Origin of the sequence: Actinomyces sp. oral taxon 448 str. F0400 (assembly GCF_000220835.1) — a bacterium.
Lineage (GTDB): Bacteria > Actinomycetota > Actinomycetes > Actinomycetales > Actinomycetaceae > Actinomyces.
Genome location: NZ_GL985606.1, coordinates 830,047 through 886,882, shown reverse-complemented (window position 1 = coordinate 886,882; position 56,836 = coordinate 830,047). Strand labels below are relative to the sequence as shown.

The 56,836-nt window shown below is 70.6% G+C and carries 50 protein-coding genes and 4 tRNA genes (2 of these 54 running past the window's edge); 22 read left to right on the top strand and 32 right to left on the bottom strand.

Translation table 11 applies throughout. The features are described from left to right. From HMPREF9062_RS03840 to HMPREF9062_RS03760, 17 genes are all read right to left on the bottom strand, one after another. Positions 1 to 39, bottom strand: partial view of a universal stress protein gene (locus tag HMPREF9062_RS03840; RefSeq protein WP_009748718.1) — the 5' portion only. Its footprint begins 408 nt before the window's first position; only the first 39 of its 447 coding nucleotides appear in the window; the start codon lies at positions 37 to 39; the stop codon falls past the left edge of the window. A 40-nt stretch (positions 40 to 79) separates the two neighbouring features. Next, entirely contained in the window at positions 80 to 1,489 is a 1,410-nt protein-coding gene (locus HMPREF9062_RS03835) for an MFS transporter (protein WP_009748717.1), read from the bottom strand. Positions 1,490 to 1,691: 202 nt separating this feature from the next. Next, entirely contained in the window at positions 1,692 to 2,900 is a 1,209-nt protein-coding gene (locus tag HMPREF9062_RS03830) for a putative glycoside hydrolase (RefSeq protein ID WP_009748716.1), read from the bottom strand. Then, complete coding sequence (gene pelF / locus HMPREF9062_RS03825; protein ID WP_009748715.1) at positions 2,897 to 4,678, bottom strand: GT4 family glycosyltransferase PelF; 1,782 nt, start codon at positions 4,676 to 4,678, stop codon at positions 2,897 to 2,899. Before pelF ends, HMPREF9062_RS03830 begins: the two co-directional genes overlap by 4 nt. Continuing rightward, entirely contained in the window at positions 4,672 to 6,246 is a 1,575-nt protein-coding gene (locus HMPREF9062_RS03820; protein WP_009748714.1) for a hypothetical protein, read from the bottom strand. The genes pelF and HMPREF9062_RS03820 overlap by 7 nt, the downstream gene beginning before the upstream one ends. 309 nt (positions 6,247 to 6,555) lie before the next feature. After that, positions 6,556 to 9,117, bottom strand: coding sequence for an ATP-dependent Clp protease ATP-binding subunit (locus HMPREF9062_RS03815; protein ID WP_009748713.1), 2,562 nt, complete (start codon positions 9,115 to 9,117; stop codon positions 6,556 to 6,558). Between the two features lie 155 nt (positions 9,118 to 9,272). Next, a complete protein-coding gene (locus HMPREF9062_RS03810) occupies positions 9,273 to 9,905 on the bottom strand; it encodes a hypothetical protein (protein WP_009748712.1) in 633 nt (210 codons plus the stop codon). Positions 9,906 to 10,004: 99 nt separating this feature from the next. Continuing rightward, positions 10,005 to 10,733, bottom strand: coding sequence for a response regulator (locus HMPREF9062_RS03805; RefSeq protein WP_009748711.1), 729 nt, complete (start codon positions 10,731 to 10,733; stop codon positions 10,005 to 10,007). Then, positions 10,730 to 11,911 (bottom strand): sensor histidine kinase, encoded by a 1,182-nt coding sequence (locus HMPREF9062_RS03800; protein WP_009748710.1) that lies wholly within the window; start codon positions 11,909 to 11,911, stop codon positions 10,730 to 10,732. The genes HMPREF9062_RS03805 and HMPREF9062_RS03800 overlap by 4 nt, the downstream gene beginning before the upstream one ends. 11 nt (positions 11,912 to 11,922) lie before the next feature. Further along, positions 11,923 to 12,795, bottom strand: coding sequence for an ABC transporter permease (locus HMPREF9062_RS03795; protein ID WP_034253704.1), 873 nt, complete (start codon positions 12,793 to 12,795; stop codon positions 11,923 to 11,925). Between the two features lie 43 nt (positions 12,796 to 12,838). Then, entirely contained in the window at positions 12,839 to 13,759 is a 921-nt protein-coding gene (locus HMPREF9062_RS03790; RefSeq protein WP_009748709.1) for an ABC transporter ATP-binding protein, read from the bottom strand. Between the two features lie 150 nt (positions 13,760 to 13,909). After that, positions 13,910 to 14,437, bottom strand: a complete 528-nt coding sequence (locus tag HMPREF9062_RS03785; protein ID WP_253270652.1) for a YbhB/YbcL family Raf kinase inhibitor-like protein — start codon at positions 14,435 to 14,437, stop codon at positions 13,910 to 13,912. A 292-nt stretch (positions 14,438 to 14,729) separates the two neighbouring features. Further along, a complete protein-coding gene (gene dtd, locus HMPREF9062_RS03780; RefSeq protein WP_009748707.1) occupies positions 14,730 to 15,197 on the bottom strand; it encodes a D-aminoacyl-tRNA deacylase in 468 nt (155 codons plus the stop codon). After that, positions 15,197 to 15,556, bottom strand: a complete 360-nt coding sequence (locus tag HMPREF9062_RS03775; RefSeq protein ID WP_009748706.1) for a DUF2516 family protein — start codon at positions 15,554 to 15,556, stop codon at positions 15,197 to 15,199. The genes dtd and HMPREF9062_RS03775 overlap by 1 nt, the downstream gene beginning before the upstream one ends. Before the next feature lie 71 nt (positions 15,557 to 15,627). Beyond that, on the bottom strand, positions 15,628 to 16,902 hold the full coding sequence (gene ygfZ / locus HMPREF9062_RS03770) for a CAF17-like 4Fe-4S cluster assembly/insertion protein YgfZ (RefSeq protein ID WP_009748705.1): 1,275 nt from the start codon (positions 16,900 to 16,902) through the stop codon (positions 15,628 to 15,630). Continuing rightward, on the bottom strand, positions 16,902 to 17,645 hold the full coding sequence (locus HMPREF9062_RS03765; RefSeq protein ID WP_009748704.1) for an FABP family protein: 744 nt from the start codon (positions 17,643 to 17,645) through the stop codon (positions 16,902 to 16,904). The genes ygfZ and HMPREF9062_RS03765 overlap by 1 nt, the downstream gene beginning before the upstream one ends. Positions 17,646 to 17,908: 263 nt before the next feature. After that, positions 17,909 to 18,580 (bottom strand): winged helix family transcriptional regulator, encoded by a 672-nt coding sequence (locus HMPREF9062_RS03760; RefSeq protein WP_009748703.1) that lies wholly within the window; start codon positions 18,578 to 18,580, stop codon positions 17,909 to 17,911. A 56-nt stretch (positions 18,581 to 18,636) separates the two neighbouring features. On the opposite strand from HMPREF9062_RS03760, the gene HMPREF9062_RS03755 reads away from it, so the two are divergent. Further along, positions 18,637 to 19,572: a tellurium resistance protein TerC gene (locus HMPREF9062_RS03755; RefSeq protein WP_441293813.1), complete on the top strand. Its 936-nt coding sequence runs from the start codon at positions 18,637 to 18,639 to the stop codon at positions 19,570 to 19,572. Positions 19,573 to 19,610: 38 nt separating this feature from the next. Here the strand turns inward: HMPREF9062_RS03755 and HMPREF9062_RS03750 are convergent, their stop codons facing one another. The 4 genes from HMPREF9062_RS03750 to HMPREF9062_RS03735 form a co-directional block, all read right to left on the bottom strand. Continuing rightward, positions 19,611 to 20,657, bottom strand: a complete 1,047-nt coding sequence (locus HMPREF9062_RS03750; protein WP_009748701.1) for an NUDIX hydrolase — start codon at positions 20,655 to 20,657, stop codon at positions 19,611 to 19,613. Positions 20,658 to 20,678: 21 nt separating this feature from the next. Beyond that, on the bottom strand, positions 20,679 to 23,279 hold the full coding sequence (locus HMPREF9062_RS03745) for an RNA degradosome polyphosphate kinase (protein WP_009748700.1): 2,601 nt from the start codon (positions 23,277 to 23,279) through the stop codon (positions 20,679 to 20,681). Positions 23,280 to 23,392: 113 nt separating this feature from the next. Continuing rightward, positions 23,393 to 24,124 (bottom strand): hypothetical protein, encoded by a 732-nt coding sequence (locus HMPREF9062_RS03740; protein WP_009748699.1) that lies wholly within the window; start codon positions 24,122 to 24,124, stop codon positions 23,393 to 23,395. A 222-nt stretch (positions 24,125 to 24,346) separates the two neighbouring features. Then, a complete protein-coding gene (locus HMPREF9062_RS03735) occupies positions 24,347 to 25,558 on the bottom strand; it encodes an MFS transporter (protein WP_253270649.1) in 1,212 nt (403 codons plus the stop codon). A gap of 396 nt (positions 25,559 to 25,954) precedes the next feature. Between HMPREF9062_RS03735 and HMPREF9062_RS03730 the strand changes: the two genes are divergently transcribed. Next, positions 25,955 to 26,028, top strand: a tRNA-Lys gene (locus HMPREF9062_RS03730). 136 nt (positions 26,029 to 26,164) lie between these two features. On the opposite strand, the gene HMPREF9062_RS03725 is transcribed toward HMPREF9062_RS03730, so the two are convergent. Next, positions 26,165 to 27,556: a GntT/GntP/DsdX family permease gene (locus HMPREF9062_RS03725; RefSeq protein WP_009748697.1), complete on the bottom strand. Its 1,392-nt coding sequence runs from the start codon at positions 27,554 to 27,556 to the stop codon at positions 26,165 to 26,167. A gap of 65 nt (positions 27,557 to 27,621) precedes the next feature. Continuing rightward, the gene (locus tag HMPREF9062_RS03720; RefSeq protein ID WP_009748696.1) at positions 27,622 to 28,134 is read right to left on the bottom strand and encodes a gluconokinase; all 513 of its coding nucleotides are present in this window, start codon (positions 28,132 to 28,134) and stop codon (positions 27,622 to 27,624) included. A gap of 229 nt (positions 28,135 to 28,363) precedes the next feature. Between HMPREF9062_RS03720 and HMPREF9062_RS03715 the strand changes: the two genes are divergently transcribed. Both HMPREF9062_RS03715 and HMPREF9062_RS03710 read left to right on the top strand, forming a co-directional pair. Continuing rightward, on the top strand, positions 28,364 to 29,077 hold the full coding sequence (locus tag HMPREF9062_RS03715) for a FadR/GntR family transcriptional regulator (protein WP_009748695.1): 714 nt from the start codon (positions 28,364 to 28,366) through the stop codon (positions 29,075 to 29,077). 117 nt (positions 29,078 to 29,194) lie between these two features. Continuing rightward, complete coding sequence (locus HMPREF9062_RS03710) at positions 29,195 to 29,563, top strand: hypothetical protein (protein ID WP_009748694.1); 369 nt, start codon at positions 29,195 to 29,197, stop codon at positions 29,561 to 29,563. 33 nt (positions 29,564 to 29,596) lie between these two features. On the opposite strand, the gene HMPREF9062_RS03705 is transcribed toward HMPREF9062_RS03710, so the two are convergent. The 3 genes from HMPREF9062_RS03705 to HMPREF9062_RS03695 form a co-directional block, all read right to left on the bottom strand. Continuing rightward, positions 29,597 to 30,574 carry an AEC family transporter gene (locus tag HMPREF9062_RS03705; protein WP_009748693.1) on the bottom strand — a complete coding sequence of 326 codons (978 nt, stop codon included), beginning with the start codon at positions 30,572 to 30,574 and terminating at the stop codon, positions 29,597 to 29,599. A 9-nt stretch (positions 30,575 to 30,583) separates the two neighbouring features. Beyond that, positions 30,584 to 31,054, bottom strand: a complete 471-nt coding sequence (gene msrB, locus HMPREF9062_RS03700) for a peptide-methionine (R)-S-oxide reductase MsrB (protein ID WP_009748692.1) — start codon at positions 31,052 to 31,054, stop codon at positions 30,584 to 30,586. 121 nt (positions 31,055 to 31,175) lie between these two features. Next, positions 31,176 to 32,690: a mechanosensitive ion channel family protein gene (locus HMPREF9062_RS03695; protein ID WP_009748691.1), complete on the bottom strand. Its 1,515-nt coding sequence runs from the start codon at positions 32,688 to 32,690 to the stop codon at positions 31,176 to 31,178. Between the two features lie 217 nt (positions 32,691 to 32,907). Here HMPREF9062_RS03695 and HMPREF9062_RS03690 point away from each other — a divergent pair, with 217 nt between their 5' ends. Then, on the top strand, positions 32,908 to 33,240 hold the full coding sequence (locus HMPREF9062_RS03690; protein ID WP_034253700.1) for a PadR family transcriptional regulator: 333 nt from the start codon (positions 32,908 to 32,910) through the stop codon (positions 33,238 to 33,240). Next, entirely contained in the window at positions 33,240 to 34,358 is a 1,119-nt protein-coding gene (locus tag HMPREF9062_RS03685) for a permease prefix domain 1-containing protein (RefSeq protein ID WP_009748688.1), read from the top strand. Before HMPREF9062_RS03690 ends, HMPREF9062_RS03685 begins: the two co-directional genes overlap by 1 nt. A gap of 139 nt (positions 34,359 to 34,497) precedes the next feature. Here HMPREF9062_RS03685 and HMPREF9062_RS03680 read toward each other — a convergent pair. From HMPREF9062_RS03680 to HMPREF9062_RS03670, 3 genes are all read right to left on the bottom strand, one after another. Then, positions 34,498 to 34,570, bottom strand: a tRNA-Phe gene (locus HMPREF9062_RS03680). A gap of 46 nt (positions 34,571 to 34,616) precedes the next feature. Continuing rightward, positions 34,617 to 34,690: transfer RNA gene (locus HMPREF9062_RS03675), tRNA-Asp, on the bottom strand. A 58-nt stretch (positions 34,691 to 34,748) separates the two neighbouring features. Next, positions 34,749 to 34,821, bottom strand: a tRNA-Glu gene (locus tag HMPREF9062_RS03670). 125 nt (positions 34,822 to 34,946) lie between these two features. Here HMPREF9062_RS03670 and HMPREF9062_RS03665 point away from each other — a divergent pair. The 16 genes from HMPREF9062_RS03665 (at position 34,947) to HMPREF9062_RS03590 (ending at position 53,006) form a co-directional block, all read left to right on the top strand. Continuing rightward, positions 34,947 to 35,336 carry a metallopeptidase family protein gene (locus HMPREF9062_RS03665; protein ID WP_050795312.1) on the top strand — a complete coding sequence of 130 codons (390 nt, stop codon included), beginning with the start codon at positions 34,947 to 34,949 and terminating at the stop codon, positions 35,334 to 35,336. 74 nt (positions 35,337 to 35,410) lie between these two features. Continuing rightward, positions 35,411 to 36,661, top strand: coding sequence for a glycoside hydrolase family 3 N-terminal domain-containing protein (locus HMPREF9062_RS03660; protein WP_009748686.1), 1,251 nt, complete (start codon positions 35,411 to 35,413; stop codon positions 36,659 to 36,661). 92 nt (positions 36,662 to 36,753) lie between these two features. Continuing rightward, on the top strand, positions 36,754 to 37,803 hold the full coding sequence (locus HMPREF9062_RS03655; protein ID WP_009748685.1) for an ABC transporter ATP-binding protein: 1,050 nt from the start codon (positions 36,754 to 36,756) through the stop codon (positions 37,801 to 37,803). After that, complete coding sequence (locus HMPREF9062_RS03650) at positions 37,800 to 40,382, top strand: ABC transporter permease (RefSeq protein WP_009748684.1); 2,583 nt, start codon at positions 37,800 to 37,802, stop codon at positions 40,380 to 40,382. Before HMPREF9062_RS03655 ends, HMPREF9062_RS03650 begins: the two co-directional genes overlap by 4 nt. Positions 40,383 to 40,502: 120 nt before the next feature. Continuing rightward, a complete protein-coding gene (locus HMPREF9062_RS03645; protein WP_009748683.1) occupies positions 40,503 to 41,114 on the top strand; it encodes an NAD(P)H-dependent oxidoreductase in 612 nt (203 codons plus the stop codon). Positions 41,115 to 41,538: 424 nt separating this feature from the next. Beyond that, positions 41,539 to 43,506, top strand: a complete 1,968-nt coding sequence (locus HMPREF9062_RS03640) for an ABC transporter transmembrane domain-containing protein (RefSeq protein ID WP_009748681.1) — start codon at positions 41,539 to 41,541, stop codon at positions 43,504 to 43,506. Further along, complete coding sequence (locus HMPREF9062_RS03635) at positions 43,506 to 45,242, top strand: ABC transporter ATP-binding protein (RefSeq protein ID WP_009748680.1); 1,737 nt, start codon at positions 43,506 to 43,508, stop codon at positions 45,240 to 45,242. The genes HMPREF9062_RS03640 and HMPREF9062_RS03635 overlap by 1 nt, the downstream gene beginning before the upstream one ends. A gap of 49 nt (positions 45,243 to 45,291) precedes the next feature. Beyond that, complete coding sequence (locus tag HMPREF9062_RS03630; RefSeq protein WP_009748679.1) at positions 45,292 to 45,873, top strand: class I SAM-dependent methyltransferase; 582 nt, start codon at positions 45,292 to 45,294, stop codon at positions 45,871 to 45,873. Positions 45,874 to 46,039: 166 nt separating this feature from the next. Further along, positions 46,040 to 46,501 (top strand): phage holin family protein, encoded by a 462-nt coding sequence (locus tag HMPREF9062_RS03625; protein ID WP_034253696.1) that lies wholly within the window; start codon positions 46,040 to 46,042, stop codon positions 46,499 to 46,501. After that, entirely contained in the window at positions 46,498 to 46,956 is a 459-nt protein-coding gene (locus tag HMPREF9062_RS12850) for a hypothetical protein (protein WP_009748677.1), read from the top strand. Before HMPREF9062_RS03625 ends, HMPREF9062_RS12850 begins: the two co-directional genes overlap by 4 nt. After that, positions 46,953 to 47,294: a DUF3618 domain-containing protein gene (locus HMPREF9062_RS12845; RefSeq protein ID WP_009748676.1), complete on the top strand. Its 342-nt coding sequence runs from the start codon at positions 46,953 to 46,955 to the stop codon at positions 47,292 to 47,294. The genes HMPREF9062_RS12850 and HMPREF9062_RS12845 overlap by 4 nt, the downstream gene beginning before the upstream one ends. 182 nt (positions 47,295 to 47,476) lie before the next feature. Beyond that, on the top strand, positions 47,477 to 47,707 hold the full coding sequence (locus HMPREF9062_RS03610) for a DUF3073 domain-containing protein (protein WP_034253693.1): 231 nt from the start codon (positions 47,477 to 47,479) through the stop codon (positions 47,705 to 47,707). A gap of 217 nt (positions 47,708 to 47,924) precedes the next feature. Beyond that, positions 47,925 to 48,521, top strand: a complete 597-nt coding sequence (locus tag HMPREF9062_RS03605) for a TetR/AcrR family transcriptional regulator (protein WP_009748674.1) — start codon at positions 47,925 to 47,927, stop codon at positions 48,519 to 48,521. 22 nt (positions 48,522 to 48,543) lie between these two features. After that, the gene (locus tag HMPREF9062_RS03600; protein ID WP_009748673.1) at positions 48,544 to 49,884 is read left to right on the top strand and encodes an MFS transporter; all 1,341 of its coding nucleotides are present in this window, start codon (positions 48,544 to 48,546) and stop codon (positions 49,882 to 49,884) included. Continuing rightward, a complete protein-coding gene (locus HMPREF9062_RS03595; RefSeq protein WP_009748672.1) occupies positions 49,850 to 52,249 on the top strand; it encodes an FtsX-like permease family protein in 2,400 nt (799 codons plus the stop codon). Before HMPREF9062_RS03600 ends, HMPREF9062_RS03595 begins: the two co-directional genes overlap by 35 nt. 4 nt (positions 52,250 to 52,253) lie before the next feature. Then, positions 52,254 to 53,006, top strand: a complete 753-nt coding sequence (locus HMPREF9062_RS03590; RefSeq protein ID WP_009748671.1) for an ABC transporter ATP-binding protein — start codon at positions 52,254 to 52,256, stop codon at positions 53,004 to 53,006. Positions 53,007 to 53,055: 49 nt separating this feature from the next. On the opposite strand, the gene purM is transcribed toward HMPREF9062_RS03590, so the two are convergent. The 3 genes from purM to HMPREF9062_RS03575 form a co-directional block, all read right to left on the bottom strand. After that, the gene (gene purM / locus HMPREF9062_RS03585; RefSeq protein ID WP_009748670.1) at positions 53,056 to 54,225 is read right to left on the bottom strand and encodes a phosphoribosylformylglycinamidine cyclo-ligase; all 1,170 of its coding nucleotides are present in this window, start codon (positions 54,223 to 54,225) and stop codon (positions 53,056 to 53,058) included. Continuing rightward, a complete protein-coding gene (gene purF / locus HMPREF9062_RS03580) occupies positions 54,222 to 55,970 on the bottom strand; it encodes an amidophosphoribosyltransferase (protein ID WP_009748669.1) in 1,749 nt (582 codons plus the stop codon). The genes purM and purF overlap by 4 nt, the downstream gene beginning before the upstream one ends. 203 nt (positions 55,971 to 56,173) lie before the next feature. Beyond that, on the bottom strand, positions 56,174 to 56,836 hold the end of the coding sequence (locus tag HMPREF9062_RS03575) for a PTS fructose transporter subunit IIABC (RefSeq protein WP_009748668.1). Its footprint extends 1,452 nt past the window's final position; only the last 663 of its 2,115 coding nucleotides appear in the window; its start codon lies beyond the right edge, outside the window — the gene reads right to left on this strand; its stop codon occupies positions 56,174 to 56,176.

The window sequence follows — 56,836 nt, the reverse complement described above, 5'->3', positions numbered from 1 at the left end:
CACGAGGTCGCCGACTCCAGCGACAATGGTTGTATACACGAGTATCGGTCCTTTCGCGTGTGTCGCGGGTGCTGGTCGGTCAGGCGACGGCGGTCTCGGTCGTGGTGACGGCGGCGCGCACCCGCGGGTCCGCGTCCTTGACGGTGTCGATCCACTCGATGAGCAGACCGGCGATGATGAGGAAGACTGCGACGAAGAGCAGGGCGTTGACCGGGTGATCGCCGAGCAGGTGCTTGTAAATGGGACCGAAGGTGAGGGTCTGGATGAACTGGGGGATGACGATCATCATATTGATAACGCCCATGTAGACGCCTCGGCGCTCCTTGCGGATCATCTCAATGGCCATGATGTAGGGTACGCCCGTAATAGAAGCCCAGGCCACACCAATGCCGATCATGGGCAGGTAGAGGACCGCGGTGTGGCCGGGGCTGCCGATGCGGGTGAGCAGGACCAGGCAGACGGCGGCGAGGCACAGCGCCGCGGTGTGGACGTGCTTGGGGCCGATGCGGTTGGCCAGTCGCGCCAGGAAGAGGGCGACGACCGTGCAGGAGACGTAGTAGACGACCATGAGCCCGGTGGCGAAACCGGAAGCGTCGTTGAAGGCGGCCGTCTCGGCGTACCCCTCCTGATGGACGTCGACTCCGAAGTAGGCGGCCGCGCACATGAGGCCCAGGTACTGCCAGAAGACGTTCATGGCGTACCACTGGAAGAGGTAGACCAGGGCCATCTTCTTCAGGCCGCGGGGCATCTCGACGATGGCGACGCCGATGTCCTTGACGAAGCCGAAGGGGCCCTCCTCCCGCTTCTTGCGCTCGAGCTCGACCAAGCCCTCCGGCGTGGGCGGCAGCTCCTTGGTGGAGAGCACCGAGATGAGCACCGAGCCGATGGAGCACACCGAGCCCACCATGAAGGCGCCGAAGACCCAGTAGGGGATGCCGGCGGCGGTGGCGCCCGCCAGGGTCTTCTCCAGAACGACGAGGGTCCCGGCGGCCAGGGCCGAGCCGGCGCCGATGAACAGGGACTGGGCGAGGAAGCCCTTGGCGAGCTGCTTGGAGGGCAGGCGGTCGCCGATGAAGGCCCGGTAGGGCTCCATGGCCGTGTTGTTCGAGACGTCCAGCAGCCACAGGCACAGCACCGCCATCCACACGGCGGTGACGAAGGGCATGAGGAACAGGAACACGGAGCAGCCGACGGCCCCGATGAGGAAGAAGGGCTTACGGCGTCCCCACTTCTCGCTCCAGGTCCGGTCCGAGAGCGCCCCGATGAGCGGTTGGATGAGCAGGCCGGTGACGGGTCCGGCCAGATTGAGGATGGGGATCTCGTCAGCGGAAGCCCCGAGGAACTGGTAGATGGGCGACATGGCGTTCTGCTGCATGCCGAAGGAGTACTGGATGCCGAAGAATCCGACGTTCATCAGCAGGATCTGAGCAGTGCTCATCATGGGCTTGTGCGCGATGTCCGCCGCGCTATTCTGGGAAGTCTGTGCCATAGGTCATCCTTGTCCTGGGCCCTGTGGAACTCTGTCGACGCCGCCCGAGACGGACGCCGCGCTTCCTGCCCGAGAGAACGCTGTACGGGACGGCGGGGATCTCAGGAAGTCAAGCAGGTCAATGATCCACCCAACATGACTAACGTTTGACAGGTCTTTAGTCCCATTATCGGATCTCGCACGAGCCGGACCGGGTCATGACTCAGGCACGCAGGGCAATCATCCCACGATGCGCGCTGAGGGGCACCTCCAGAGCCAGCGCCTCACCGTCCGGGTCCCCGGTGGGCCCCGGTGACCTGAGGCCCGCCGGGAGACGCACGGTGCCGCCTCCCTCCTCGCCGAGCGCGACGGCGGCCACTCCGCCCTCGAAATCGCGGCGCCACACGCCGTCGTCCCTCGTGGCCTCGCCGAGGGGCGCCCCGAGGTCCGCATCCAGCGCCGGGAACCAGGGAGTCCGCGAGTAGTCGTCGGCCCCCGTGGCCGCGTAGGCGCGCAGCGCGGCACCGCGCGGGAGCGACGGGGATGCCGTCCCCGACCAACTCGACCGCCCCGGCCGCGGATCCGCCGAAGTCCGCACGTAGTCGGGCCCCCCTCCGAACACCCAGAACGCCGCCAGCCCGTACAGGGCGGAGGGGGATCCATCGAAACGCGGCCCCGACCCGCCCGAGGGGGTGCGCACGATGCTCAGCCCCGGACCATTGAGCTGCGACACCTGCGCGAGCGCCGTGTTCTCGCTGAAGAAGGAGTCATCCCCCCACCCGAGCCAACACTCGTCGAAACCACCGCCCCAAGAGGCGTGGTGACGCCAGCGCCCGGGCTCCCGGCGCGCCTCGGCGATGTTGGGCACGAGCAGCAGTCCCTCACCGTTCAGCGCGCGCCCGGCGTCGTCGACGAGCTCGCTCAAAGCGGCGCGCAGCCCGGCGGCACTGCGGGGCGCCGAAGCGTCGGCGGGATCCAAGTCGGGCAGATCAATGCCGTAATAATCCTCGAAGACGTCGTTGTCGGCCATGACCCCGTCGAAGGCGGTGCCGACCATGGCCTCCAGAACCCGTTCGGTCCAGCGCCGCCGGTAGGCCTCATCCCACACCCGCATCTGATAATGGCCCGAGTAGGTGCTCCACTCGATCGTATTCCCCGAGGCTCGGCGCGCCAGCCAGCCTCCCCGGCGGGCCTCGCCGGCGCTCAGGCCCGAGGCGCGTCGCTCGGCCGGCTCGAAATCCCGCACCGACGACAGGCACTTGTAGGCGAGGACCACCATGTCCTCGCGCATGTCCTTCAGGCGGGCCGCCGCCCCGGTCTCCCACGGCTGGAGGATCGCCGCCCGGTAGTGGTCCGCAGCGAAGGCCAACTCGTCCTCGCTCAGAGCGCCCCCGTAACGGATCCAGGCCCCCGACCCCCGTCTCGATGTCATGAATGTCCTCCTTCCCACGCCTCGGACGGCGCGATGACTCCTCCGGCTGCCGGGGCGGTTCTGCGCCCGGCTCTGATCCGTCCGACCCGGGCGGCCCGGCCCGCGCCCCGGCGACCCGCCCCCCGTCTGCTCCTGCGCCTGACCTCCCGACGGCCGGCCCCGCCGCGCCGGTAGATCTCGTTGTAGGAGGCGTTGACGCGCCGCAGGTCGTAGGCGGCCTCCACTCTGCCCCTGGCCGCCAGGCTCAGACGCTCGTAGAAGTCCATGTCGCCGATGATCCGCTGGACGCAGTCGGCCATGACCGTCGGGTCGCCCGGCGGGATGACCAGACCGCACGGCCCCCAGGATCTCCCGTCCGGGCCGACGACCTCGGTCTCGACGACGGTGCGCACCGCCCCGACGTCGGTGCTCACCGTGGGGATGCCCGCCCCCATGGTCTCCAGGGAGACCACCGGCAGGCCCTCGTTGTAGGAGGGCAGAAGGAACAGATCGAACTCGGTGAGACACTCGCGGACCTTGACTGTGCCGCGGATGGTGATGAGCTCGGCCAGGTCGAGCTCGACGATGCGCGCCCGGCACCGCTCGTAGTACTCCGGCACGTGCTCGGTGGGGCCGCACACGTCCAGATGAATCCGACAGCCCCGGTCGCGCAGGATCCGTATGGACTCGATGAGGTCCATGAGCCCCTTGATGGGCACGACGCGCGCGATGTAGACGAGCCGCCACAGGTGCTCGTCCGCTCCCTCGGCCCGGATCCGACCGGTCACGGCACGACGCGCCGCGTAAGCCGCGTCGAACTCCTCGACGACGACCCCGTTGGGGATGACGACGGCCTTGGACGGGTCACCGCCCAGGGCCCGGGCCTCCTCGACGGCCGCCGGGTAGAGGTAGGTGGTCGTGTAAGCGGTCGGATAGCACATACGCCCCATCTCCAGCCACCAGGCCATCCACATGCGCTCACGGGGCGTGACGTCGAAGAACCGGTAGTCCGCCAGCGTGACGATCTGATCCATGCGGCGGCCCAGGAGCGTGTTGACGGTGTCGCGCACGTAGAGGTTGTGCTCGGTCAGCAGGTAGGAGGTGCCGTGCTCGCGGGCCGCATTGGCGGCCAGAAGCGCGGCGTAGCCGGTGGTATGGGCGTGGTAGACGGCGGCCCGCGGCATGGTCTCGGAGAGCACCGCGTAGGCCAGGGAGAAGAAGTCGCGCAGCAGCCAGAACAGGTCGGCCATGCTCATGCCCAGGCACGGCATGGACTCGCGGTAGACCTCCATGAACTCCTGCGTGCCGAGCAGGGCCCACAGCGGGTAGCGACGGGTCGAGGCAGCCATGCCGTCGGTGATCAGGTCCCACAACGGCCCGGGGTCGGCATCCTCGGCCAGTGAACGCAGGGCGGACACCAGCCGCCGGGCCAGCGTCCGGCGGTCCCGGCGTCCCATGTGCAGGTCCTGCGGCCTGGTGCGCAGGAAGTCCTCATGCTCCTCCATCGACAGGTAGACCACCCGCACCCACGCCACATTGGAGGGCATGGTGTACAGGTCCTTCAGCGGCGAGGTGGAGCACCAGGCGATGTGAATGATGCCGAAGCGCAGGTCAGGATTACCGGTGATGATGTCATGGACGACGGCGCTCACGCCGCCCTTGAGGTACGGATAGGTGGACTCCATGACAATGGCCACATCGACATCCTCGTAGCGTCCGTCCAGAGGGACGCCGTCGGGGCGGGGGCGTTCGCCGTCCTGCGGCACGACGTCCTGGTTGCTCTTCACCACGTCTACCACGACAGTGCCTTTCCCCAGAAGAACGCGTACTCCGGTGACCTCCACCGCGACCGGTACACGGTCAACGCCACCACCACCAGAACGAGATCGACGAGACCGACCGCTGCGTAGGCCCGGACGGCATGGGAGCCGAGCCCGATGAACAGGCCCAGCGCGGCGGCCAAATGGATGCTCGACAGTACGAGCCCGCCGGTGCGGTCCCCCACGTGCTCGATCTCGTAGGCCAGGAGTGTGAGCACGGTCAGCAGAAGGCTGGCGGCGGCGATGACGGCCACCTTAAGGACGCCGATGGCACCGAGCCCTCCGATGGCCGTCCCGCTCCCGCTGAGGAGGGCCGCGGTGAGGACCGCGACCCCCACACTCACGACGCCCACGACGACGGCGCGCCGCAGGGAGGCGGTGACGGTGCGCCGCAAAAACCTGCCCTGATCATGCAGCCTGTCCATGCTCGCATCAGTGAGCTCGGTCTGGAAGTGGGCGACAGCGCGATTGATCCTCGGCGAGGTGACCGCGAAATAATAGGAATAGGCGACGACCGCGGGCTGGAGGCAGAGATAGACGACGACGATCTCGAAATCGGTTCCATTGACCAGGAACATGAAGAGCTTGTCGGACCACAGGACGCCGCCCATGATCAGGCCCCGGGCCGTGTCGGCAAGGAAGGGGCGCAGGGGCACCGACATCGGGTGAGCGAGCCCGCCCAGGGCCCGGCCCATGAGGACCACCTGGCTGATCAGGCCCGCCAGCGGCGGGAGGATCCAGACGGTGGGCGCGATGAGCAGGACGATCGCGTAGGCGACCCAGCCGATCGTCCAGCGTCCGCGGCTGCCCGCGATATCGGCGACGACGAGCGACTGGACGAAGAGCATGTTCATCAGCGCCAGTACGAGGTAGGCGGCCATCGCCGTCGTCGACCAGCCGGTGGTCAGAACGACCAGGGCGGCCACGAGCAGGACGGGGGGGACGACCAGCACCACGAGCGCGGGCCACATGCGCGCGAAACGGTAGGCGGCGCTGGTGCCGCTCGCGTACGAGATCTCGCCGACGAGCCGGTAGACGGGCGTGCCCGCGACCTGGCTGAGCCACGGCACGGCGACGGAGACGGACAGGACCAGGGAGGACAGGTGCACTCCCCCGACATCGTGACTGGCGAGTTGGGAGCTGACCATCGGGTAACCCAGACCCAGGAGGATGGCGGGGGACATCGCCTGCAGCATCGTCCACAGCGCCCGGGCGCGTGCTCGACCCGAGCGGTCCTGGGCCTCGAAGGCGGCCAGGGCACGCGCCCGGGCCCGGGCCTCGACGACGGACTCCTCCGTGCTCGCACTGGCCGAGTCGGCGGGCGGCGCCGTGAGCAGCACCAGTGATATCAGGATGAGGACGACCAGGGCGAGGACCATGGCTGCCGTCGAAGCGCCCAGCGCCGTCAGGACGAGGACCCCCTCCGTCGCGACGACCGCCAGGAAGACGGGCACCCACCGCGCACGCGCGCTGGCGTGCCGGGAGTTGACCGTGGTGCCCGTCGGGGCGATCGTATAAAGCTTGTTCAGGGGTTCTCGTCGCATCATTCGATCCATCGTCAACGAACCGGGAAGCCGATCAGCACCAGGGAAGTGCGCCGCTGACCCGCTCCGCCCGGCGTTGGAGTCACATTAGCGTAACAATTGTTCGCTCAGCCGTCTCAAAGATCTATTCGGGCGTTTCTCACCGGGGCGGGGGATCGGACGCCGAGCAGGACCCGGTCCGATGAAGGGACCGACGGGGAACGCGCGGCAGAACGCCGGAGGCGATGCGCCCCGTCAAGAGCGCATCGCCTCCGGCGTTCTCAGACCGGCACGAGTCGTCGCCGATCCGGGGTAACAGGAGTCACATGGGAGTCAGGGCTCCCCCGGTCCACTTTGGGTCGCGCCCACGGTGTCGACGACTGCCTCCGCATCCTCCTCGGCGGCGACCTCCGCGCTCAACGGGTCGGAGCCGACCCGAGGGTCCCATGGTTCGCCGTGGAAGGTGAACTCACCCAGAATGCCCTCGCCCTCGGCGTCGACGACGACCTTCTGGCCGCGCTCGATCTCACCGAAGAGGATCTTCTCGCTCAGGGCGTCCTCGATGTCGCGCTGGATGGCACGGCGCAGCGGACGGGCCCCGAGCACCGGATCGAAGCCGCGCTCGGCCAGAAGCTCCTTGGCGGCGTCGGTCAGGACGATCGTCATCTCCTGATCGACCAGACGCCTGTCGAGCTGAGTGATCATGAGGTCGACGATCTGGCGGACCTCGTCCTTGGTCAGCTGGGGGAAGACGATGAGATCGTCCACGCGGTTGAGGAACTCGGGCCGGAACTGCTGCTTGAGTTCGCGGTTGACGTGAGCCTTCATCTCCTCGTAGTCCATAGTGCCGCCCTCAGTGGACTGGAAGCCCGTGGCCACGGACTTACCGATGTCCTTGCTGCCGAGGTTGGTCGTCATAATGATGACGGTGTTCTTGAAGTCGACCTCGCGCCCCTGGGCATCGGACAGGTGGCCGTCCTCCAGGATCTGAAGCAGGGAGTTGAAGATGTCCGGATGGGCCTTCTCGACCTCGTCGAACAGGACGACGGAGAAGGGCTTGCGGCGCACCTTCTCGGTGAGCTGACCGCCCTCGTCGTAGCCGACGTAGCCGGGGGGCGCGCCGAACAGCCGCGAAACCGTGTGCTTCTCGGCGAACTCGGACATGTCGAGCTGAACGAGGGAGTCCTCGTCGTCGAAGAGGAACTCGGCCAGCGCCTTGGCCAACTCGGTCTTGCCGACACCGGTGGGGCCGGCGAAGATGAAGGAGCCGCCGGGACGCTTGGGGTCCTTCAGGCCGGCACGGGTACGGCGGATCGACTTGGACAGGGCCTGAATGGCCTTGTCCTGACCGATGATGCGCTTGTGGAGCTCAGCCTCCATGTTGAGCAGCTTGGCCGACTCGGCCTCCGTGATCTTGACGACCGGGATGCCGGTGGACATGGCCAGAACCTCGGCGACGAGGCTCTCGTCGACCTCGGCGACCTGGTCGAGATCGCCGGTCTTCCAGGCCTCCTCCTTGTTCTCGCGCTCCTCGGCCAGGCGGCGCTCATCGTCGCGCAGAGCGGCAGCGCGCTCGAAGTCCTGATCATCGATCGCGGACTCCTTCTCGCGCTTGACCTCGGCGATGCGATCATCGATCTCACGGAGCTCGGGCGGCGCCGTCATGCGGCGGATGCGCAGACGCGCCCCCGCCTCGTCGATGAGGTCGATGGCCTTGTCGGGCAGGAAGCGGTCATTGATGTAGCGATCGGCGAGCTTGGCGGCGGCCTCGATGGCCTCGTCGGTGATGACGACGCGATGAAAAGCCTCGTAACGGTCGCGCAGGCCGTTGAGGATGCCGATGGTTTCCTCAATGGAGGGCTGGTCCACCGTGACCGGCTGGAAGCGGCGCTCCAGGGCGGCGTCCTTCTCGATCTTGCGGTACTCCTCCAGGGTGGTGGCGCCGATGGTCTGAAGCTCGCCGCGGGCCAGCATGGGCTTGAGGATGGACGCGGCATCGACGGCGCCCTCGGCGGCCCCGGCCCCGACGAGGGTGTGGATCTCATCGATGAACAGGACGATGTCGCCGCGGGTGCGCACCTCCTTGAGGACCTTCTTGAGCCGCTCCTCGAAGTCGCCCCGGTAGCGCGAACCGGCCACCAGCGAGCCCATGTCCAGGGAGTAGAGCTGCTTGTCCCGCAGCGTCTCGGGGACGTCGCCGTGGACGACGGCCTGGCTCAGGCCCTCGACGACGGCGGTCTTGCCCACGCCCGGCTCGCCGATGAGGACGGGATTGTTCTTGGTGCGCCGGGAGAGGATCTGCATGACGCGCTCCATCTCCTTGTGACGCCCGATGACCGGATCGAGCTTGCCCTCGCGCGCGGCAGCGGTGAGGTTGCGCCCGAACTGATCGAGGATCGCGGAGCCGGAGGGCACGCCCTCCTTGCCGGATCCGCCCGCCGTGACGGTCTCCTTGCCCTCGTAGCCGGAAAGCATCTGCATGACGGTCTGACGGACGGTGGACAGGTCAGCGCCGAGCTTGGTCAGAACCTGAGCGGCCACGCCCTCGCCCTCGCGCAGCAGACCGAGCAGGATGTGCTCTGTGCCGATGTAGTTGTGGCCCAACTGGAGGGCCTCGCGCAGCGAAAGCTCGAGGACCTTCTTGGCGCGCGGGGTGAAGGGGATATGACCGCTGGGCGCGGACTGACCCTCGCCAATGATCTCGACGACCTGGCCGCGCACGGCGTCCAGGGAGATGTCCATCGACTCCAGAGCCTTGGCGGCGACCCCCTCGCCCTCATGGATGAGGCCGAGGAGGAGGTGCTCGGTGCCAATGTAGTTGTGGTTGAGCGCCCGAGCCTCGTCCTGAGCCAGGACGACGACGCGGCGGGCGCGGTCGGTAAAGCGTTCGAACATCGCTGGTTTCTCCTCGGCACATGCGGTCGATCGGTGCGCCCGCCTGGGGATGGCATAACGGGGCTCTGGGCACGTGCTGACAAGGCTAACTGTGCCGACGGGGTCGTCATGCCCCTGTTCGCAGTGGGCGTGAGCCGGGGTTGAGCGTGAACGACTCAAGCTCGGCAGCGTCTGCGCAGGCCCCACATCATCCCGTAGGTCATGAGCCTGGCGACAGGGCGCATCGCCCGCACCACCGCCGTCGTCGCACCCCGGCGGGGCCGGTAGCGCTCCCGGATCCGCAGGCGGCAACCGCCCGAGCCGAGCCCGCCGGGCTCATCGAGCACGAAGGCCCAGGAGAAGTCGAAGTCCATGCCCGCCCCGGGCGGCGCGGCACCGCCATCGGAGGACAGGACGAGGCAGCGTTCGGGCTCCAGGCGCGCGACGACCAGGGCGGCGTCGGCGGCCAGGCGCACCTGATCGCCGACGGCAAGGTCCTGCCACTGCGGCTCGATGCGTCGAGCATTGGTCATCCCCACGCCCGCCAGACGCTCGAGCAGGTCGAAGCTGTAGAAGCCGCCGCGCCCGTAGCCCAGCTGCACCAACCAGGGCCAGATCGTCGCTGCCGGGGCGTCAATGTCGATCTGGTGGGTCTCGACGATGGTCGCCCCGGGCACCAGGTCGTCGCCGGGCAGCGGAGACGAGTCGTCCCCTCGCGGGCGGAGGGCGCGAGCGGCCAGCGCCACGGCCCCGAGGAAGCCGACGCCGGTGGTCGTGACGAAGGCGATGCGGCGCTGCGAACGATCCATAGGAGCCATGGTATTCCGCCCGCTTCGCGGGTTCGCCCTCTCCTGCATAGCCGCAAGCGAAGCGGAGGGCCGCCCTGCGAAAAAGACGTCAGAAGATGCTCACCCCAGATCCAGCAGCCCCCGCCTGAGCGCCTCGGTGACGGCGGCCGTGCGGGAGTCGACGCCGAGCTTGTTGTTGATGCGCAGCAGGTGAGTCTTCACCGTGGCCTCGGTGATGTACAGCTCACGGCCGATCCGGCTGTTGGACAGGCCTCGGGAGACGGCGATCAGGACCTCGCGCTCACGCGGGGACAGGGTCACCGGCGCGCCCGCGCTCGCGCCGCGACCGGACCCGGCGGAGCCACCGGTCCCGCGGGCGGCTCCCACCAGACGCGTGGTCACCGACGGGCTCAGCGCGCTGCGGCCCGCGGCGGCCGCGCGCACCGCTTCGAGGATGTCCTCGCGCGGGGAGTCCTTGAGAAGGTAGCCGATGGCGCCGGCCTCGACGGCCCGCAGGATGTCGCCGTCGGTGTCGTAGGTGGTCAGGACGACGACGCGGGGCGCGTGAGGCAGGGCGAGGATGCGCCGGGCGGCCTCGACGCCGTCGAGAACGGGCATGCGCAGATCCATGAGGACGACGTCGGGGACGAGGCCGGCGGCGAGCTCGACCGCCTCGGCGCCGTCGGCGGCCTCGCCGACGACCTCGAGGCCCTCCTCGGAGGAGAGCATGCCGACGATCCCGGAGCGTACGACGGGATGGTCATCAGCGACGAGGAGCCTGACGGGGAAGGACTCCCGGTGCTGGCTCGGGCCGGTTCGGGGGCCGGAGGGAGCGGGCGGAGTGTTCACAGTGGGATTCTCGCTTCAATAGTGGTCCCGGTGTGTCCGTCCGCGTCGGGGGCGTGAGCGGGGTCGACGGTGAGAGTGCCATCGAGGGACTCGACGCGCGAGCGCATTCCCGTCAGCCCGGTTCCCTCGGCCCGTCCGCCCGTGCCCACGCCGTCGTCGGTCACCGTGATGACGAGCTCGCGGACCGCTCCCAGACGCTCGGTGCCGATGAGAACCTGCGCCCGTGCGGCATCGGAGTGGCGGGCGATGTTGGATAGGGCCTCCTGGACGGTTCGCAGGACGACGACCTCGATCGGTCGCGCCAGCCCCGGGGGGAGGCGGAGGTCGATGCCAATGGTGCGCCCGGGCTCGCTCTGGGCGTCGACGAGCCGTCGGAGGGCCCGGGGCAGGTCGCCCGAGCGCAGGGCGGAGGGGCCCTCGCCGGCGACGAGGGCGCGCGTCTCGGCGAGGTTGTCGCGGGCGAGCGCCTCCATCTGGTCCAGGCGGGTGACGGCCTCGTCGGCGCGGCCCCGAATCAACTCGGTGCGGGCGGCCTGGGCCAGGGTGATGACGCAGATGAATCCCTGGGCGAGGGTGTCATGGACCTCGCGGGCCCAGTACTGATGCTCGGCGGCCCGGCCCGCGGCGCGCTCGGCAGCGGCGAGCTCGGCCTGGGCGGCGGCCAGAGTCTCGCGGGCGACGCGCTCACTGTCCAAGGCGGAGGCCAGGACGGCGGAGACGTCGTAGAGGCGCCAGAACCACAGGCCGATGAACAGGGAGAACAGGCAGGACAGGACGCCGTTGGCGGCGGCACGGATCCAGTCGTGGTCCGGCCGCACCAGCATCATCGCGCCGATGCCGACGGAGAAGATGACGGTCGCCACCACACCGGAGCGACGGGTGCGGTGGACGGCCCATAGAAGGGGATAGACGACGAAGAACAGGATGGTCGCCCAGCCGCTGGACAGCACCGCGAGGAGCACGGCCCCGGCCCCCGCCCAGATGATGATGAGAGCGACGCGGTGACGACCGGGGTCGTCGGGGGCGCGCACGAGGCCGAGCAGGTTGATGCGCCGTCGGATGATGAAGAGGTTGAGCCACCACGGGCGCCGGCCCGCCTCCGCCAGTGCGACGGGTGCGGGCCGGCTCGGGGCGGGGGCGGCGGAGGCTGCGCCCCTCATGCCCTGCATGTCCCTCATGGCGGGTTCCCTCACCGGTCGACCGTATCGCGACGGGTGATGACGATGGCGGCGACGACGCCGATCGCCAACCAGGCGACGACGACGGCCAGGCCCTTGCCGGTCTCCCAGGCGCCGGTGGGCTCGGCCACGGCGAAGGTGGAGGGCAGGAAGGCCTCGCGCATGAGTTCGGCCGACCAGCGCACCGGCAGGACGGAGAAGGCGTCGACCATCCAGGTCGGCAGCTGAGCCAGGGGGAAGAAGATGCCGGAGACGAACTGGAGGACGAGGACGATGGGGGTGACCAGGGCGGAGGCGGCCCGCTGAGTGGGGCGGGTGCGACCGATGGCCAGGCCCAGGGCGGTGCAGGTGGCGACCATGAGGACGATGGTGGCGGCGAGCAGCCCCCAGGCGCGGGCGGTGCCGGGCAGATCGATGTCCAGGACGCAGCGGGCCACGAGAACGAGCATAGTGGCGTTGAGCAGGGCGAGAATCGTGTTGGACGCGCACTTGCTCGCCACGTGCGCCCACGACGGGGTGGGCAGCACCGCCAGGCGCTTGAGCTCACCGTTCTCGCGCTCCCCGGCCACGGTCACCGCCAGGTTCTGCAGGCAGGTGGTCATGATCCCGGTGGTGACCATCGCCGGCAGCAGGTACTGGGCGTAGGACACGCCGGCGAAAAGCTCTCCGGGGAAGACCGCGTGGAAGATGAAGAGCATGAACAGCGGGTAGAGGAACTGCATGACGAAACCGACCGGTTCGCGCACGAAACCGAGCAGCGTGGCGCGGACCAGGGCGCTCATGATCCTCAGGCCGCCCGCGGGAGCCCGCAGGAGACGGGCGGCCGATGAGGCTGGTGCTGAGGAGACGGGGGGGACGGGAATGGAAACGGTGGCGGCAGTCATCAAGGAGAAATCCTTCGGAGAGTATCGGCTGGTGATCCGGTTGTCAGGCTGCGGTCGCGACGGCGGCGGTCCGACGGGCAGCGGTCTCGTGAGCCGTGACGAGCTCGAGGTAGCGGTCCTCCAGGCTCGGGGCGGTCACCTGGAGGCCGGGGACCTCGCCGCCGGGCCCCGCGAGCCGCTCGATGAGGCCGCGGACGACAGCGGTGGGGGCGATGGTGCGCACGCTGCGCTGCTCGTCGTCCTCGAGCCAGGAGACCGTGACCTCGCCCTCGCCGCGAGCCAGGTCGGCGGGCGCGCCCTGCGCCACGATCCTTCCTCCCAGGACGACGGCGACATCATCGGCCAGGTGGGCGGCCTCGTCCAGGTAATGGGTGGTCAGCAGCACGGTCGTGCCGTCATCGGCCAGGTCCTCCACGAGGCCCCAGAATTCGCGGCGCGCCTCCGGGTCGAAGCCGGTGGTGGGCTCATCGAGGAAGAGCAGCTCGGGACGTCCGATGATCGCCAGAGCCACATCGAGGCGGCGCCGCCGTCCACCGGACAGACGAGAGGCCCGGGTGCGGGCGTCGTCGGCGAGACCGACCCGTGCGACGGTCTCGGCCGTATCAGCCGGTTCGGCGTAGAAGCGGGAGATGTGCTCAACGGCCTCGGTGACCGTCAGGTCGCCCATATCGGTGGAGGACTGGGAGACCACGCCGATACGCGCCCGCCACGCCCGGCCGGCACGGGCGGGGTCCTCCCCCAGGACCGAAACGGTGCCGCCGGCGCGGCGGCGCAGGCCCTGGAGGATCTCGACGGTGGTGGTCTTACCGGCGCCATTGGGACCCAGAAGCGCCAGAACGGACCCGGTGGGGACCGTGAGATCGAGGCCGTCCAGGACGCGCTTGGAACCGTAGGACTTGGTGAGCTGGTTGACGCTGATCGCCGTGGGCGAGGGGTGCGCGGTCTGCGCTGTCGGTGTTGTCATGGCCCCAAGTCTTCGCCGCCGCCTCCGGCCCCGGTAGCGACCGCCCGGACCACACAGGCATCCACCGGACGGTGGACGCCCACCCGCCACCGATTGTTCCCCGGGTCGGTGCGCCGTCGTCGGCCGGCCCGCGACGCGGCTCGCCCGCCCCTACTCGAAGACGCCCTCGAGGGTCGCTCGCTGGAGGACATGCCCCTTGATCGCACGCCGGAGCCCGGCCAGACGGGTCAACGACGAGACCGTCAGCTCACAGTCCAGCGCGTACACCGTGAAGCGGTAGGTGTGGGTACGGCCGCGAGGAGGCTTCGGCCCTCGATACCGGTGCAGTCCGTAGGCGAGTCCCTGGACGACTCCTGTTGACGGGTCGGTGCGGCCGGAGGGGATCGCCGGCGGGATCAGCCCGCCCGCGGGGATGTTCCACGCCAGCCAGTGGGCCATTGTGCCGAAGAGGGGGTGGGTGAGGTCTTCGAGCGTGACCGCCAGGGTGCGGGCACGCGGATCGAGCCCGTCGAGCTGCAGGCCGGGCGAGACGTCGTCGCCGCGCCCGGTGCACTCGACGGCGAAGCGTCCGTCGGACCCGATGCTCGTCGAACGGACGGTCAGTGCGGCGCGGCTCTTCTCCGAATCATCGGCACCATCAGCGACCTCTCCGTCGCTCATGTCATTCATATCACTCATGGGCGCATCTTCGCACCCCCCGGTCACCGCGGCCAAGGGGTCCATCGGGTACACCGGCGATGATCTCGACGAGCAGGGGCGGCCGGTTATCAGCAGCTCCAACACGATCACGTCCGCGAGCGCCTCCACGCCGACACCCTACTCGTCCGACGCTCTCGGAACCCTGCCCGCAAAAGCACGCTGCGCCGACGCGACCCGCGCCCCTATTCGTCCCCGCGGCACCCGCCTCATTACCCGGCCGGCGCAGGGCAGGCAGGGCGTCATCGAGACCCGGGCCGAGGGCCCCGGCCCCTCACGCCTCCACGAGGATCGTCACCGGCCCGTCGGCCTCCATATCGATGATCATGTGCGCGCCGAAGCGCCCTGTGGCGACCTCCAGGCCGCGGGTCCTCAGCGCCGCCACGACCGCCTCGACAAGCGGTTCCGCCACCGGCCCGGGCGCGGCCGCGTTCCATGAGGGCCTGCGCCCCTTGCGCACGTCCGCGTAGAGGGTGAATTGGGAGACGACGAGCACCGGCGCCCTCAGGTCGCTGACGCTCACCTCATGACCCGGTGCGCCGCCGTCCTCACCCGGACCGTCGAACAGGCGCAGCTCGGCGATTTTGCGGGCGATGGTGGCGACCTGCTCGGGGCCGTCGTCATGCGTGGCGCCCACGAGCGCGAGCAGACCCGGCCGCGGAATCTCCCCGACGACGACCGGTCCGCCGCCGTCGTCGACGCGTACAGCGGCGCGGGCGACACGTTGAAGGACCGCGCGCATCAGCGCCGCCGGCCGCCGGCGCCGCGCCCCGAATCGCCCCGTCCGGGCCTGCGGATTCGTGAGCGCACTCGCACGGACCTGTAGTAGTTCAGCGCCGGGCGCACGTCCGCGAGGTAGACGGCATTGGCGACCACGCCGAGCAGGCCGAGCATCGAGGCCGCCCCCATGAGCGCGACCACCGCCACCCCGACGGCGTTGACGGCCAGCCAGAATCTCTTGGTGCGCTTGTCGGCGGCGATGAAGTGCTGGTCCGAACGCCGGACGGTATCGATGAGCGCCCACACGCCCAGGCCGACGGCGCAGAGCTGGGCGACGTGCCAGATCCACATCACGGCGTGGCTCAGGTAGGACGCGGTCATGGCGAGAGCAATCACGCATCCACCCTACCGGTCGTGCGGCCCCGTGCCCGGAGGCCGGCATGTGTCCGCCGTCAGTGCAACAGGCTCTTGCGCAGCCCGGCCCCCGGGCGCTGAGCCGGGCTGGCCTGCGCCTTGCCGTCCGGGCAGACGAGCGGTTCCTGAACGGCGTCCACGCGGGCGGCCGCCCCGGAGCCGCCGCCCGGCCCGGCCCCGGCGGATCCGGGACCGGCCTCCTCGGCCGCGTCCACCGTGAGGGCGGCGTCCACCGGCGCACTCCGACGCAGCAGGGCGAGAGCCATCGGCCCCAGCTCATGGTGACGGGCCACCGAGGTCACCGACCCCACGGCGCGCTCCCCCAGGCGCACGACGGCGCCCGGCGCGGGCAGCCGGCCGGTCAACCCGTCGAGCTGAAGGATCGTCAGGCGGCGTGGCGGCCGCCCCAGGTTGAGAGTGCGGGCGATCGTCTCCTGCCCCGGGTAGCAGCCCTTGGTCAGATGGACGGCCGTGCGCAGCCAGTCGAGCTCGTGGGGGATGGTCCGCTCGTCGACCTCGCGCGCCCAGCGCGGTCGCCCCGCCTCGATGCGCAGCGCCTCCCAGGCCAGCGACCCGGCCAGGGCTCGCCCCGGCCCGTCCGCCAGGAAGTCGTCAACGACCTCGCCGACCGCGTCCACGGGCACGATCACGAGACCCGCCCGCCAGGAGGCGCCTGGATGAGCACGGGCGAGGCCGACGTCGTAGCTGGTGCCGCCCGGGACGACACCGGGCCACGGGTCGCGCCACGCGCCCGGGCCGCCGCGGTCCGCGGCGTCCGGGTCAGCGGCATCGGGTCCAGCGGGATCGGAGCCCGCTCCTCCACCGAGCCGAGCGAGCCGCACGCGCCGCGCGGCCCCGTCCAGGGCGTCCGCTCCACCGCCCATGGCCGCCAGCACGGCGAGGTCCCCGGCTGCGGCGACCTCGACGCGCAGCATGAAGCGCATACGCTGAAGATGCTCGGCCAGAGCGGCGCCCCGTCCGGCCTCGGTGACGAGCCGGAGCGTCCGGCCGTCATCAAGGGCGGCCAGCGCGTGGGCGATGTGCCCGTGAGCGTCCAGGATGAGTGTCTCGACGCCGCCGTCACCGGGCACGAGGCCGGTGAGCACCTGGCTGGACAGGGTCGTCAGCCAGCTCAACCGATCGGGGCCGGACACGACGACGACGTCGCGGGCCAGCGCGGTCACGGCGGCCCCGCCGACCAGGAGCCTCTGCTCGCGCAGAGGGTCGCCGTAGTGGGCGGGGACGGGCTCATCAGGATCGCCGACGGCGTTGGGAACCGCGCCCGGGCGGTTCAGGAGCGGGGACTGCCGCATCAGGCCCGCCCCTCGGCCCGGGGCCCGGCCGAACCGTCAGCCTGGTCGGCGGCGATGGCTGCGCGCAGGGCCGCGCCCGGGTCGTCAGCCGGCTCGTCGGGGCCCGGGACCCGGCCCAGCCGGCCCGAGGCGTAGGTCGTCAGCTCCTCGACACCGAAGGCCGCCATGTCCTGGGTCCACATGAGGTCGCCGCCCACGAGCCCGAACATCCGGGTCATCTCAGTCAGAGCGGCGGCGGTACGGGTGCGGCCCACCGCCTGAGTGCCGACCTGGGCGCGCGGTCCCTGAATCCAGCCCTCCCACACGGCGACATGTCCGGCGGGGTCAGCCGAGACGAGCTCGAGGGAGGTGACGGGAACGTCCGGCGATCTCGATGAGGCCGCGTCGAGGCCGCCATCGGCGCCGTCGGCATCCGCCTCCTCCTGATCCGCCTCCTCCCGACCGACCGGCCGCCAGTACGCGGTCTCCGCGGACCAGACCCGAGCGGGCGCCAGGCGCGAGAAGCCCTCCAGTCCGGGCGTTTCGAAGTCGAGGTCCCGGGAGCGATCGGCGTCCACAGTCCACACCGTCGTGCGCTGGCGCAGGTAGGGGCCGCCGTCGTGGTCGAAGACCATCTGCTGAGCCACGGCCTGCTCGGGCACGGTCTCGCCGTAGGTGAGAATGCCGTAACCGCGCCACGTGCCGATCAGCCAGGCCAGCGGGTAGATCTCGGGCGCCAGATCGTCGGGAAGCGTGAATGCCATGCCCGCAGAGTACGTGCCCGGCCAACGGCCCGCCGTGACCGCGCCCACCGGCCGCGGCGCGACGAACGCGATGAAGCGGGGATGAGGACGTCGGGCCGGAGAGCGCCAGTCGGCGCGAATGCCGCTCGCGGCGGCTTGAGGTGGAGCCCGGGGCCCGTCGCGGCCCGACGCCGCCACCAGGATACAGGCGCTTCACGGCTCGTCCGAAACCGTCCGCCATCCGCGGAGTGTCGGCGAACCGGCGAGTCGGCGCCAGTCGCCGCCTACTCCTCGTCGGGGGCGTCGAGGCGGTAGCCGACATTGCGCACCGTGCCGATAAGATGATCGTGCTCGGTGCCGAGCTTGGCGCGCAGACGGCGGATGTGAACGTCGACCGTGCGCGAACCGCCGATGTAGTCCTCGCCCCACACTTCATCCAGGAGCACCTCGCGGGTCAGCACCCGCCCCTGATTGAGGGCGAGGTACTTCAGCAGCTCAAATTCCTTGTAGGTCAGATCGATGATCTGCCCGCGGATGCGAGCCGTGTAAGCGGTCACGTCGATGACGAGGTCGCCGACCTCGATCTGGTCGTCGCCGACCTGCTCGGGAACGACCGCCCGAGTGCTCAGCAGCCGCAGGCGAGCGGAGAGCTCGGCCGGCGTCGCCCCGGCCATGACGAAGTCAACGGCGCCCCAGTCGGGCTGGACGGCGGCGGCGCCGCCCTCCGCCACGACCAGGATGATCGGCGGGCAGTCCATCGGGCCGCTCAGAAGCTGGCACAGGGCCCGCGCCCGCATGAGGTCCCCGCGGGCGTCGATCATGACGACGTCGGCGTCATCCACGGTGCTGTAGGAGGCGGGGGCGGGGGGGCGGCAGTCGACGCTGAAGTCCAGGAAGGAGGCCGACGGGAGAACAGTGGAGACATCATCCTCACGGGTGAACATGATGACACGCATGCTCAGAACTCCTTCCGCTCCCCGGTGGGCTCCGGATGTCAGTGAACCACATCCCCATGTTTCAGGTATGGGACGATGCCTCCGTGAACACCCAGGACGCCTTCGCCTCGCCGAGCTCCGCCTCGCCGTCCTCCCCGGGGGCGACGACGGAGCTCGGCGCCTACGGCACCCGCCGCGGCGGGCACCACCCGATCGAACCCGGCCTGGTCGACCCGGCCTGGACGCGCCTGGCCACGGCCGGCGTCGTGCCGCTGCTGCTGGCCGTCTCCGCGGTACTGCCGGCGTGGATGAGGCTCATCGTCGTGGCCCTGCTCGTCCCGCTCACCGCGCAGGGCTGGCCCGCCCTGGTCCGCTCCCAGCACGACCAGGGCGCGACGGCCGTGGTCTGCCTGACCGGGCTCACGGCGGCCGTCGCCGTCGCCCTGCGCGGGGACTACGGGATCGCGGGCGTGGTCATGGCGCTGAGTGTGCCGACGGCCTTCATCTCGCAGATGGCCCGCCACGACGGACGCGAGGACCTCGTAGAGGACCTGTCGGCGACCGTGACCGGGTGCCTCATCATGGTCTCGGGCGCCGCCTGGTGCGCACTGACCCCGGGTCTGGCCGACCCGGCGGTCATCGTCCCCTGCGCGCTGTCGCTGTTCACCGGCGCGCTGCTGACGGTGCTCGAAGTGCGCGCCACCGTTCTGGAGGCGTTGACCCTGACGGTGCCCACACTCGTGGCGGCCGTGGCCGGAGGCGCGCTGGCGACGGTGGGGTTCTTCGGGCCCAGCCACGTCGGTATCGAGCCGGCTCTCCAATCGGCGGCCGCATGCCTGGTGGTGGGATTCGTCGCGGGCGTGCTCATGGCGGCCTCCAACCGGGTGCTGTGGACGCATCGGTGGGTGCCCGGCGGCCGCGCCGCGGTGGCGAGCGCGATCGTGCCGATCCTGGCCCTGGGCGCACCGGTGTACACGATCGCGCGCCTCATGGGCGGCTTCGTCGCCGGCTAGCTCCTCGGCGAGGCTTCCGAGCGAAGCGGCCTCGGCTCTCAGCGGCCCTCGGACAGGACCGGGCGCTGCTTCTCAATGGACACCGCCCGGATCTTCCCGTGGGGCCGCCGGGCCATGTGCACCACGAGGATCTCCCCCGTTTTGAGCCACGGGTCCCGGTCGGGCACCGACCGCAGCAGCTTGCCCGGCGCGTACTGGGAGATCACCTTCATGACCGTGGGCAGCACAGGACGATGCGTGCACAGTGCCACCGGTGCGTCCCGGTGGCGCAGCACCTCGGAGACGACTTTGCGGGCCGCCTTGCGGGAACGGGAGTGGGCCGCCTCCGTCAGGGCAGGCTGCGCGACGACGTCGAGCCCCGCGGCCCGGGCGTAGGGCGCCACCGTGTCCGCGCAGCGCCGCCACGGGCTGGTCACGACCCGCCCTACCCCGTAGGCCGCCAGCACCGGCACGAGCGCGCGGGCGCGCACCTCCCCCTGGTCGCGGGTGAGCGGGCGGGTGGCCTCGTCCGCCTCCTTGTCGCGCTTGTCGCTCGCCCTGGACCGGTTCCACACCGAGCGCTTGACCGCACGAGCATGGCGCACGAGAACGAAGGTCCACGTGTCGAGCTTGCCGTCCTCCCACAGGTCCACGAGACTGCCCAGCAGATCGCGGTCCACCGCGTGCGTCAGCAGTCCGCGGGCCTTCTTGGCGCGCTGCCATGCCACGCCGTCGATCTCACGGGCCGACGCCGGGGAGACCGCGGCCCGGGCCCGTGCACTCGGGTCCTCGTCGGGCAGTTCGCGTGCGGCCCAGTAGTGAACGTGCTTGCGGCGCCCATCGGAGATCTTGTAGCGAACCGTCTCCAAGGGCTGGCCCAGGGCAATCCGGGCGCCGGTCTCCTCGGCCACCTCGCGCACCGCGCACGTGCGCACGGACTCGCCCGGCTCGACCTTCCCCTTGGGGAAGGACCAGTCGTTGTACTTGGGGCGGTGCACGAGCAGAACCTCGAGACGATGGTGGCGCTCGCGCCACACGAGCGCGCCGGCGGCGCGCACGACGCGCTTGGCGCGCTTGGCGCGCTTGGCGCGCGACGACGATGACATGGCCTCTCCCCCGCTGACATCTCAGTGACGGCCCTTGACGCGCGAACGCGCCCGGGCCATCAGGGTGCTCTGAATATCCTCGAGCCGCTCGCCGTCGGGGCCGTAGGCGTGACGCGTCCAGGTGCCGTCGGGGTTGAGCCACCACGAGGAGACGGCGTCGGATGCCGCGTGGGCGACCAACCAGTCCAGCTCATCGATCATCGCCGGGTCGGTGATGCGCACGAGCTCTTCGACGCGCCGGTCCAGATTGCGATGCATGAGGTCGGCCGACCCGATGAACAAGTCGGTCCGCCCGTCGTTGCAGAAGGCGTAGACGCGCGAGTGCTCCAGGTAGCGCCCCAGGATGGAGCGCACCCGGATGTTCTCGCTCAGCTCCGGCACGCCGGCGCGTATGCCGCAGATGCCGCGCACGACGATGTCGACCGGCACGCCCGCACGACTGGCGCGGTAGAGGGCGTCGATGCAGGTCTCGTCGATGATGGAGTTGACCTTGATGCGGATCCACGCGGGCCTGCCGGCGCGCCTGTTCGCGATCTCGCGTTCGATGCGCTCGACGAGCCCGTCGCGCACGGTGCGCGGCGCCACCAGCAGGCGGCGGAAGCGGGCGCGCGGGGCGTAGCCCGACAAGAGGTTGAACAGGGTCGTCATGTCCTGAGCGACGTCCCGGTCGCAGGTGAGCAGTCCCAGGTCCTCGTAGCCGCGCGCCGTCTTGGGGTGGTAGTTACCGGTGCCGACATGGCAGTAGCGGCGCAGCCCGTCGCTCTCCTGACGCACCACCAGGAGCAGCTTGCAGTGGGTCTTGAGCCCGACCATGCCGTAGACGACGTGAACGCCGGCGCGTTCGAGCTTACGGGCCCAGGAGATGTTGTTCTCCTCATCGAAGCGTGCCTTGATCTCCACGATGGCGACGACCTGTTTGCCCTCCTCGGCCGCCTCGATGAGGGCGTCGACGATCGGCGAGTCGCCGGACGTGCGGTAGAGGGTCTGCTTGATGGCCAGAACCTTGGGATCGGCGGCCGCCTGGGAGACGAACTCCTGCACGGAGGTGGAGAAGGAGTCGTAGGGGTGGTGCAGCAGGACGTCGTGCTCGCGGATCGCGGCGAAGATGTCCCCCGCCGAGCTGGATTCCTGGGGGGCCAGGCCCGCCGGGGTGACGGGCACGAACCGCGGGTACTTCAGCTCGGGCAGGTCCAAATCGTGGAGCTGATTGAGGGATGTCAGGTCCAACGGAGCGGGCAGCTCGAAGACGTCGTCATCGTGCAATCCCAGAGCGCGCACAAGGTAGCGCCGTACGAAGGGCGTGATGGTGTCCTCGACCTCCAGGCGCACGCCGGCCCCGAAGCGACGGCGCTCGAGCTCCTTCTCCATGGCTTTCAGGAGGTTCTCGGCGTCGTCCTCCTCGACCTCGAGGTTCTCGTTGCGGGTGACGCGGAACAAGTGGTGCTCCAGGATGTCCATGCCCGGGAAGAGGTGGTCGAGGTGACGGGCGATGACGAGCTCGATCGGGATGAGCGCGGTGCCCGCGGCCTTGTTCCTCGTGCTGAGCTCGCGGCCGGGCACGGTGATGTAGCGGGGCAGCGACGGCGGCACCTTGAGGCGGGCGAAATGCTCCTTGCCGGAGCGAGGATTGCGCAGCAGGACGGCGAGGTTGAGCGACAGGCCCGAAATGTAGGGGAAGGGATGGGAGGGGTCGACGGCCAGAGGGGTGAGGACCGGGAAGATCTGGTGGCGGAAGTAGCGGGTCAGGCGCTCGGCCTGCTCCGCCGTCAGGTCCTCCCAGGCGAGGATCTCGATGTTGTGGGCGGCCAGCTTGGGGCGGACGTCGTCCTGGAAGAGGGCGGCCTGGCGGGCGGTGAGATCCTTGGCGCGCTCGGTGATGGCGGCGACGACCTGGTGGGCATCCAGGCCGGAGGCGCGCACCGGGGTGATGCCGGCCTTGATGCGCCGCATGAGGCCGGCGACGCGCACCATGTAGAACTCGTCGAGGTTGGAGGAGAAGATCGCCAGGAACCAGGCGCGCTCCAGCAGCGGGAGGTCCTGGTCCTCGGCCTGCTCCAGGACCCGCTCGTTGAAGTCCATCCATGTCAGCTCGCGGTCGGTGTAGCGCTCGGCGAAGGACTCCAGAGGAGGCAGGTCGTCCTCGGGATCGGGCGGGTCGGACACGGGCGCCTCCCCGTTCCGCGCCTCGCAGACGTCGTCGGCCCGCGACGGGTCGGCGGCGATCGCCGGGGGCGGCGCGGGCCTGGCGATCGCCGCATCGATGAGGGCGTCGGTGCTCTCCGCGCCGAGCGGGCCCCGGCCGGTCCACCCGGGGTCGTCGATGTTCTCATCGAAGTCCTCGTCCTCGTACTGGGGACCGGCGTCGTCGGCGAAGTCGCGCGGATCCGCCGCCTCGATGACATGATCGACCATCTCGGGGTCGTCATCGGGGTCCGCGGGGATGTCGATGTCCTCAGCCTCCGCGAGATCCTCGCGGGCCGACGCCTCCGCGACGTCCGCAGCCGGCTGGGGCCCGTCGACGGATGCGGTCCCGTCCCGGGCCCGGTCGTCGGGGAAGGCGGCGGGCGGTACGGGGCTCTCCTGGGATGGCGTGGGTGTCTCGGCGGGGTCGGGCGTCGTCATGAGGGCATGGTCCCACGTCTGGGCCGGTGTGAGGAGTACGTCGGCGAGCGAATCTTCCGCACGATCGGATCGTGCCCCACGATCGGGCGGCACGGCCACGGCCCGGGCCCCGATCAGTCCAGACGGCCGGAGGCGGCTCGGCGCGCGGCCTCGGTCACTTCATCGGCGGTGGCCAGGAGGGCGGAGTCCCGACGGGTGACGCGGTCGGCGAGCTCGTCGGCATCGTCGACGATCCACGCCGGGTCGCTCCCGGCCGCGAGCGCGCGCAGAAAGGCGGCGACGGTGGCCAGCACGGGCACCAGTGCGGGCAGTCCACCGTCGGCCCGCCCGGTGAGGACCCGGTCCAGGAGGGCGCGCACATCGAGCGGGGAGGGGGCCGGGTCCGCCTCGGCCAGGGCCGCCTCGAACCGGGCTAGGACCTTGTCGTCCCGTCCGGTCAGGTCGACGACGGTGGCGTAACGTCTGGCGACCAGCGCCGGATCGCGCCGGATCCACTCGCGCACCAGGAAGAGGCGCCACAGCACCCCGGGCAGGGTCGTGGCGGGCGAGTCGGCCCACAGCTCGGCGACGGCGTCGACGCCGTGGGAGGCGACGGCGGCCACGACGTCGGGGCGGGCGAGCCACTCCCCCGGTTCCTCGGAGGCTTCCCCGGCGGCGCAGTTCCCGAGCGGTGAGCCGGGCGCCTGCCCGTCGCCCGGCTCACCGCCCTCAGAAGGATAGCCTCCCAGGAGGGCCTGGGCGGTGCGATGGGCCAGTTCGGAGGAGGCGGCGGTATCGGCGGTGCCCTCGATGGACTCGGCGGCCTCCGGGTCGAGGCGGGCGGGACGGTGGAACTGGCGGGTCATAGGGGCTCCTCATGCGGGATTGCTGTCGGCGCGCCCTCGCCGGGCGCGGGGACGCTCTATTCTCCCGCATCGGGTGCTCCGGGGAACGGGGCGCGCGAGCTCCGCGGGGACGACATATCAGGATATCGGGAGGGGTGATGCGGCCGCCTCGGCGGCCTCTTGCGGCTCGGAACTTCCCGCCGGCGGCGCGGCGGCCCGGAGGCCGGGACCGGCGGAACGGGGCTATTCCCCCTCGCTGCTCCCTCCCGGCAGCGCCGCGGGCAGGCGCCTCAGCGCGGTCAGCGCCACCACGGCGATTCCGCCCGCCAGGCAGGCGCATGCCCCGGGATAGCCGATCGTGGAGGTGAGCGCCCCGGCCAGGACGGGTCCGAGCGTCAGCCCCGCGGCGTAGGCGAGGTTGTAGAGGCTGTAGGCGCCGCCGAGAGCGGGCGGCGTCGTGCGCGCCCCCTGCACGCCGATGAGGGTGCTGGCCGGGGCGATGAGGAAGGCGATGGCCGCGCCCAGGGCGACGATCCCCGTGATCATGGCGGGCAGGTGCGAGCTGGCGCCCGCGATCGCCAGACCCGCGATCGCCAGACCCGCGCCGATGAGCGTGAGCAGCCTCGGGGAGACTCGGCCGAGGGCCGCGCCGACGAGCGGGTTGAGAACCGCCCCGACTATGACGAGCAGGGCGAACAGCAGGCCGATCCCCGCAGCGTCGAGGCCGAGGCCGTTCGCCAGGCGGACCGGGAGGATCGGCTCGATCGCGCTCGTGACGGCGGACCCCAGGCAGATGAGGACGACGACGGGCCACGACCCGTTGACGCGCAGCACGTCGCGGGCGGTCGCCGGGTCGTCCGTCTGGGGCGGGGTGGGCCTGATGAACACGACGCGCAGGATGCCGTCGACCAGGAGGACCGCCGCGGCCAGGACGAAGGGGGCCTCATGGCCGTGATCGCGGGCGAGCCAGCCGGCCAAGGGCGGCCCCGCGAGAGTGCCGACGGATACCATGCTCATGGCCAGGGCGAGGTACGGCCCGCGCCGTGCCAGGGGGATGGACGCGGCGATGAGGGCGAGGCTCGCCACCCAGCCGAGCCCGGCGGCGGCCCCCTGCATCAGACGGGAGATCAGGAGCAGCCAGTACGGGCCGCCGACGGCGAACAGCAGGCAGACCGCGGCCAGGCCCAGGAGCGCGGCGAGCAGCGGTCCGCGGGGGCCTCGGCGGTCGACGAACCGTCCGGCGAGGGGCGTGACCGCGATCATCATGGCCGCGTACGCGGCGAACAGCAGTCCGGTCGCCGACGCTCCGAAGCGTTGGACTGCGGGCATGAGGGGGAGGAGAGGTATGAGCATGCCGTAGACGAGCATGTCGGTGAACAGAGCGGTGCAGGAGACGATGACCGCCATGCGCGGACTGGTCCTGCTCGTTACGGGTGCTGGGACGGACGCGGGCATGAATGCTCCTCGGTAGGCGTGGGCCGCGGGCGCCGGCCGTCCGGCAGCGAGAGTGCGCGATTCCGCCGACGGCGGAGTCGGTGGCCTTCCGGCCTCCCGTCATTCCCCGGCGGAGAGCCTCGGAGGATCTCGCAGGGGCGATAGCCGGCGGAGCACGGCAGTACGGATGAAGATCGTGGATGAGGGGCCGGCGTCGAACGGGCGCAACACCAGAGAGCGATGGCTTCGCGGACCGGCGCGGTGTTCGCGACGGGCGCCTCACGACATACATACAAACATGTACGTATATTTTCGTCAAGAGATCGGTGCCGCGAAGACATGCCTGCTCGCCGCCGCCCGCACCCGCTATGCTGACTGCCGCCGCTCGACGCGAACCGTTCCCGCGCCCGGCGCAACGCCCCCTTAGCTCAGCTGGTCAGAGCTGCGGACTTTTAATCCGAAGGTCGTGGGTTCGAGCCCCACAGGGGGCACCCCGCCCGCGGGCCCGGACGCCGACACCGGCACCCACCTGGCATCGTCCTCCTCTGAGGTCGACATTCTCGTACGAGGTCGACGGCGGCGCCGTCGACCTCGTACGAGAATGTCGATATCGCCAGTGGGCGCGCCCTAGAACAGCCCAAGGACGAGGGCGATGACGCTGATCGCCACCATGGCGGTCACCGACAGGAGCGTCTCCATGAGCGACCACGTTTTGAAGGTCTGCCCCACCGTCATCCCGAAGTACTCCTTAACCAGCCAGAAGCCGGCGTCGTTGACGTGGGAGAGGAACACCGAGCCGGCGCCGATGGCCAGCACGAGGAGGGAGACCTCGACGGGGGGCATGCCGGCGGCGAGCGGCGCCATGATCCCCGCGGCCGTGACGGTGGCCACCGTCGCCGACCCCGTAGCCAGACGCACCGCCACGGCGACGAGCCACCCGGCCAGGAGCGCCGGAACGGCGGCCTGCTGAATCCAGGAGGCGATGATGTCGGCGATGCCGGAGTCGACGAGGGTCTGCTTGAATCCGCCACCGGCGCCCACGATGAGCAGGATCCCGGCGATCGGGCCGAGGGAGGAGCCCACCCGGTCCGCCACCTGGTCGGCGCGCAGGCCCAAGCGGAAGCCGAAGAGGTGCATGGCGACCAGAACCGTGATCAGCAGCGCGACGATGGGCTGACCGACGAACAGGGCGGCGTGCGCGACAAGAGCGGGCGAGCCCTCGGACACGGTGGTCTCCACGACGGTGCGCAGGAGCATGAGCGCCACGGGCAGCAGCACCACTGTGATCGACGCGACGAAAGAGGGGCGCGCACCGTCGTCACCGTCCTCGGACCCGCCGAGAGGCTCGGAGGCCTCGATGGGGACCCACCGGGCCATGGCGCGCGCGGCAACGGGGCCGGCGATGATGACGGTGGGAACGGCCACCAGCAGGCCCAGGCCGAGGGTCATCCCCAGGTCGGCGTTGACGGAGTCGATGGCGAGGAGCGGCCCGGGGTGCGGAGGCACCAGGCCGTGAAGGGCGGACAGCCCGGCCAGTGCGGGTACACCCACCAGAACGAGGGGCTGGCGGGCCCGGCGCGCCACCATCATGACCACGGGGATGAGCAGGACGATACCGACCTCGAAGAACAGCGGAATGCCGACAACGAAGGCGATCAGGGCCATCGCCCAGGGCAGCCGGGGGCCGGGCGCGCGCGCCAGGACGGTGTCCACGATCTGATCGGCGCCGCCGGAGTCGATCAGGAGTCGCCCGATGATCGCCCCGAAGGCGATGAGCGTGCCGACGTTCCCGATCGTCGAGCCCAGGCCGTCGGTGAAGGCGGCGAAGGTGTCGGCCAGGGGGACGCCGGCGACGGCGGCGAGGACCGCCGACCCGAGAGTCAGCGCGAGGAAAGGATGCATCTTGCGCCATACGATCAGCACGATGATCGCGATGATGCCAACAACCGCGGCCGCGATGAGCTGCACGTCGTTGTCGGCGTGCGTTACCGTGCCGGCGGCAGGAAAAGCGAACGCCATTGTCGTCTCCAGATTGTGTCGATGGGCGGAAATCGGATGTCGGGCAGGACGGGCATCAGGACATGTCAGGCGCGCTCAAGCGCGGCGAGGATCGCGTCGAGGGTCTCCTCGGGGGTAGGACGCGACACCACGGTGACGCCGTCCTCGTCGTCGTCCAGGGGCTCGAGGGCGGCGAACTGGGAGGGTAGGAGGGCCGGGGGCATGAAGTGCCCTTCGCGGTGGGCCATGCGCTCGCGCAGCTCGTCGGGATCGGCGAGCAGATGGATGAAGAAGACGCGGCCCTCCGCCTCGGACAGCAGGTCCCGGTAGGAGCGCTTGAGCGCCGAGCAGGTGACGATGGTCCTGATGCCGTCAGCGGCGCGCGCGCTCATCCAGTCCCGCAAAGATGTCAGCCAGGGCCACCGGTCCTCGTCGGTCAGGGGGACGCCTCGGCTCATCTTGGCGATGTTGGCGGCCGGGTGGAAGTCGTCGGCCTCGGCGATCGGCCAGCCGAGGGCCCGATGGAGATTATCGGCGGCGGTCGTCTTACCGCAGCCCGCCACGCCCATGAGGACGAGGTGCTCGACGGGGCGGGTCATGGTCACTCACTCCTTGATCACATCATTGTTGATCACTGATACAACGATTATACATGGAACATACTATTTTTGGAAGAGGTGCGTTCTCCCATCGTCGGGCGAGCGTTGACGGAGCGGAAGCGCCCGCCCGCTAGGATGAGGGCGGCGACTTTCGATTCCGCCGGCTCCGCGCATCGACGCGGTGGTGGATCCGATCGCCTGCGGACGTTCCCCGTGCGAAAGTGCAGTCATGCCCACCACCGATCGACACCACGACGTCCTGGATGCGCTCGGGCGCGCCGTCGTCGGCGGCGAGATCGCTCCGGGCGCCTCACTGACCCTGGAGGACGTCCAATCCCGATACGGGGTGTCACGAACCCTGGCCCGCGATTGCGTGCGCGCCCTGGAATCCTTGGGCGTGGTCGTCTCGCGCCGTCGCGTCGGCATCGTGGTGCGCCCGCGTGAGAAATGGTCGGCGCTGGCGCCCCAGGTGGTGCGCTGGCAGCTCGAGGTCGACCCGCGCGGCCCGAAACTCGGCGCCCTCACCGAGCTGCGCGCCGCCGTCGAACCGGTCGCCGCCGCGGCGGCGGCCCGCCGCGCCACCGAGAGGCAGCGCTCCCGGCTGCTGACGCTGGCGGACTCCATCCGGGTCAAGGGAACCACCGGAATCGTGGCCTCCTACCTGAAGGAGGACATCGCCTTCCACAGTCTCGTGCTCAAGGCCAGCCACAACGACACCTTCGAGGCGCTCACCGGCGTTGTCGCGGAGGTGCTCTCCGGGCGCGCCCGCCTGACCGGCGAGGTCCAGGTGCCCGTGGCCGAGGCGCTCGAACTTCACGAGCGCGTCGCTCACGCCATCGCCGCCGGCGACGCCGAAACCGCCGAGACCCGCATGCGCGACCTGGTCGCCGAAGTACGGACGGTCCTCCTGGACCGCGGTCTGCGCGGTTTCCTCGAGGCCTGAGCCCGGACTCCTCCCATCGCCGACCGGAAGGCGGAACCGTGATCGTGGACCGGGGTTCCCCTTTCGTCTACGCTGTTGAACCACCGCACTGCCGCGTGTTCGAAGGAGGTTATCGCGATGCGCCGGGAGATCTCACCGTACGAGACGCGCTCGAACGCCCGGGTGCGGATCAGGATCCTCATCGGCCTCCTCGTCCTCGCAGTCCTCGTCGGCGGTCTCCTGTGGGCGTGCAATCGAAAGGGCGACGATCAGCCCCCGCAGGACCGGGCGCGGGACGCCTGCCAGGAGCGCGTGGCCAGCGGACTCGACGACCCGCAGCGCGCCGCCTTCTCCGACGTGACCGTCACGGCGGTCAACGACACCCACTGGGAGATCACCGGCACGGTCGCTCAGTCGGGCGGCCCCGACGAGGCCGGCACAGCATTCACATGCAAGGTCAAGCACGAAGACGATAAGTACTTCGCCACCTACAAGCTCGACGAGTAGCCCGGCCGATTCGGCCGGCGCATTCCATCTCACTCACCCCAGCACCGCGGCGGCGATCAGGATGATCGGTGCGAATCCGACGGTCGTCAGCAGCACGGCGTCGCGGGCCAGCGGCTTGGCCACGCCGTAGCGCGAGGCGTACATGAAGACGTTCTGAGCCGTCGGGAGGCAAGCGGTGGTGACGGGGACGAGGAGGTCCGGCCCGCGCAGCCCCAGGCCGAATCCGCCCAGAGCCGCGATCCCCGGCAGAACGAGCAGCTTCCAGCCCAGCGCCCAGCGCAGAGCCGCCCGGTCGGCCGCATTGTGCACCGGTTCGGGCGGCGGAGCGGGGGCGCCCTCGCCCGACGGCGCGCGCAGCCGGGAGGCCGCCAGACTCATGCCCAGGGAGAGCATCATGAGCGGCACGGCGATGCGTCCGAGAGTGCTGATGATCTCGCGCAGACGGCCACCCGCGATGCCGTCGAGGTCCACCCCGCCGAGATTGACGGCGACCCCGGCGACCACGGCCAGCAGGAGGGGATTGCGCACGGGGATGGTGAAGGTCGCCAGGCGGGAGGGGCTGCCGCGCCGGGTGACGGCATCGAGGATCGCGAAGGTCGCGGGCGTGATGACGAGGAGCTGGAGGAGCAGGACCGGGGCGATCGGAGTCGCGTCGCCCCGGACCAGAACAAGGACGGGAATGCCGAGATTCGCGGCATTGACATAGCCGGAGGCGAGGGCGCCGATGGTCGCCTCCGCCGTCGTGCGGTGCAGGATGAGCCGGTGCAGGAGCCAGGCGCTCAGGATCGCCAGGACTTCGGCTGCGAGCGCGGCGAGCGTGCCGGCGCTAGCGACGGCGCTCAGGTCGGTGTCCGCCAGGGTGCCGATGAGCAGAGCCGGGGTAGCGGCGAAGAAGCAGACGCGGGTGAGGACGGTGTCCGCGTCGGACTGGACGGCGCCGGTGCGCACCAGCAACCAGCCGACGCCGATGACGACGGCGAAGACGGCCAAGCTGCCGATGACGTCGCCCACGGCTCCGCCTCAGTCCAGCGATTCGGAACCCGCCGCGTCATCGGCCTCGAAGGTCAGGCACACGGAGTTCATGCAGTAGCGCCGGCCGGTGGGCGTGCCGGGCGCGTCGTCGAAGACGTGGCCGAGATGGGAGCCGCAGGCGGCGCAGCGGACCTCGGTGCGCGCCATCCCGTGACTGGTGTCGGTGGACAGGGTCACGGCCCGCGAATCGGAAGGATCGTAGAAGGAGGGCCAGCCGCAGCGGGAGTCGAACTTGGCGGCGGAGCGGAACAGCTCGGCACCGCAGCCGCGGCAGCGGTAGACGCCTGTGCGACTCTCGTCCAGAAGAGCTCCGGTGAAGGGCCGCTCGGTGCCGGCCTCGCGCAGGACGTGGTATTCGAGTGGATCGAGCAGGGCGCGCCACTGGGCATCGGTGCGGGCGATGGCGGCCGGGTCGAGGCGGGGCTCGTCGGCGGTGCTGCGGGCGTTGGTATCGGTCACGGGGACATGGTGGCCCGCTTCCGGCGCGGGTGCGAGCAACGTTCACGCATCGGGAATGGCGAGGGCTCCGCATGCCGGGCGCCGGCGTCCGGCACGCGGAGCGCGCCCACTCCGGGAGTCTTTATTCGAGGAGCTTCTTCTGCTCGTCGGTGGAGATGATGCTCGTGGACTCGGTGGGATCGGCCTCGTGCCGGGGCAGGGAGGAGTCGTCCTGACGCCACTGGGCATCGCGCGCCAGGATCCGGCGCCGGCGCACTTTTTCACGCCGCGCCCGACGCAGGCGGGACAGGCCCTTGGCGGCCGCGCGCACACGAGCCTCCTCGATGGGATCGCCCTCCTTGGGCCGGCGCACGGCGGTGGTGGTGTCGGCGCTGACGGCGGCGCCGTCGTCGTGCTGGAGGGCGACCAGTTCCTCGGCCAAACGGGCCACCTCCTCGGGCTGGGGGTCGTGGGTGACCTGGACCTGCTCGACCTCCACACGGGTGCGAGGCAGAGCGAAGGGCGCCTCGCGCTGGAGCCAGGCCACGAGCTCCTCGCGCACGTAGCACTGGAGGGTGAAGACGTCGGAGGGATTCTTACCGGACACGGCGATGCGCAGCGTGACCGTGCCGCTGGAGGTGTCGGTGACGTCGAGGTTGGCGGTGCGCCCGTCCCAGACGGAGGAGGAGGCGACCACGCGGGCGAGCTCGGCGCGCACCGAGGCGACCGGCACCCGCCAATCCAGGTCCAGGGTCAGGGTGCCCACGTGCTGCGTGCCGCGCCGCGACCAGTTGGCGAAGGGATTCTGGGTGAAGTACGTGGAGGGGTAGATCAGGCGACGATCGTCCCAGATGCGCACGACGACGTAGGTCAATGTGATCTCCTCGATGGCGCCCTGCTCCTTGCCGACGACGACGATGTCGTCGACGCGGATCGCGTCGGTGAGGGCCAGTTGGATGCCGGCGAAGACATTTCCCAGCGTCGACTGCGCGGCCAGACCGGCGATCACGGAAACCAGGCTGGCCGAGGCGAGCAGGGAGCCCATGGCCAGACGGGCCCCCGGGAAGGTCATGACGGCGCCGACCAGGCCGCAGATGATGATGATGACCTCGGCCACGCGCCGCAGGACCTGCGCCTGGGTGGTGACGCGACTGGCGCGCCCCGGGTCGCCGCTGGCGTGCACGCCGGCGACAATGCTCGACTCGAGGGCCTTGGCCAGGCCGACGACGACCCACGAGAGGGAGAGGATGATGCCGATGCGCAGCGCCTGCAGGGCCGCCTGGGCCCAGTCGGGCGTGGCGACGGTGGCGACGGCCAGCTCCGCGCCGAGGTAACCGCCGGTGACGCCCGCCAGGACGTAGAGAGCGGTGCGCGTGTAGCGGCCGATTTCGGCGTACATGGTCTGACGGCGGCCGAGTGCGCGCAGGATGACGATACCGATGAAGGCGAGGATGAGACCGATGGCGGCTCCGGCCCCGACCCGCAAGGCGATACTGGCCACGTTAACCGCGGTCTCGGTGACGGTCTCGGCAGTTTGAGCGATGTCGATGGTCGGAGATTCGGAGGGACCGGGGGTGGGGGTGGGGCCGGCATCGGTCGCACGCGTGACCGTTGTAAGGGAGGTGCTCGCTACCACTGCGAGAGGCGGGAGGTTCATGGCCGTCACCTTAGGAGTCGCTCCTGGGAGCCGGCTGTGCGAGGACCGGGGGCGGCTCGAGCAGCACCTCGACGTCCTCTCCTACGAGCCTCGCGCAGCATGCGAGACACAGCACGCACGGTGTATCACGTCGGACAAACCATGTTAGACACAGTACGACTGTCGTAGTATGTTAGTCGTACGCATCCCTCAGGAACCGATCCGAAAGGAGTTCCGAGTGATCAGCGCCGATGCCATCCGCGGCTACATCGATCTCATTGTGCTGACGCTCCTGCACGACAGACCCTCGTACGCCTACGAGCTCGCCAAGACGATCACCGAGGTCTCGGCGGGCGAGTACACGATCAAGCAGACCACTCTCTACTCGGCGCTCAAGCGCCTGGAGGCCGCCGGGCTCGCCTCCTCCTACGCGGACACCTCCGCTTCCGGCAAGCCCCGCACGTACTACCGTCTCACTGATGGCGGCGCCGCCCATCTGGCGGACAAGCTCGCCGAGTGGGAGGACACCAAGACCCTCATCGACCGATTCGCACAAGGACACCGCCACTGATGGACGCCATCGACACCTTCCTCGACGCCATGTTCGTCCCCTACCCCGCCACCCCCCGCCTCCTGGAGGCCAAGGGAGAACTTCGCGCCATGATGGAGGACGCCTACGCCGACGCCATCGGGCGCGGCAAGACCCACAATGAGGCCGTCGGCCAGGTCATCACCGACTTCGGCAACCTCGAGGAGCTCGCACCCGCACTCGGCATCCTGCCGGACATCCGCTCGGCCGGCGACGCCGGAGCCGCCGGCGTCGCCGCAGAGTCCTCGGCCGCCCCGAAGACCGGGGCCGCATCGCTCTCGCAGGACGACGCCTCCGTCGGCTACCCCGTTATCACCCTCCCGGACGCGCAGGCCCTCGCCGAGGCCCGGCGCCGGACCGGCCGACTGCTCAGCCGAGGCGTCGCCCTGTTCGTCCTGGCCCCCATCCCGCTGCTCACCGCGATCGGGCTGAGCGGCGACGACGGAACGGGAACGTCCGGATTCGGCGAGCAGCTGGCGATGGTCATCGGCCTGGCCCTGACCCTCGTCCTCGTCATGATGGGCGTCCTCATCCTCATGCAGCGCCACCGGTCCTTCGCGGGTCTGGAGCACGTAACCGATGGACGGTTCACGAGGAACCCGATCGTCTCCGCCTGGGCGGCCCGCCTGCGAGTGGAGAACGAGGGCCCCCGATCGCGCGCTCTCATGCTCGCCGTTGGGCTGTGGATCATCTCGGCCATCCCGACCGTGGCCGGTGGCATCCTCAGCGACCAGCCGGGCCGCTCCCAGTACCCGCTCTTCGGCGTCTCCACCACCCTCGCGCTCGTCGCCGCTGGCCTGTTCATCCTCCTGCCGACCACCTGGGCATCCTCCACTCACGAGACCCTCACCGAGGAGGGCCGCTCGGCCGGCGTCCCCGGGCAGTGGGACCGGTGGAGCCGGAAGGACTCGGACAACCCCGTCGTCAACGCCATCGCGGCCATCTACTGGCCCCTGATCCTCGTGATCTTCCTGGCGTGGGGGTTCCTCGGCAACGGATGGCACATCTGCTGGATCGTGTGGCCGATCGGCGGCATTCTCTTCGGCGCGATCTCCTCCTTCATCTCCACCCTCTCCATCGGCCGCCGGACCCAGCGCTGAGACCGAGCCGAACCGGCCACCGCCCCCCTCTCCCCCGCTCCCCGCCGAGATCGGTTCGCACCCAGGCGCAGCGCGCCCGCCATCGCCTCCGGGCAGAGCGAAGCCCTCGGAACCTTGTGAGTTCCGAGGGCTTTCGCAGTGGCTCCGACCGGCGTCGATCCGGTGACCTTTCGATTTTCAGTCGAACGCTCTACCAACTGAGCTACAGAGCCTCGGGATGGGATCGGTCCGGTCTCACCAGACCGGACCGACCTTCCGCGACCTCGACGGGACTTGAACCCGCGACCTCCGCCGTGACAGGGCGGCGCGCTAACCAACTGCGCCACGAGGCCTCGCTCGGCACGAAGCCGGACTCTGAACGAGCCGCTCTATACCACTCGCACGAGTGAGTACCCCCAACGGGATTCGAACCCGTGCTACCGCCGTGAAAGGGCGGGGTCCTAGGCCGCTAGACGATGGGGGCCTGGTGCCCTTGGCGTCGTCGCGCCTCGAACCGGGTAGAACAGTAAAGGGCGGGTCTCCTCCCGCGCAAATCCCCTCGACGTGACCCTGCTCACCGCAGCCCGTCCGATGTGGCAGGCTCATCCCATGAGCCCGGTGCACCTGTCCGAAGAGGAGTTCGAGGCCGCCGTCGACGACGGCCTGGACGCGATTCCCGACGACCTCGCCAACCGGATGGACAACGTCGCCATCCTCATCCGCGACGAGCCCGAGCCCGAGCTCCTCGCCGAAGCCGACTACGACGAGGACGGGCTGCCGACTCTACTGGGGCTGTACGACGGCGTTCCCCTCACCGAGCGGGACGAGAACTGGTCGATGGTCCTGCCCGATCGGATCCTCATCTTCAAGGGTCCGCTGGAGCGCTGGTGCCGCGACCGCGGGGAACTGGTCGACGAGATCGGGGTGACCGTCCTCCACGAGGTCGCCCACCACTTCGGCATCGACGACGACCGCCTTCACGAGCTCGGCTGGCAGTGAACGACCCGGCGACCCTCCGGCCGACACCGCGGCCACGAGCCCGCCCCTCCGACGTCGTGTATAGGCTGCCCGCCATGGACGACCTCTCCAGCCCGGACGCGCCGAGCCTCGCCCCGCGCCGGGGGACGGGCCGGCGCCCCGTGGTCCTCGCCGGTCTGCTCGCGGCCACCGCCCTGACCCGGTGCGCCCGGGGGGAGTCGGGGCCCGCCACGGAACAGGCTACGGCCGATCGGACCCGAACGGACCCGGACGACGTCTCCGCCTCCGCGGCCGCCTCCACCGCCCCGGCGGACACGGACCCGCTGGAGGGCTGGAGCCCGGAGGAGAGGGCCGGTCAGCTCATCATGGTCGGCGTCGAGACCGCGGGCCCCCGACTGGCCTCCATCGACGCCGTATCCACCCACCACGTCGGCAATGTCTTCATCGCCGGCCAGACCCACGCCGGGGCCGAGGCGATCCGCGGCGTCGTGGACGCCATGACCGCTCTGGTCGGCCCCGACACCACCCACGGCACCCCGCTGCTCGTGGCCACCGACCAGGAGGGCGGCCAGGTCCAGGTCCTCCAGGGCAGCGGCCTGTCCACCATCCCCTCCGCGCTCGAGCAGGCGGCCATGCCCGCCCAGGACCTCCGCGCCCGCGCCCTGACGTGGGGTCAGGAGCTGGCCGACGTCGGGGTGACGATGAACCTGGCGCCCGTGGCCGACTTGGTCGACGTCCCCGATCCCTCGGCCAACGCTCCGATCGGGGCGTGGGAGCGGGAGTACGGCAACGACCCCGCCACCGTGCTCGACCACGCCACCGCTTTCGCCCAGGGGATGGAGGAGGCCGGCGTCATCGCCGTCTACAAGCACTTCCCCGGCCTGGGCCGGGTGGGAGCGAACACGGACACGGCCTCCGACGTCACCGACGGGACCACTGCGCCCTCCGGGGACGCGGCGGTCTCCGTCTTCGCCGACGCGATCGGCGGCGGCGCCCGGGTCGTCATGGTGTCCTCGGCGGTGTACCCGCTCATCGACGACTCCTCACCCGCGGTTTTCTCCCCCGCCGTCGTCACCGACATGCTCCGCGGCGACCTCGGCTTCACCGGGGTGGTCATCACCGACGACGTCTCGGCCGCGGCGCAGGTGCAGGAGTGGGACCCCGGCCAGCGTGCGGTCCAAGCGGTGCGGGCCGGCTGCGACATCGTCCTGGCCTCGGGCGATCCGAGCACGGCCATCGACATGGTGCGAGCGCTCGTCGACCAGGCGCGCGACGACCCCGCCTTCGCGGATCGAATCGACCAGTCGGCGGCCCGCGTGCTCGACCTCAAGACCGCCTCCCGATAAGAGCCCCGGACGCGGGCGGGACGGCGACGCCCGCCAGTGGCACCCGCCACCGGTTCGCGATCACATCGAACGCAACCGATAGGCTCGTCACCATGGGCAAGCACCTACCGGATCAGAACGAACCCAACGCCCGCCACCTCAGCACGCCCGCCGACGCGGAGCAGGCGCGGACGCGGCGCGCCCGTCCTGCAGCCGGCCTGACCGTGCACGCCCCGGTGGACGACCCGGTCGTCACGGCCCGCACTCTGACCAAGGTCTACGGGCGCGGGGAGGGTTCCGTGACCGCCCTGGACGCCGTCGACGTGAGCATCGCCCGCAATCAGTTCACCGCGATCATGGGCCCATCCGGCTCGGGCAAGTCCACCCTCCTGCACTGCCTGACGGGTCTGGAGTCCGCCACCTCCGGGACCATCGTGCTCGACGGCGAGGAGATCACGTCGATGAGCTCGCGGCGCCTGACCAGGCTGCGCCGCGAGCGCATCGGCTTCGTCTTCCAGACCTTCAACCTCGTCCCCTCGCTCACGGCCGAGGAGAACATCACCCTGCCGCTGACCATCGCCCACCGGCCGGTCAACCCCGAGCAGCTCGATCGCATCGCGCAGTACGTGGGCCTGACCGGCAGGCTCGGCCACCGCCCCGCCGAACTGTCGGGCGGTCAAATCCAGCGCGTGGCGTGCGCCCGGGCGCTCATCGGCGGCCCCGCGGTCATCTTCGCGGACGAGCCCACCGGGAACCTCGATTCCCACTCCACGGACCAGGTCCTGGAGGTGCTGCGCACCAGCGTGGACCGGCTCCGCCAGAGCGTGGTCATGGTGACCCATGAGCCGGATGCCGCCGCCTGGGCGGACACCGTGCTCTTCCTGCGCGACGGCCATCTCGTCGCCGAGATGCACCAGCCCGATCGCCTGCGCATCCTGGACGCGCTGGCCGAACTCCGCTCCACCAGCGGCGCCCAGATCGCCGTCGGAGTGGACGAGCGCCGCGACATCCAGGAGGGGTGGGCCCGGCCCCGCCCCCAGCCCCCGACGACTCCGCCGCCGCCGGCCGTCGGTGCGGGAGTGGGCACGAGCGCGGACACCCGTCGGACCGAGCGGGGCACGCGTCCGCCCGGCGGCAACACTCCGTGGGGGGTCGGTCGATGAGACGCCTCGCATGGCGCTCGGCTCGCACCCACGCCGGCCAGTTCCTGTTCACCACCCTGGCCGTGGCCCTGGCCGTGACCTTCCTGTCCGGAACGCTCGCGCTGGGCGGCACCCTCACCGAGGCGCTGTCGTCGGGGACGGCGGCCACTCTCAAGGCGGACCTCTACATCTCGGGCCAGGTCGTTCCGGGCACGGTGGGGCGCGACGGCGTGGTCACCCAGCCGGTCGACTCCTTCCTGGCGAACGCGGTCTCGCGCATGGACGGCGTCGCCGCAGCCTACCCGTACACCACGACGACGGTCACCCTGCTGGGCACCGACGGGCGGCCGGTGGACCTGGCGGCGACCACGACGACGGCGGTGCCGCTCTACGACCGCGGGCAGACGATGGTGGCCGGCTCCCGGCCCACCGGCCGGGACCAGATCGCGCTCGACTCCCACACCATGAGCAACTCGGGCCTGGAGATCGGCGACAGCACGCGACTGGTGATCAACGGCACGGCGAGCGACGTCACCGTCGTCGGCGAATTCTTCTACGACTCCGAAACGCCCGGCTCCGCCTACGTGGGACTGGATCCGCAATGGATCATGGAAGCTGCGGCGAGCGACGGCAGGGTGTCCTCCATCGCTATCTACTTGGCGGACGGCGCCTCGGCCCAGTCGGTGACCAGCCGGATCTCCTCCCTGCTGCCCGCGGGCGAGCGCGTCCTGACCCGGGAGCAGGCCGCCGACGAGCAGAACACGGCGCGAGACACCTTCCTGGGCTACATTCAGGCCTTCATCCTCGTCTTCGTCATCCTGGCCATGTGCATGGGCGCCTTCATCATCATGAACACCTTCGCCATGAACGTGCGCCAGAGGCAGAACGAGTTCGCACTCCTGCGCGCCATCGGCGTCGCGCCGTCCTCGATCCTGGGCGTAATTCTAGCGCAAGCCGCCGTCATCGGCCTGATCGGCTCGATCCTGGGGATCAGTCTGGGCATGCTGCTGGCCAACGGGATCGTCGTGCTTCTGCGCCACGAGGGTCTGGCCCTGTCCGCCGACGCGGTCATCGTCCCCGTGACGGCGCTGCTCGTCTCACTGTGCATCGGAGTGGCGCTCACCTTCGCGGGGGCGCTGCTGCCCGCGCGCAGGGCCGCGTTCACAGCCCCCGTCGAGGCCATGCGCGACAGCTCGGGGGCGAGGGAGGGCTCGTCGCGAGCTTACGGCTACGCCAGCATCGTGCTCATCGTCCTGGGGACAGCGGCCGTGGTCGCCGCCCGGCTCATGGGCAATGAGGAGCTGGGTGATCGTGCCACAGTGTTCGGCGCGGGCGCGGGCGCGATCGTCCTCGGGCTGGTCGTCGCCTCGCCCGTGATCGCTCGACCGGTCATGACGTTGCTCGGCCTGCCCCTGCGACTCATCCGCCCCGGCGGCTACCTGGCGGTGCGCAGCCTCAACGCTTTCTCCAGGCGCACCTCCGCCACCGCAGCGGCGCTCGTGATCGGAATGGCGCTGGTGAGCGCGGGAACCACCGTCGCCTACTCAATGCACGAATCCATCCACGAATCCGTGCACGAGTCGATGTATGCCGACCTCGTGGTGCGCCAGACGGACACCTCCAATGAACTGCACCCTCTGCCGGCCGATATGGTCCGGCAGATCTCGGATCTGGAGGACGTGGAGTCGACGACGGCGGTCTCCGCCAGCCTGAACACCCTGACCGAACCCGACGGGTCGCAGATCACCGAGTACCTGGCCGTCGTCGATCCCAAGCACTATCTGGAGTTCTACGACCCGGGTATCGTCGACGGCTCGGTGGAGTCCCTCGACGCCTCGCACGTGGCCGCTTTCGCCTCGACGGGTTTGAAGGTCGGCGACCGGGTCGAGATCTCCGGCCCCAGTCGCAGCGTCAATGCGACGGTCTCGGCCCTGGTGGAGGACAACGCGGGAATCACCGGCAAGTTCCTCGCCTCCCCCGAACTCGCCAAGGCGGTGGGCTCATGGACCAGTGCCAGCACTCGCTCCTCAGCGGATCCGAACGCTCTGCTGACCGAACCGCTGGCCCTGTTCATCACCACCAGGCCAGATGCCGATGCCGAGCATCTTCAGTCGCAGATCGAGCAGATCATCGCACCCACCTACACCTTCACGGTCGTCGACCCCCACGAGCTGTCCGAGATCGTCGGGCAGAGGACCAACGACATGCTCACCGTCCTGTACGTCCTGCTCGCCCTGTCGATCGTCATCGCCGTGCTCGGCGTCCTCAACACCCTCGTACTCTCGGTCGCCGAGCGCACGCGGGAGATCGGCCTCATGCGAGCCGTCGGGCTCGGACGCGCGCAGCTGGTGGGACAGGTCATATGCGAGTCCATTCTCACCGCCGTGTACGGAGCCGTGCTGGGCGGGGCCACGGGCATCGCACTGGCCGTCGTGCTGCGCTCGATCCTGACGGATCAGGGCGTGACCATGCTCGTCATCCCATGGGGCAGGCTCCTGCACATCCTCCTGGCCGCGTGCGCGATGGGGATCGTCGCCGCCCTGTGGCCGGCGCTGCGAGCCACGCGCCTGCCCGTGCTGGAGGCCGTCGCCGCGGAGTAGACCCCTCGGCCCCTGGCGCGCCGTCCGTATACCATGCTTTTATGCGTAGGCGATCGGGAGGGCTGAGTTTCACAGTCGCTGTGATCGCCTCGGCCTCTGCTCAGGTCCCTAGGAGTACCCGTGACACGAACCTCGATTTTTCTTTTCCACCCGAATCTCGACCAGTCAACTGTGAACCTCCGGCTCGCTCAGGCGGCCGAAGGGCAGGAGGGCGTGCAGATCCGCGACCTTTACGGCCTGTATCCCGACTTCGAGATCGACGTGAACGCCGAGCAGGACATTCTCGAGGCGAGCGACCGGATCGTCCTCCAGTTCCCCATGTACTGGTACTCCTGCCCGCCCCTGCTCAAGAAGTGGGAGGACGACATCCTCACCTACGGCTGGGCCTACGGGACCAACGGCGACGCCCTGCACGGCAAAGAACTGCTCATAGCGGTCTCCCCGGGGGCCCCGGCGGCGCACTACACCCGGATCTCCGCCGGCCGGCGCTCTATGACGGATCTTCTCCTGGGCCGCAGACCCGGCCGCGACGAGTCCGTGTCCGGCTACCGGGTCACCGATCTGCTGCGCCCCTTCCAGGCCATGAGCAGCCTCGTCGGCATGCTGTACCTGGAGCCCTTCGTGACCCCGGGCGCGGCCTCGATCACGAAACCCGATCTGGAGGCCCGGGCCAAGGCCTACGCGCGCTACGTCGTCTCCCGCCGCATCCCGATGCTGGACATCTACCAGTGATCCGCTGCCCGGCGGGTTGTCGATCCGCGCGGCGGACGGGCCCGGGCCGGGACCGGCCACGAGCTCAGCCCCGCGTGCGGAGGACCGCCGTGAACGCGAATATGAACGACTCGGGCTCCGACGCGTCCCGAACGCTCGAACAACGATTGGGAGGATGACCGGGACGAGCGGGATGACGCCGACGCCCTCGGGGACGCCGAGCCCTGGAAATACGGCGGTGATCGTCGCTCGGAGTACTGAGCTGTTTCGGCGGTCCGACGAGCCCGGCGTTCTTCGGGCCGACCAACGGCGTGTTCTCCCCATAGCCCGGTCATGCCGAGAACTACAGCCCCGTATTCCCAATTCCCTCCGCGGTTCTTCTCACCTCGCGCTCGGCGAGCGCGTCCTGTCGCGCCCCGGCGCGCTCCGATAGCCTCACTGCATCATGCCGATGTCCTTCTCCCGAGTGGTCGAGCGGCTCCTGCCGGCCCCCGACGCTCCCCTGCCCCGACCGCCGTCGACGCGCACCCGCTCACTGCTGGGCTGGTTCACGCGCCGGGCCGCCGGTCCGCTCGCCGTGGCCGGTCTGGCCTCGGTCGTGGCCAACACCATTCAGGCGGTCGCGCCCGCCTTCCTGGGCGCGGCTCTGGACTCCGGTATCGAGAACGGGCTCAATGCGCGCGTGTGGACGATCTGCCTGAGCCTGCTCGGCCTGTTCGTCATTTACGCCGTCGGGGACACCGCCCAGTCCTACTTCGGGCTCTGCGCGTGGATGCGCACCACCTTCGACGTCGTCCGGATGGCGGGCCGCCAGGTCTCCATCACGGGCGCCGACCTGTCCCGCCAGGTCTCCACCGGCGAGGTCGCCTCCGTGGTGGCCTCGGACGCCCAGTACGTCGGCAACTTCTTCGAGCTCCTCGCCCCGATGGCCGGCGCCGTCGTGTCCTTCGGGGTCGTGGCGGTGCTCATGGTCTCGGTCTCGGTGCGCCTGGGTCTCATCGTGCTGGTCGGCATGCCGCTGGTCGCCTGGATCGTCACCCTGGTCATCAGGCCGCTGCAGCGGCGCCAGGCCGTCCAACGGGAGGCCCAGTCGGAGGTGACCACCATCACCACGGACACGGTTGCGGGCCTGCGCATCCTGCGCGGCATCGGCGGCGAGGACGTCTTCGCCCGCCGCTACCGCGAGGCCTCCCAGGAACTGCGCCGGCGCGGGGTCGAGGTAGCCGGCACCCAGTCGGTGCTCATGAGTCTGCAGGTACTGCTGCCCGGACTGTTCGTCGCCGTGGTCGTGTGGGCCGCCGCCCGCCTGGCGATCACCGGAGCCATTAGCGCCGGCGACCTCGTGACCTTCTACGGCTACACGGCCTACCTGTCGTGGCCGCTCATGGTCTTCTCCAGCTCGGTGCAGGACTACGCGCGCGCGGTGATCGGGCTGCGCCGCCTGGGCCGGCTGCTCGACGTCGTCCCGGCCTCGGGCACCGTCGACGAGCGCCTGGCCCTGAATCCGGCCGACGGCACGGCGATCCGCGGCGAGATCATCGACACCGCCTCCGGGGTGCGCTTCGCGCCCGGCCGCCTAACCGCCGTCGTCGCCTCCGACCCCGATGTCTCCGCCGCCCTGGCCGCCCGGCTCGGGCGCCTGCGCGACGACGCGCCCGAGGTCACCCTCGCGGGCCGGTCCCTGACCGGCATGCCGCTGAGCGACGTGCGCGCCTCCGTCGTGGTCTGCGGGGCGAGGGCCGAGCTGTTCACCGGCACACTGCGCTCGGCTCTCGACGTGCGCAGCGCCCGCGCCCCCGAGAACGTCGGCGTCGAGGAGCTCGTAGCGGCGGAGGCCGAGCGGGCGGGCGTCGACGCCGTCGACCAGGACGTGCGCCGAGCCGTCGAGGAGCTGCCCGGAGACGACCGACTGATCGCCGCCCTGGAGGTCGCCGACGCCCACGACGTCCTGACCTCCCTGGACCGGGGGCTGGCCGGCATGATCACCGAGAAGGGGCGCTCCCTGTCCGGGGGCCAGCGTCAGCGCGTCGCCCTGGCCCGCGCCCTGCTCACCCAGGCGCCCGCCCTCGTGCTCGTCGCGCCCACCAGCGCCCTGGATTCGCACACCGAGTCGCGCGTGGCCCGCCGTCTCAGACGCGCGCGCCGCGGGCGCACGACGATCGTCGCCACCGAGTCGCCGCTGGTCCTGGAGGCCTGCGACGAAGTCGTCCTGCTGGACGACGATGGCCGCGAGCGCGTGCGCTCAACCCACCGCGAGCTCCTCGCCCGCGCCCATCGCCGGGAGGCGGTCGCGCTGGCCTACCAGGCCATCGTGGCTCGGGCCTGCGGGGACGACGGGACGGTCGGGCCCGCGACGGACGCCGTCGAAGACCCGACGGCCCTCCGGCGGGACCGGGAGGGGGCGGACCGCTGATGGCTCTTCCCGTCGCGCCCGGCAGGGTCGCCATGCGCAAGACCTTCGGGATCATGACCTCCTACCGGCGGCGCTTCGCATGGGTGCTCGTCCTCCAGGTGGCCGCGGTCCTGGCGACCCTCGTCGCTCCGCAACTGCTGGGCCGCCTGGTCACTCGGGTGTCGGAGGGCACCGGCACCGTCGGCTACGTCGACGGGGTCGTCGCCGTCATCGTGGCCGTCACCATCGCGGGCGCCGCCATCAACCGATTCGCCCAGATGTACGCCCGCACACTCGGGGAATCGGTCTTCGCCGATCTGCGCGAGCGCATGATGACCCGCGTCGTCCATCTGCCGCTGAGCACCGTGGAGTCCGCCGGCACCGGCGACCTCGTGGGCCGCACCACCAATGACGTCTCGCGCATCGAATTCCTCGTGCGCGTGGGTGTCCCCCAGATCATGGTGTGCACGGTGACGATCGTGTTCACGATCGTGGCGGCCGCCGTCAGCGATCCGGTTCTGGCGGCGGGCCTGCTCGTCGTCGTGCCGCCCGTGTGGGCCATGATGAGCTGGTACCTGCCCATCTCCGTGCCCGCCTACCGGGCGGAATCGGCGGCCCACGCCCGGCTCAACGGGGCGGTGACCGAGACTGTGGAGAATGCCGAGACTGTCGATGCCCTGGGCATCGGGCGGCGCCGTGAGGCCGTCATCGCGGACCGCGTTGCGCAGGCGTGGGGCCTGGAGCGGTACACGGCGGGTCTGCGGCTGCGCCTGTTCCTCGTCCTGGATGTCGCCTGGCGCTCGCCCGTCGTCGTCATCCTGATCTGGGGCGGCTTCCTGGCCGCCCGCGGCCACGCGACTCTGGGGGCCATCACCACTGTGTCCCTGTACGCCATGGAGCTGCGCAAACCCATCGCCCAGCTCATGTTCTGGATCGACCTCGTCCAGGTCTCGCAGGCCTCGCTCACCCGCATCCTGGGGGTCGAAGAGGTTCGGGATGATCGCACGCCCACCGGCGCCGTCCCCGATGGGACCCGTATGGCGCTGCGCGGGGTCCGATTCTCCTACCGTCAGGGCGTCGAGGTGCTCCACGGCATCGACCTGGATCTCGTGCCGGGCGAGCGGCTCGCCGTCGTCGGCCCCTCGGGATCGGGCAAGTCGACGCTGGGACGCATGCTGGCGGGCATCAATCCGCCCACCTCCGGCTCGGTGACCGTGGGCGGGGTGCCTCTGACCGATCTGAGCGAGGCCGAGCTGCGCCAGCATGTGGCCCTGGTGACTCAGGAGCACCACGTGTTCGTCGGCACCATCGCCGACAACGTGCGTCTGGGCCGCCCGGACGCCGACGACGGGACCATCCGCCGCGCCATCGAGGCCATCGGGGCGAATTCCTGGGTGGACGCCCTGGGCGAGGGTATGCGCACCATGGTGGGCTCCGGGCATCTGACGCTGTCCCCCGCCCAGGCCCAGGAGGTGGCCCTGGCGCGTCTGGTGCTGCTGGACCCGCACACGCTCATCCTGGACGAGGCGACCTCGCTGCTCGATCCTCGCTCCGCGCGCGCACTGGAGCGGACCCTGTCGACGGCGCTGGCGGGGCGCACGGTCGTCGAGGTGGTCCACCGGCTCTACACCGCGCAGGACGCGGATCGGGTGGCGGTCGTCATGGACGGGAGGATCGTGGAGCTGGGCACGCATGAGCAGCTGGTGGCACTCGGCGGTGAGTACGCGAGCCTGTGGGAGGCCTGGAGCCAGGAGTAGGCGCCGGCGCCTGCTGCGCACCGGCCCGAATCGCCTAGGATGGCGCCCCGTGGAGATTCAACGGATCGATCGCACTGTCTCGCAGGAGCGGGAGCGCTGGCACCGCGAGGCCCTGGGATCCTTGAGCGGCAGAGTTCTCGATATCGGAGCCGGTTCCGGCATCAGCGCCGCCTTCCTGCCGGGCGACGCCGTCTGGATCGCCCTGGAGCCGGCGCCCTCCCGGCGTCTGAAGCGCGCCGTCGCCGGCAGGCCCGGCTCCAGGCTCCTGGCCGCGAGCGCCGAACAGATCCCCCTGGAGGACGCGTCCGTCGACGCCGTCGTCTGCTCCATGGTGCTGTGCTCGGTGGACGACCCGCAGCGCGTCCTGGCGCAGGTGCGGCGGGTGGTTCGTCCGCGGGGGCGCATCGTCTTCCTCGAGCACGTGGGAGCGCCGCCCGGGTCCGGAGCGCGCCGGATCCAGGGGCTCATCGCTCCCGCGACCAGACGGTTCAACAGCGGCTGCGACCCGCGGCGGGAGACGGCCTCGACCCTCCGGTCCGCCGGGTTCTCGGCGCTGGAGCTGCGCACCCTGCGCACGGCGGGCCTGTTGGGTGGGCTCGCCCCGGTCATCGAGGGACGGGCCGTCGTCTGAGCGAGTCTCGCACTCGACGCCCGCAGTTCCCTCCGCGGCCGGTCTCGCCCCGCCGACGGCCGCCGTGTGTGAGATGACCCCCGCCGTATGAGATTCTGGGGGCGGTACATTCATGCACACGCTCCTACCGCGAGCGTCTGTGCTCCTCCGGACGAAGGTCGATCCCATGGCCCAACAACCCCAACCACCTCGCACGCCGCCCGTCTCGGGGGCGTCCCGCCCCGGCCAGCCCAGCATCGGCGAGCTGGTCAGCCGCATCTGTGAGAACATCACGGACCTGATCAGGAGCGAGCTCGCCCTGGCCAGGGCCAAGGGCGTGCGCATGGCGACGGCCATGAGCGCGGGCGCGGCTTTCCTCGTCGTGGCCGGCATCATGGCGCTCTACGGCCTCGGATTCATCCTGAGCGCCGTCGTGGATCTGATCGCCCTGGCCCTGCCGGTATGGGCGGCCGAGCTCATCGTCGCCGCCGTCCTGCTCCTCGTGGCGGCGGTGGCGGCCGCGCTGGGCATAAGGAGGCTGAGCGCCGCCAAGCTCGACGCGCCGGACCCGCAGGCGCGGCTGAAGGATGACGTGGACGCCGTCAAGCGGGCTGTCGCCTCCGGTCTGGAGAGGGGTGGTCAGCAGTGAGCCCGCAGCAGGATTCCCCGGAGTCACCCGAGGCGATCGAGGCCGCTGCGAACGCTCAGCGCGCCCAGCTGGTCGACGACGTCGAGCTGCTCGCCGCCCGCCTGGCCCCCAGGGCGCTGTCGTCGACGGTGCGCCGGTCGGCTCAGGAGACGGTCGCGGCGGTGCGCGAACGGACGCTCACCGGTGCGGCCCGGCTCACCGCGTGCGCCAATCCGAGGAGGGACGACCCGCTGGTGCACGAGGCGCACGGCTCCGCCGGAGTCGAGCGCACGTGCTGCGGGCGGGCCGTCGCCGCGGCGGCGGGGCTGCGCCCCGCCCCAATCCGCGAGCGGCTGACTCGCCTGCTTCAGGACGCCCGCGACGGCGAGCCGGGGTCGTTGGCCGTCGTCACGGGTGCGGCCCTGGTCCTGGCGGGGGTCGGCGCGGTCGCCGTCCTCAGGACGGTGCGCCGGTGAGCGGGCGAGCCGCGGCGAGGGAGGACCTGCCCAAGGATCCCGAGGACATCGAGACGCGACTGCGCTCTCAGCGCGAGGCCCTGTCGACCAGCGTGGATGAGCTGGCGGCTCGGGTGGACCCGCGGGTTCAGGCGCGCCTGGCCGGTCGAGAACTGCGCGGGCGGGCCGAGGGCGCCGTCGCCGGTCTGCGCGAGCGCACCGCGGATGCGGCCGACCGCGCTCGGGAGGCGGTCGACGATGCCCGGGCCGGCGAGACCGGGGCTCTTGCGCGGGTGGTCGCGCTCGCCGGCGGGGCGCTCGCCGCAGGCGTCCTCCTCAGGCGGCTGCTGCGGCACTGAGGCCGTCCGCGGCGCACCGTCGCGCCTCCCGAGCGTATTCGGCGTGGGCGGCGCCACGGACACGGGGGCGGCCTCGAATGGTGCTCACGCGCGTGCTCGTTGTACGGTTGCCCCACGACACATTTGCCCAAGTGAAGCGCGACCATGTGCGCGCCCAGAGATTGTTGGAGGGGGTCGAGCCTATGGGGCGCGGCCGTCAGAAGGCCAAGGCGACCAAAGTCGCTCGCAAGCTCAAGTACTTCAGCCCGGAGACCGACTATGCGGCACTCGAGCGAGAGCTCGTGTCGACGTCGTCGGGGCCCGAGACCGACGACGAGGTCGACTACGAGCAGCTGGCCGCCAAATACGCGGTCGACGATGACGACTGGGACGAGTCGGAGGCGGATAGTGCGAAGACCACCCCCCGGAAATAATCCGTACTGACGTGCGAGAGGGCCGGCAGGCAGCGCCTGCCGGCCCTCTCGCACGTCCGACCCCGGCCGCCCCGCCGGAGTGGGAGCGGCCGGTGCGCAGCGCCTGACGCGGGTGCCAAGCCGGCCTTGCGTTCGAGAAGCGGTGTGGGCATACTGTCTCCAGAACCGACCGACGGTCGGTCTGTTTTTAGATGTCGTCGGACCCGAGAGACAAGATATGACCACCCAGCACCTCAACGCCGCCGCGCGCCAGGAGCAGATCCTCGACGCCGCCCGCCGCCTCTTCCTCACCAAGGGGTACGAGGCGACCACCATCGAAGACGTCCTGACCGCAGTCGGCATCGCCAAGGGCACCCTCTACCACCATTTCCCCGGCAAGGAGGCGATCCTCGACGCCATCGTCCTGCGCACCGTCGACGCCATCGTCCAGCGCGCGCAGGCCGCGGCCGACGGCCCGCAGCCCGCCACGACCCGCTTCCTCGCCGTCGTCGGCGCGGCCCGCGCCCCGCAGGAGGACATCGAGCTCGCCCAGCAGATCCGCGCCACCGGGAACCTCCGCCTCCACGTCCTGGCCATGACCGAGACCTGGACGCGGCTGGTGCCCATCCTCACCCGCCTCGTCGAAGAGGGTGCGGCAGCAGGAGAGTTGAGCACGACGGATCCACGGGGCAGCGTCGAAGTCATCCTCTCGGCGGGTCTGACCATGCTCGACGGCGGCCTGTTCCCGTCCGTCGACGACGACGACACCTCCGAGCGGCGCCAGGACGCCCTCATGCACGCCTTCACCCTGCTGCTCAACCCCGTGCGGGCCTGAGCCCCGACATCCAGGAGTACTCGTGCGCCTGCTCTCCGTTCTCGTTCTCGGCTCTTTCGTCAGCTCCCTCGGCTCGGGCATGACCGCCTTCGCGCTGGGAGTCTGGGCCTTCACCGCCTTCGGCACCGCCTCATCGGTCGCGCTGCTCCAACTGGGCGCCTTCGCCCCCATCGTCCTACTCAGCCCCGCCGCAGGTGTTCTGGCGGACCGGTACGACCGGCGCATCATGATGGTGCTGGGAGACGGCGGATCGGCCCTCGGCCTGCTCATCGTGCTCGCAGCCGTCACCCATCCGGCCCCCTCCCTGGCCCTCGTGCTGACGGGGGTGACGTTCTCATCCTGCCTGGCCTGCCTCACCGAGCCGGCGCTGCGCGCCAGCGTCAACGAACTCGTCGACGCCGAGCACTACGCCCGCGCCTCGTCCCTGCTCCAACTGGCCTCGGCCTCCAAATTCCTCCTGTCCCCCGTTCTGGCCGGGGCCCTTCTGCCTCACGGCGGAGTGACGGCGGTGCTGTGGGTCGACGTGTCCACCTTCGCCGTCACTGTCACCTGCACGCTCGTCGTCCGCATGGCGACCAGCGGGCGAGCACCGCGCCCGACCGGGGACGGGGCGATGAGATCGCTGCGCCGCACCGTAGCGCTCCTGCACGAAGAGCCCGCGGTGCGCACCGTCATCATCCTGACCTCGCTGCTGACCGTTGTCCTCGGCGTCCTCCAGGTGCTCTTCACGCCCATGCTCCTGCCGCGTTTCGCGGTCGGACAGGTCGGAACCGCCCAGTCCGTGGCCGCATGCGGTCTGCTCGTCGGCGCGGCGATCGTCGGGGGACTGGGCCGCGTCGCGCCCTGGATGATGCTCAGCGCCGGCCTGACCCTGGTCGGCGCCGGGATGGTCGGCCTCCCCCTGAGCGATTCCCCGCCCGCGCTCACGGCCTGCGCCTTCCTGGTCTTCGCGGCGCTGGCCTGCTGCAACACGGGCGCCGAGATCGTCGTGCGCACCCGCATCGCCGACGACCACCAGGGCCGCGCCTGGGGCCTGATCTCGCTGGTGACCCAGACCGGCTATCTCCTGGCGTACGCCTTCGCGGGCCCGCTGGCCGACCGCGTCTTCGAACCGCTCCTGCTCCCCGACGGCGCCCTCGCCGACGGTCTCGGCCGCCTGACGGGCACCGGCGCGGGCCACGGCACCGCGCTGCTGGTCGGGCTATGCGGGCTGGGCGCCCTCACTCTCATCCCGCTGGCCCTCTCACCCCGCCTGCGCCGAGTCCCCGCACCGGGCAGAGCCGACCGCGAGGCGCAGGTCCCCGCACCACAGGAGGAGGTGAACGCCGATGTCACGGCTGCTCCTGCGGCTCGGGCGCGCTGAACTGCGCCGCTCCCGCACCGTGACGACCACGCTCGTCATCCTCATCACGATCTGCGCGGCGCTGTCGGCCGCGGGATCGGCCCTCATCGCCCGCACCATGGACGCCACCGAGTCCCTGTGGAAGCAGGCAAACCCGCCCGATGTCGTCCAGATCCACTCCGAACGATCCGGCTCCGACTCGAGCTGCGACGCGGACTGCCGAGCGGACCTGGAGAGCCGGGTCGACGCCTGGGCGGCCGACGAGCCGGCCGTCGCCGACCACATGGTGATGGCGACCCTGCCCGTGCCGGGCTCCCAGCTGTGGATCGACGGCGTCAGCCAGGCCGACTCCGTCCTGGAGCCGGCACTGGTCACCTCACCCGAGCACTTCGACCTGCTCGTCGACCCCTCGGGGCGGCGCGTCGACCCGGCGCCCGGGGAGATCTGGCTGCCCGTGTACTACCAGGCTCAGGGAACGGCAGCGGTGGGGGACCCGGTGCGCGTGAGAGCCGGCGACGTCGAGCTCGACCTGACGGTGGCGGGCTTCGTCCGCGACGCGCAGATGAATTCCTCTTTGACGACGTCCAAGCGGCTGGTGGTCTCCGCAGCCGACTACGAAGCCGTCTCCCCTTATCTGGAGGCCGAGGACTACATCGAGTTGCTGGGCGCCGACGGCGTGACGAACACGGAGCTCAAGGCCGCCTACACCGCCTCGGGCCTGCCCGCCGACGGCATCATGGTCGACTCCACGGTCTTCCGCCTCCTGAACGGCGTGAGCACGTTCGTGCTGGCCGCGGCGGTGCTGCTCGTCGCCGGCGTACTCGCCGTCGTCGTGCTCCTGGCTCTGCGCTTCGCCCTTCTGGCCGCCCTCGAAGAGGACCTCGGACAGATCGGGGCGCTCAAGGCGATCGGGGCGCCCACCGCCTCGATCCGGTGGCTCTATCTCGTCACGTACGCGGCACTGGCGATCATGGGGGCGACGGCCGGCCTGGCGGCCTGCCTCCCCCTGACGAACGTGCTCCAGCGCCCCGTCCTGCTCTACCTGGGCAGCCCGGACGGAGTCGGCCCCCTGGTCCTGGCCCCCGTCGGGGGAGCGCTGCTGAGCGTGCTCGTCGTCATGGGCTCCTGCTGGTTCATGCTGGCGCGAATCGACCGGATCAGCGTCGTCGAGGCCCTGCGCGCGGCCGCTGGGGCCCCGGTCCCCCGACGTCGTCGAGTCCTGCCGGGTCGAACGCGATCCCCGCGCCGGCGGGGCCCGCGGACCCGGCCCGCACTGACGTCCTCGCGCCTGAGCGCTCCCGCACGTCTGGGACTGAACGCAGCCGGGCAGCGCAGCAGCATCCTGCTGGCGGCGGTGGTCGGGCTGTGCGTGGTGGCGGCGGTGGTGCCCGCGAGCATCCTGGCCACGGTTCAGGACGCGCGCTTCGTCACCTACCTGGGAGTCGGTCAGGCCGACGTGCGCGTCGACGTGCGCGATGGAATGACCACCACTGCGGATGTCGAGGCCGCCGTGAGCGCACGCACCGACATCGGCAGCAGCGTCGTCCTCGCCTCGGATCGCTACGAGCTGGGCAAGGACGACGGCGAGTGGGACACGGTGGTCATCGAATCCGGCGACCACGAGGTCTTCCCCCTCAGCTACGATCGCGGCTCCGCACCGACGACCGACCAGCAGATCGCACTGTCAGTGGGGGAATCCACCCAGCTGGGGGTCGACGTCGGCGACGAGGTGACGATCAGGGACGAGGGCCAGGAGCTGAGCCTCACCGTCAGCGGCGTCTACCAGGACATCACCAACGGCGGCAAGACCGCCAAGACCCGGCTGGAGCTCTCGCAGAGCCCGATGTGGCAGGTCGTCTACCTCGACGTAGCCGACGACGCCGACCCCGCAGCGGTCGCCGACTCCCTGTCAGCCGTACTGCCCGGCGCCAAGGTCACTCTCATGACCGAGTACGCCGCCGAGACGATGGGGGCTCTCGCCGGGCAGCTGCGCACGGCGGCGGTGGTCGCCGTCGCCTCCGGGTGCCTCCTGGTCCTGGTCATCACGACGATGAACCTGTCCCTGATCATCACCCGTGAGCGCGGCATGCTCGCCTCCCTGCGGGCCATCGGGGCGAGTCGGGCGCAACTGGCCCGCATCTACCTCGTGCGCTTCGGAGTCGTCGCCGCGGCGGGCGCCGTGCTGGGGGCCGTGGCGGCCCAGCTGTGCGGGCAGGGCGGCCTGCGTCTGATCCTGGGCACCTTCGGGGCGCCCGGTGTGCGGCTGCTGCCCGACCCGCTGGTGAGCTGGGTGGGAATCCCGCTCGCCGTCCTCGCCTGCGCGCTGGCCGCCATCGGATTCGGCCTGCGCGCCCTGAGCCGTATCCACCTCACCGAACAGGAGTGACATCATGCTCACCGCCACCGGCGTCATCAAGGACTACCCGGGCGCGCCCCGGGTGCTCGCCGGCATCGACCTGACGGTCCCCGACGGCCAGTTCCTGGCGATCATGGGCCCTTCGGGCTCGGGAAAATCGACCCTTCTGCACGTGCTGTCCGGCATGGAGCCTCCCACCGCCGGCACGGTCGAGCTCGACGGCGAGGAGCTGACCGCCCTGCCGGACAAGAAACTGGCGGCGCTGCGGCTGCGGCGTCTGGGGTTCGTCTTCCAGCAGCCGCGTCTGCTGGCGAGTCTGTCGCTGCGGGACAACGTCTCCCTGCCGGGACTGCTGGCGCGGGCCGAATCCCGCGGGGTGATCGCCCGGCGCACCGACGAGCTGCTGGAGACGATGGAGGTCGCCGGGGTCGCCGACCACCTGCCGTCGCGGGTCTCCGGCGGCCAGCTCCAGCGCGCCTCGATCTGCCGGGCACTGGTCAACGGGGCCCGCACCGTCATGGGCGATGAGCCCACCGGAGCGCTCAACCGGGCCGCGGCCGAACAGGTGCTGGGACTGCTCGGGAGGGTGCACCGCCAGGGGCGCAGCCTCGTCATCGTCACTCACGACGCGCAGGTGGCGGCGCGCGCCGATCGAGTCCTGGCCCTGGTCGATGGCGTCGTCGTCACCGACCTGGAGCTGGGCGAGTGCCCGCAGGACTACGGCGAGGAGGCGCGCGCTGAACGCGTCGGCGCGGTCGCCGAGGCCATGGCGCAGCTGGGGGTGTGAGCGGGGCGGCGGACGGCCCCGCGCCACTCGTGCGGTGCCCGAACGGCGGTCAAGCTGTGCGGTACTGGCCGAAGACGTCGACGGTTCCGCCGTCCGCGCCCTTGGTGCCGGACACGAGGCGGCCCTGCGGCTCGTACTCCTCGGCCCTGTGGACGCCCCCGAGCACCCACGCGGGTATACCCGAGCCCTCGGCCACGTGCAGGACGGCGTCGGCGGACTCGGGCGAGACGACGGCGACCATGCCCACCCCGAGGTTGAGGGCGGCCTCCAGGTCGTCCCACGAAACGGGGCCCAGACGACGCACGAGGTCGAAGACCGGCGGGACGACCCATCCGGAGCGGTCGACGTCGGCGATCAACCCGGCCGGCAGGACCCTCGCGAGGTTGGCCGCCAGCCCGCCGCCGGTGACGTGGGACAGCGCGTGGACCGGGGAGGGCGCCGCCTCCGAGCCGAGCGCCCCGATCATGGCCAAGCAGGTCTTGGCATACAGGCGAGTCGGTTCGAGCAGCTCCTCGCCCAGGGTGCGTCCGAGCTCGGGCACCTGCCGCTCCAGTTCCCAGCCGGCGCGGGAGACGACGCGCCGCACGAGGGAGTAGCCGTTGGAGTGCAGGCCCGAGGAGGCCATGGCGACCAGGACGTCTCCGGCGAGCACGCGGTCGGAGCCGAGCACGCGGTCGGCCTCGACGACCCCGGTGGCCGCGCCGGCGACGTCGTACTCGTCCTCGCCCATGAGGCCGGGATGCTCGGCTGTCTCCCCGCCCAGCAGCGGCGTGCCGACGGCGACGCAGGCGGTGGCCACGCCGCGCACGACGTCGGCGACGCGCTCGGGCACGACGCGTCCGCAGGCGATGTAGTCGGTCATGAGCAGAGGCCGGGCGCCGACCACGACGACGTCGTCGACGACCATGCCGACCAGGTCCTGACCGATGGTGTCGTGAATGCCCAGGGCTCGGGCGACGACGACCTTGGTGCCCACGCCGTCGGTGGAGGCGGCCAGCAGCGGACGGCGGTACTCGCGCAGCCCGGAGACATCGACCAGGCCGGCGAATCCGCCGACGCCGCCGACCACGGACGGTGTCATGGAGGCGGCGATGGAGGTCTTCATGAGCTCGACGGCGCGATCACCGGCGGCGGTGTCGACCCCCGAGGAGGCGTAGGTGATCCCGGCGCCGGGGGTGATGGCGCCGGCGGCGTCGGGGTCGGTGGCGTGAGTACTCATCTGTTGTTCCCTTCAGAGGAGTCGGTTGCAGCGGGGGCGACCCCCGCAGACGCGGTCCGGGCGACGGAGCGGGGACTGCCCGCAGCCAGGTCGGGGCGGGTGATCGCCTCCGCGGCCCCGGGCGCGAGAGCGCGGGCGTCGGCGCAACGACGGCGGACGCCGGGAGCGCGGGAGACGGGCAGGGTTTCCGGCGCCGCGTCCTCGACGGGCGGCGCCATGGGGTAGTCGCCGGTGAAGCAGGCGGTGCACAGCTCGCCGCGCGGCTGACCGCAGGCCTCGACCATGCCGTCCACGGACAGGTAGCCCAGGGAGTCCGCGCCGATGGACCGGCGGATCTCCTCCACACTCATGCCGGTGGCGATCAGCTCGGCGCGGGTGGCGAAATCGATGCCGTAGAAGCAGGGCCACAGCACCGGCGGGGAGGAAATGCGGATGTGGACCTCGGCGGCGCCCGCCTCCCGCAGCATGCGCACCAGAGCCCGCTGAGTGTTGCCGCGCACGATGGAGTCGTCGACGACGACGAGCCTCCTGCCCTCGATGACCTCGCGCACGGGGTTGAGCTTGAGCCGGATGCCCAGCTGACGCAGCGTCTGGGTGGGCTGGATGAAGGTGCGGCCCACGTAGGCGTTCTTGACCAGGCCCTGCCCGTAGGGGATGCCGGAGGCCTGTGCGTAGCCGATGGCGGCGGGGGTGCCCGACTCGGGGGTGGCGATGACCAGGTCCGCTTCGACCGGGTGCTCGCGGGCCAGGGCGGCCCCCATGGCGTTGCGCGAGGCGATGACGGAGCGTCCGGCGATCTTGGTGTCGGGGCGGGCGAGGTAGACGTATTCGAAGACGCAGCCCGAGCGGCGCTGGCGGGCGAAGCGGGTCGAGCGCACGCCGTCGGCGTCGATCTCGAGCATCTCTGCGGGCTCGACCTCGCGCACGACGGTGGCGCCGACAATGTCGAGGGCGGCGGTCTCCGAGGCGATGACCCAGCCGTGCTCCAGGCGCCCCAGGACGAGGGGGCGCACGCCGTGGGGGTCGCGGGCCGCGTAGAGGGTGCGCTCGTCCATGAAGACCAGGGAGAAGGCACCGCGCAGCATGGGCAGGACCCGGCGGGCGGCCTGGGAGACGGTCAGGGGGGCGGGCCGGAGGGCCTCGGCCGCAGGGACGTCGAGGTAGAGGTCGGAGTCGACGTCGTGGGAACCGCCCCAGCCCGAGATGCGGCCGCGCTCGCAGACGAGATTCATGAGCGCGGCGATCACGGCCGTGTCCGTCGAGGAGCCGCGGCCGAGCTCACCGGTCAGGTCCTCGCCGCTGGTGGCCCGCACGGCGGCCATGAGCTCACGGGTGTTGGTGAGGTTGCCGTTGTGGGTCAGGGCCAGGGTGGAGCCGGCGACCGGCCCGAGCATGGGCTGGGCGTTCTCCCAGGTGGTGGCGCCGGTGGTGGCGTAGCGGACGTGCCCGACGGCGAGGTGCCCGGCCAACGAGGTCAGACAGCGGTCGTCGAAGACCTGGGAGACCAGGCCGAGGTCCTTGTAGACCAGGATGTTGGAGCCGTCGGTGGTGGCGATGCCGGCGGCCTCCTGGCCACGGTGCTGGAGGGCGTAGAGCCCGAAGTAGGTCAGCCGGGAGACCTCCTCGCCGGGCGCCCACACACCGAAGACGCCGCACTCCTCGGCGACGGCGGGCTCCAGCTCGGCCCGGCGGTCGGTCGAGTCGGGGACCGGACTGGTGGTCTGGGTGGTGGCACCGGAACTCACCGGTCCAGTCTGTCACCCTCGCGCGGACAGGTCAGGCGCACATCCCGCTGCGGCCGATCGCGATACGGCGCAGTTCGCCACAATCGCCGAGTCCCAGCGGCGCCCGGCAGCGCGCGGGCGACACGGAGCGTCGCCCGGGTGGGAGGATCGATCCTCCCACCCGGGCGTCGAGCAGTTCCCGTGCGGTGCACGAGCGGGCGGCGTCAGGCGGCGGCGACCGCCTCGGAAGCGGGCGTCCTGCTCACGGCCATCCGCTTGAGCCCCACGACGCCGGCGCAGGCCACGACCATGCCCACCAGAATGGAGACGACGAACCACAGGAAGTTGTCCATGGCGAAGAACACGAAGATGCCTCCGTGCGGAGCCTTGGACCCGGCGTGCAGGGCCATGGACATCGCCCCGGTCACCGCGCCGCCGACCATGCACGGCGGGATGATGCGCAGCGGGTCCGCGGCGGCGAAGGGGATGGCGCCCTCGGAGATGAAGGAGGCGCCCAGCAGCCATGCGGCTCGGCCGTTGTCGCGCTCGACGTCGGTGAACAGCTTCGGGCGGATCGTGGTGGCCAGCGCCAGGGCGAGCGGCGGGACCATGCCCGCGGCCATGACCGCGGCCATGACCTCGTACGAGGCGTTCGTGGCCTGATCCAGGCCCGCGGTGGCGAACAGGTAGGCGGCCTTGTTGACCGGTCCGCCCAGGTCGAAGCACATCATGAGACCGACGATGATCCCCAGGAACAGACCCGAGCCGTTGGTGGCCATGGAGTTCAGGGAATTGGTGAGCCAGCTCATGAGAGCGGCCAGCGGCTTACCCAGCAGCATGTACATGATGGAGCCGGTCACAAGGGTCGTCAGCAGCGGAATGATGAC

Coding starts and splice junctions, on each gene's coding strand:
- HMPREF9062_RS03835 (WP_009748717.1), bottom strand. CDS start 1,489: ATGGCACAGACTTCCCAGAATAGCGCGGCGGACATCGCGCACAAGCCC.
- HMPREF9062_RS03830 (WP_009748716.1), bottom strand. CDS start 2,900: ATGACATCGAGACGGGGGTCGGGGGCCTGGATCCGTTACGGGGGCGCT.
- HMPREF9062_RS03820 (WP_009748714.1), bottom strand. CDS start 6,246: ATGATGCGACGAGAACCCCTGAACAAGCTTTATACGATCGCCCCGACG.
- HMPREF9062_RS03815 (WP_009748713.1), bottom strand. CDS start 9,117: ATGTTCGAACGCTTTACCGACCGCGCCCGCCGCGTCGTCGTCCTGGCT.
- HMPREF9062_RS03810 (WP_009748712.1), bottom strand. CDS start 9,905: ATGGATCGTTCGCAGCGCCGCATCGCCTTCGTCACGACCACCGGCGTC.
- HMPREF9062_RS03800 (WP_009748710.1), bottom strand. CDS start 11,911: ATGAGGGACATGCAGGGCATGAGGGGCGCAGCCTCCGCCGCCCCCGCC.
- HMPREF9062_RS03795 (WP_034253704.1), bottom strand. CDS start 12,795: ATGACTGCCGCCACCGTTTCCATTCCCGTCCCCCCCGTCTCCTCAGCA.
- HMPREF9062_RS03790 (WP_009748709.1), bottom strand. CDS start 13,759: ATGACAACACCGACAGCGCAGACCGCGCACCCCTCGCCCACGGCGATC.
- HMPREF9062_RS03785 (WP_253270652.1), bottom strand. CDS start 14,437: ATGAGTGATATGAATGACATGAGCGACGGAGAGGTCGCTGATGGTGCC.
- dtd (WP_009748707.1), bottom strand. CDS start 15,197: ATGCGCGCGGTCCTTCAACGTGTCGCCCGCGCCGCTGTACGCGTCGAC.
- HMPREF9062_RS03775 (WP_009748706.1), bottom strand. CDS start 15,556: ATGACCGCGTCCTACCTGAGCCACGCCGTGATGTGGATCTGGCACGTC.
- ygfZ (WP_009748705.1), bottom strand. CDS start 16,902: ATGCGGCAGTCCCCGCTCCTGAACCGCCCGGGCGCGGTTCCCAACGCC.
- HMPREF9062_RS03765 (WP_009748704.1), bottom strand. CDS start 17,645: ATGGCATTCACGCTTCCCGACGATCTGGCGCCCGAGATCTACCCGCTG.
- HMPREF9062_RS03760 (WP_009748703.1), bottom strand. CDS start 18,580: ATGCGTGTCATCATGTTCACCCGTGAGGATGATGTCTCCACTGTTCTC.
- HMPREF9062_RS03755 (WP_441293813.1), top strand. CDS start 18,637: ATGTTTCAGGTATGGGACGATGCCTCCGTGAACACCCAGGACGCCTTC.
- HMPREF9062_RS03750 (WP_009748701.1), bottom strand. CDS start 20,657: ATGTCATCGTCGTCGCGCGCCAAGCGCGCCAAGCGCGCCAAGCGCGTC.
- HMPREF9062_RS03745 (WP_009748700.1), bottom strand. CDS start 23,279: ATGACGACGCCCGACCCCGCCGAGACACCCACGCCATCCCAGGAGAGC.
- HMPREF9062_RS03740 (WP_009748699.1), bottom strand. CDS start 24,124: ATGACCCGCCAGTTCCACCGTCCCGCCCGCCTCGACCCGGAGGCCGCC.
- HMPREF9062_RS03735 (WP_253270649.1), bottom strand. CDS start 25,558: ATGCCCGCGTCCGTCCCAGCACCCGTAACGAGCAGGACCAGTCCGCGC.
- HMPREF9062_RS03725 (WP_009748697.1), bottom strand. CDS start 27,556: ATGGCGTTCGCTTTTCCTGCCGCCGGCACGGTAACGCACGCCGACAAC.
- HMPREF9062_RS03720 (WP_009748696.1), bottom strand. CDS start 28,134: ATGACCCGCCCCGTCGAGCACCTCGTCCTCATGGGCGTGGCGGGCTGC.
- HMPREF9062_RS03715 (WP_009748695.1), top strand. CDS start 28,364: ATGCCCACCACCGATCGACACCACGACGTCCTGGATGCGCTCGGGCGC.
- HMPREF9062_RS03710 (WP_009748694.1), top strand. CDS start 29,195: ATGCGCCGGGAGATCTCACCGTACGAGACGCGCTCGAACGCCCGGGTG.
- HMPREF9062_RS03695 (WP_009748691.1), bottom strand. CDS start 32,690: ATGAACCTCCCGCCTCTCGCAGTGGTAGCGAGCACCTCCCTTACAACG.
- HMPREF9062_RS03685 (WP_009748688.1), top strand. CDS start 33,240: ATGGACGCCATCGACACCTTCCTCGACGCCATGTTCGTCCCCTACCCC.
- HMPREF9062_RS03665 (WP_050795312.1), top strand. CDS start 34,947: ATGAGCCCGGTGCACCTGTCCGAAGAGGAGTTCGAGGCCGCCGTCGAC.
- HMPREF9062_RS03660 (WP_009748686.1), top strand. CDS start 35,411: ATGGACGACCTCTCCAGCCCGGACGCGCCGAGCCTCGCCCCGCGCCGG.
- HMPREF9062_RS03655 (WP_009748685.1), top strand. CDS start 36,754: ATGGGCAAGCACCTACCGGATCAGAACGAACCCAACGCCCGCCACCTC.
- HMPREF9062_RS03650 (WP_009748684.1), top strand. CDS start 37,800: ATGAGACGCCTCGCATGGCGCTCGGCTCGCACCCACGCCGGCCAGTTC.
- HMPREF9062_RS03640 (WP_009748681.1), top strand. CDS start 41,539: ATGCCGATGTCCTTCTCCCGAGTGGTCGAGCGGCTCCTGCCGGCCCCC.
- HMPREF9062_RS03635 (WP_009748680.1), top strand. CDS start 43,506: ATGGCTCTTCCCGTCGCGCCCGGCAGGGTCGCCATGCGCAAGACCTTC.
- HMPREF9062_RS03625 (WP_034253696.1), top strand. CDS start 46,040: ATGGCCCAACAACCCCAACCACCTCGCACGCCGCCCGTCTCGGGGGCG.
- HMPREF9062_RS03610 (WP_034253693.1), top strand. CDS start 47,477: ATGGGGCGCGGCCGTCAGAAGGCCAAGGCGACCAAAGTCGCTCGCAAG.
- HMPREF9062_RS03605 (WP_009748674.1), top strand. CDS start 47,925: ATGACCACCCAGCACCTCAACGCCGCCGCGCGCCAGGAGCAGATCCTC.
- HMPREF9062_RS03595 (WP_009748672.1), top strand. CDS start 49,850: ATGTCACGGCTGCTCCTGCGGCTCGGGCGCGCTGAACTGCGCCGCTCC.
- HMPREF9062_RS03590 (WP_009748671.1), top strand. CDS start 52,254: ATGCTCACCGCCACCGGCGTCATCAAGGACTACCCGGGCGCGCCCCGG.
- purM (WP_009748670.1), bottom strand. CDS start 54,225: ATGAGTACTCACGCCACCGACCCCGACGCCGCCGGCGCCATCACCCCC.